The 56363-nt window shown below is 72.6% G+C and carries 52 protein-coding genes (1 of these 52 running past the window's edge); 27 read left to right on the top strand and 25 right to left on the bottom strand.

All coding sequences use genetic code 11. The annotated features are described in order from the left end of the window. Window positions 1-7, top strand: the 3' portion of a protein-coding gene (locus tag ACIF8S_RS06425) for a DUF1330 domain-containing protein (protein WP_399997652.1). The gene continues 353 nt to the left of window position 1, outside the view; only the last 7 of its 360 coding nucleotides appear in the window; the start codon falls outside the window, past its left edge; the stop codon is at window positions 5-7. A gap of 18 nt (window positions 8-25) precedes the next feature. Here ACIF8S_RS06425 and ACIF8S_RS06420 read toward each other — a convergent pair whose 3' ends face one another. After that, entirely contained in the window at window positions 26-682 is a 657-nt protein-coding gene (locus ACIF8S_RS06420) for a pirin family protein (protein ID WP_399997804.1), read from the bottom strand. Window positions 683-824: 142 nt separating this feature from the next. Between ACIF8S_RS06420 and fasR the strand changes: the two genes are divergently transcribed. The 5 genes from fasR to fabF all read left to right on the top strand — a co-directional run bounded on the left by fasR (window position 825) and on the right by fabF (window position 5794). Then, on the top strand, window positions 825-2030 hold the full coding sequence (gene fasR, locus ACIF8S_RS06415) for a fatty acid biosynthesis transcriptional regulator FasR (protein WP_024882830.1): 1206 nt from the start codon (window positions 825-827) through the stop codon (window positions 2028-2030). A gap of 89 nt (window positions 2031-2119) precedes the next feature. After that, entirely contained in the window at window positions 2120-3034 is a 915-nt protein-coding gene (locus tag ACIF8S_RS06410; RefSeq protein ID WP_399997651.1) for an ACP S-malonyltransferase, read from the top strand. Window positions 3035-3057: 23 nt separating this feature from the next. Then, on the top strand, window positions 3058-4089 hold the full coding sequence (locus ACIF8S_RS06405) for a ketoacyl-ACP synthase III (RefSeq protein ID WP_349793182.1): 1032 nt from the start codon (window positions 3058-3060) through the stop codon (window positions 4087-4089). Window positions 4090-4169: 80 nt separating this feature from the next. Beyond that, a complete protein-coding gene (locus tag ACIF8S_RS06400; protein WP_004931691.1) occupies window positions 4170-4418 on the top strand; it encodes an acyl carrier protein in 249 nt (82 codons plus the stop codon). Between the two features lie 104 nt (window positions 4419-4522). Further along, the gene (gene fabF / locus ACIF8S_RS06395; RefSeq protein WP_399997649.1) at window positions 4523-5794 is read left to right on the top strand and encodes a beta-ketoacyl-ACP synthase II; all 1272 of its coding nucleotides are present in this window, start codon (window positions 4523-4525) and stop codon (window positions 5792-5794) included. Window positions 5795-6021: 227 nt separating this feature from the next. Here the strand turns inward: fabF and ACIF8S_RS06390 are convergent, their stop codons facing one another. Beyond that, window positions 6022-6516, bottom strand: a complete 495-nt coding sequence (locus tag ACIF8S_RS06390) for a DUF3145 domain-containing protein (RefSeq protein ID WP_349793179.1) — start codon at window positions 6514-6516, stop codon at window positions 6022-6024. A 275-nt stretch (window positions 6517-6791) separates the two neighbouring features. Between ACIF8S_RS06390 and ACIF8S_RS06385 the strand changes: the two genes are divergently transcribed. The 3 genes from ACIF8S_RS06385 to ACIF8S_RS06375 all read left to right on the top strand — a co-directional run bounded on the left by ACIF8S_RS06385 (window position 6792) and on the right by ACIF8S_RS06375 (window position 10265). Continuing rightward, the gene (locus tag ACIF8S_RS06385; RefSeq protein ID WP_399997648.1) at window positions 6792-7682 is read left to right on the top strand and encodes an SGNH/GDSL hydrolase family protein; all 891 of its coding nucleotides are present in this window, start codon (window positions 6792-6794) and stop codon (window positions 7680-7682) included. A gap of 15 nt (window positions 7683-7697) precedes the next feature. Next, a complete protein-coding gene (locus tag ACIF8S_RS06380) occupies window positions 7698-8669 on the top strand; it encodes an aldose epimerase family protein (RefSeq protein WP_399997646.1) in 972 nt (323 codons plus the stop codon). Window positions 8670-8996: 327 nt separating this feature from the next. Then, entirely contained in the window at window positions 8997-10265 is a 1269-nt protein-coding gene (locus tag ACIF8S_RS06375; protein WP_399997644.1) for a pyroglutamyl peptidase, read from the top strand. Here ACIF8S_RS06375 and ACIF8S_RS06370 read toward each other — a convergent pair. From ACIF8S_RS06370 to ACIF8S_RS06360, 3 genes are all read right to left on the bottom strand, one after another. Then, complete coding sequence (locus ACIF8S_RS06370; RefSeq protein ID WP_033272751.1) at window positions 10237-10851, bottom strand: LysE family transporter; 615 nt, start codon at window positions 10849-10851, stop codon at window positions 10237-10239. The genes ACIF8S_RS06375 and ACIF8S_RS06370 overlap by 29 nt on opposite strands. After that, window positions 10848-11645 (bottom strand): EI24 domain-containing protein, encoded by a 798-nt coding sequence (locus tag ACIF8S_RS06365; RefSeq protein ID WP_349793171.1) that lies wholly within the window; start codon window positions 11643-11645, stop codon window positions 10848-10850. The genes ACIF8S_RS06370 and ACIF8S_RS06365 overlap by 4 nt, the downstream gene beginning before the upstream one ends. Before the next feature lie 161 nt (window positions 11646-11806). Then, on the bottom strand, window positions 11807-12829 hold the full coding sequence (locus ACIF8S_RS06360) for an NADP-dependent oxidoreductase (protein WP_399997643.1): 1023 nt from the start codon (window positions 12827-12829) through the stop codon (window positions 11807-11809). A 91-nt stretch (window positions 12830-12920) separates the two neighbouring features. Here ACIF8S_RS06360 and ACIF8S_RS06355 point away from each other — a divergent pair, with 91 nt between their 5' ends. After that, window positions 12921-13370 (top strand): MarR family winged helix-turn-helix transcriptional regulator, encoded by a 450-nt coding sequence (locus tag ACIF8S_RS06355; protein WP_399997642.1) that lies wholly within the window; start codon window positions 12921-12923, stop codon window positions 13368-13370. Between the two features lie 264 nt (window positions 13371-13634). Beyond that, window positions 13635-13937, top strand: coding sequence for a hypothetical protein (locus ACIF8S_RS06350; protein ID WP_399997641.1), 303 nt, complete (start codon window positions 13635-13637; stop codon window positions 13935-13937). A 94-nt stretch (window positions 13938-14031) separates the two neighbouring features. Here the strand turns inward: ACIF8S_RS06350 and ACIF8S_RS06345 are convergent, their stop codons facing one another. Both ACIF8S_RS06345 and ACIF8S_RS06340 read right to left on the bottom strand, forming a co-directional pair. Then, window positions 14032-14283, bottom strand: a complete 252-nt coding sequence (locus ACIF8S_RS06345; RefSeq protein WP_399997640.1) for a hypothetical protein — start codon at window positions 14281-14283, stop codon at window positions 14032-14034. A 172-nt stretch (window positions 14284-14455) separates the two neighbouring features. Next, a complete protein-coding gene (locus tag ACIF8S_RS06340; RefSeq protein WP_399997639.1) occupies window positions 14456-15361 on the bottom strand; it encodes a hypothetical protein in 906 nt (301 codons plus the stop codon). Window positions 15362-15602: 241 nt separating this feature from the next. Between ACIF8S_RS06340 and ACIF8S_RS06335 the strand changes: the two genes are divergently transcribed. The 8 genes from ACIF8S_RS06335 to ACIF8S_RS06300 all read left to right on the top strand — a co-directional run bounded on the left by ACIF8S_RS06335 (window position 15603) and on the right by ACIF8S_RS06300 (window position 26204). Continuing rightward, window positions 15603-16766, top strand: a complete 1164-nt coding sequence (locus tag ACIF8S_RS06335; RefSeq protein WP_399997637.1) for a mandelate racemase/muconate lactonizing enzyme family protein — start codon at window positions 15603-15605, stop codon at window positions 16764-16766. Beyond that, entirely contained in the window at window positions 16763-17791 is a 1029-nt protein-coding gene (locus tag ACIF8S_RS06330) for a zinc-binding dehydrogenase (RefSeq protein ID WP_399997635.1), read from the top strand. The genes ACIF8S_RS06335 and ACIF8S_RS06330 overlap by 4 nt, the downstream gene beginning before the upstream one ends. A 171-nt stretch (window positions 17792-17962) precedes the next feature. After that, on the top strand, window positions 17963-18931 hold the full coding sequence (locus ACIF8S_RS06325) for a hypothetical protein (protein WP_349793153.1): 969 nt from the start codon (window positions 17963-17965) through the stop codon (window positions 18929-18931). A 182-nt stretch (window positions 18932-19113) separates the two neighbouring features. Beyond that, window positions 19114-20226 (top strand): multiple monosaccharide ABC transporter substrate-binding protein, encoded by a 1113-nt coding sequence (gene chvE, locus ACIF8S_RS06320; protein ID WP_399997633.1) that lies wholly within the window; start codon window positions 19114-19116, stop codon window positions 20224-20226. A gap of 32 nt (window positions 20227-20258) precedes the next feature. After that, entirely contained in the window at window positions 20259-21809 is a 1551-nt protein-coding gene (gene mmsA, locus ACIF8S_RS06315) for a multiple monosaccharide ABC transporter ATP-binding protein (protein WP_399997632.1), read from the top strand. Further along, a complete protein-coding gene (mmsB, locus tag ACIF8S_RS06310) occupies window positions 21806-23050 on the top strand; it encodes a multiple monosaccharide ABC transporter permease (protein ID WP_024882848.1) in 1245 nt (414 codons plus the stop codon). Before mmsA ends, mmsB begins: the two co-directional genes overlap by 4 nt. A gap of 55 nt (window positions 23051-23105) precedes the next feature. After that, entirely contained in the window at window positions 23106-24266 is a 1161-nt protein-coding gene (locus ACIF8S_RS06305) for an aldose epimerase family protein (protein WP_399997630.1), read from the top strand. A 174-nt stretch (window positions 24267-24440) separates the two neighbouring features. Continuing rightward, the gene (locus ACIF8S_RS06300) at window positions 24441-26204 is read left to right on the top strand and encodes a pyridoxal phosphate-dependent aminotransferase (RefSeq protein WP_399997629.1); all 1764 of its coding nucleotides are present in this window, start codon (window positions 24441-24443) and stop codon (window positions 26202-26204) included. 31 nt (window positions 26205-26235) lie between these two features. Here ACIF8S_RS06300 and ACIF8S_RS06295 read toward each other — a convergent pair whose 3' ends face one another. The 14 genes from ACIF8S_RS06295 to ACIF8S_RS06230 all read right to left on the bottom strand — a co-directional run bounded on the left by ACIF8S_RS06295 (window position 26236) and on the right by ACIF8S_RS06230 (window position 39901). Continuing rightward, window positions 26236-27489 (bottom strand): lytic murein transglycosylase, encoded by a 1254-nt coding sequence (locus ACIF8S_RS06295; protein WP_399997627.1) that lies wholly within the window; start codon window positions 27487-27489, stop codon window positions 26236-26238. A 313-nt stretch (window positions 27490-27802) separates the two neighbouring features. Beyond that, complete coding sequence (locus ACIF8S_RS06290; RefSeq protein WP_399997625.1) at window positions 27803-28567, bottom strand: hypothetical protein; 765 nt, start codon at window positions 28565-28567, stop codon at window positions 27803-27805. A 46-nt stretch (window positions 28568-28613) separates the two neighbouring features. Then, window positions 28614-29162 (bottom strand): nuclear transport factor 2 family protein, encoded by a 549-nt coding sequence (locus ACIF8S_RS06285; RefSeq protein WP_399997623.1) that lies wholly within the window; start codon window positions 29160-29162, stop codon window positions 28614-28616. 26 nt (window positions 29163-29188) lie between these two features. After that, entirely contained in the window at window positions 29189-29872 is a 684-nt protein-coding gene (locus ACIF8S_RS06280; RefSeq protein WP_399997622.1) for a hypothetical protein, read from the bottom strand. Next, window positions 29869-30384, bottom strand: coding sequence for a hypothetical protein (locus tag ACIF8S_RS06275; RefSeq protein WP_399997620.1), 516 nt, complete (start codon window positions 30382-30384; stop codon window positions 29869-29871). Before ACIF8S_RS06275 ends, ACIF8S_RS06280 begins: the two co-directional genes overlap by 4 nt. Then, window positions 30381-31673 carry an MCE family protein gene (locus tag ACIF8S_RS06270; protein ID WP_399997619.1) on the bottom strand — a complete coding sequence of 431 codons (1293 nt, stop codon included), beginning with the start codon at window positions 31671-31673 and terminating at the stop codon, window positions 30381-30383. Before ACIF8S_RS06270 ends, ACIF8S_RS06275 begins: the two co-directional genes overlap by 4 nt. Then, window positions 31670-32926 carry an MCE family protein gene (locus tag ACIF8S_RS06265; protein ID WP_399997618.1) on the bottom strand — a complete coding sequence of 419 codons (1257 nt, stop codon included), beginning with the start codon at window positions 32924-32926 and terminating at the stop codon, window positions 31670-31672. The genes ACIF8S_RS06270 and ACIF8S_RS06265 overlap by 4 nt, the downstream gene beginning before the upstream one ends. Next, window positions 32923-33963, bottom strand: a complete 1041-nt coding sequence (locus ACIF8S_RS06260; protein ID WP_399997616.1) for an MCE family protein — start codon at window positions 33961-33963, stop codon at window positions 32923-32925. The genes ACIF8S_RS06265 and ACIF8S_RS06260 overlap by 4 nt, the downstream gene beginning before the upstream one ends. Next, window positions 33960-35003: an MCE family protein gene (locus ACIF8S_RS06255; RefSeq protein WP_399997614.1), complete on the bottom strand. Its 1044-nt coding sequence runs from the start codon at window positions 35001-35003 to the stop codon at window positions 33960-33962. Before ACIF8S_RS06255 ends, ACIF8S_RS06260 begins: the two co-directional genes overlap by 4 nt. Next, window positions 35000-36058 carry an MCE family protein gene (locus tag ACIF8S_RS06250; protein ID WP_399997613.1) on the bottom strand — a complete coding sequence of 353 codons (1059 nt, stop codon included), beginning with the start codon at window positions 36056-36058 and terminating at the stop codon, window positions 35000-35002. Before ACIF8S_RS06250 ends, ACIF8S_RS06255 begins: the two co-directional genes overlap by 4 nt. Beyond that, complete coding sequence (locus tag ACIF8S_RS06245; protein ID WP_399997612.1) at window positions 36055-37320, bottom strand: MCE family protein; 1266 nt, start codon at window positions 37318-37320, stop codon at window positions 36055-36057. The genes ACIF8S_RS06250 and ACIF8S_RS06245 overlap by 4 nt, the downstream gene beginning before the upstream one ends. Window position 37321: 1 nt before the next feature. Beyond that, window positions 37322-38128, bottom strand: a complete 807-nt coding sequence (locus ACIF8S_RS06240) for an ABC transporter permease (RefSeq protein ID WP_024882862.1) — start codon at window positions 38126-38128, stop codon at window positions 37322-37324. Window positions 38129-38135: 7 nt separating this feature from the next. Continuing rightward, on the bottom strand, window positions 38136-38900 hold the full coding sequence (locus ACIF8S_RS06235) for an ABC transporter permease (RefSeq protein WP_024882863.1): 765 nt from the start codon (window positions 38898-38900) through the stop codon (window positions 38136-38138). Further along, on the bottom strand, window positions 38897-39901 hold the full coding sequence (locus ACIF8S_RS06230; RefSeq protein ID WP_399997611.1) for an ABC transporter ATP-binding protein: 1005 nt from the start codon (window positions 39899-39901) through the stop codon (window positions 38897-38899). The genes ACIF8S_RS06235 and ACIF8S_RS06230 overlap by 4 nt, the downstream gene beginning before the upstream one ends. 670 nt (window positions 39902-40571) lie before the next feature. Here ACIF8S_RS06230 and ACIF8S_RS06225 point away from each other — a divergent pair. The 4 genes from ACIF8S_RS06225 (at window position 40572) to ACIF8S_RS06210 (ending at window position 45302) form a co-directional block, all read left to right on the top strand. Further along, a complete protein-coding gene (locus ACIF8S_RS06225) occupies window positions 40572-41204 on the top strand; it encodes a hypothetical protein (RefSeq protein WP_399997610.1) in 633 nt (210 codons plus the stop codon). Between the two features lie 163 nt (window positions 41205-41367). Next, the gene (locus ACIF8S_RS06220) at window positions 41368-42894 is read left to right on the top strand and encodes a DUF6801 domain-containing protein (RefSeq protein ID WP_399997609.1); all 1527 of its coding nucleotides are present in this window, start codon (window positions 41368-41370) and stop codon (window positions 42892-42894) included. A 42-nt stretch (window positions 42895-42936) separates the two neighbouring features. After that, window positions 42937-43878, top strand: coding sequence for a hypothetical protein (locus tag ACIF8S_RS06215; RefSeq protein ID WP_399997608.1), 942 nt, complete (start codon window positions 42937-42939; stop codon window positions 43876-43878). A gap of 212 nt (window positions 43879-44090) precedes the next feature. Continuing rightward, complete coding sequence (locus ACIF8S_RS06210) at window positions 44091-45302, top strand: helix-turn-helix domain-containing protein (RefSeq protein WP_399997607.1); 1212 nt, start codon at window positions 44091-44093, stop codon at window positions 45300-45302. An 85-nt stretch (window positions 45303-45387) separates the two neighbouring features. On the opposite strand, the gene ACIF8S_RS06205 is transcribed toward ACIF8S_RS06210, so the two are convergent. After that, on the bottom strand, window positions 45388-46035 hold the full coding sequence (locus ACIF8S_RS06205; protein WP_349793117.1) for a DUF4360 domain-containing protein: 648 nt from the start codon (window positions 46033-46035) through the stop codon (window positions 45388-45390). 355 nt (window positions 46036-46390) lie between these two features. Here ACIF8S_RS06205 and ACIF8S_RS06200 point away from each other — a divergent pair, with 355 nt between their 5' ends. Beyond that, window positions 46391-49234, top strand: a complete 2844-nt coding sequence (locus ACIF8S_RS06200) for a beta-galactosidase (protein ID WP_399997606.1) — start codon at window positions 46391-46393, stop codon at window positions 49232-49234. A 16-nt stretch (window positions 49235-49250) separates the two neighbouring features. On the opposite strand, the gene ACIF8S_RS06195 is transcribed toward ACIF8S_RS06200, so the two are convergent. Further along, the gene (locus tag ACIF8S_RS06195) at window positions 49251-50756 is read right to left on the bottom strand and encodes an alpha-N-arabinofuranosidase (RefSeq protein ID WP_399997604.1); all 1506 of its coding nucleotides are present in this window, start codon (window positions 50754-50756) and stop codon (window positions 49251-49253) included. A gap of 303 nt (window positions 50757-51059) precedes the next feature. On the opposite strand from ACIF8S_RS06195, the gene ACIF8S_RS06190 reads away from it, so the two are divergent. The 3 genes from ACIF8S_RS06190 (at window position 51060) to ACIF8S_RS06180 (ending at window position 54458) form a co-directional block, all read left to right on the top strand. Continuing rightward, window positions 51060-51668: a toxin-antitoxin system, toxin component family protein gene (locus ACIF8S_RS06190; RefSeq protein ID WP_399997603.1), complete on the top strand. Its 609-nt coding sequence runs from the start codon at window positions 51060-51062 to the stop codon at window positions 51666-51668. Beyond that, on the top strand, window positions 51665-52933 hold the full coding sequence (locus tag ACIF8S_RS06185) for an MAB_1171c family putative transporter (protein WP_399997602.1): 1269 nt from the start codon (window positions 51665-51667) through the stop codon (window positions 52931-52933). The genes ACIF8S_RS06190 and ACIF8S_RS06185 overlap by 4 nt, the downstream gene beginning before the upstream one ends. Window positions 52934-53066: 133 nt before the next feature. Further along, window positions 53067-54458, top strand: a complete 1392-nt coding sequence (locus ACIF8S_RS06180) for an NAD(P)/FAD-dependent oxidoreductase (RefSeq protein ID WP_399997601.1) — start codon at window positions 53067-53069, stop codon at window positions 54456-54458. 14 nt (window positions 54459-54472) lie between these two features. On the opposite strand, the gene ACIF8S_RS06175 is transcribed toward ACIF8S_RS06180, so the two are convergent. Both ACIF8S_RS06175 and ACIF8S_RS06170 read right to left on the bottom strand, forming a co-directional pair. Beyond that, complete coding sequence (locus ACIF8S_RS06175; protein WP_399997599.1) at window positions 54473-55324, bottom strand: SMP-30/gluconolactonase/LRE family protein; 852 nt, start codon at window positions 55322-55324, stop codon at window positions 54473-54475. Beyond that, window positions 55321-56094, bottom strand: coding sequence for an IclR family transcriptional regulator (locus tag ACIF8S_RS06170; protein WP_399997598.1), 774 nt, complete (start codon window positions 56092-56094; stop codon window positions 55321-55323). The genes ACIF8S_RS06175 and ACIF8S_RS06170 overlap by 4 nt, the downstream gene beginning before the upstream one ends. Window positions 56095-56363 lie beyond the last annotated feature (269 nt).

Here is a 56363-nt window from a genome sequence, read left to right as displayed (position 1 = left end):
CAGCTGACATAGCCGGAGCCGGTGGTCAGAACGCCGACATCTCCCACAGCAGCAGCTCCGCCGCCGTGACCGCCACCGCCTCGATGTTCTTCTCGTCCGTGAGGCGGGCCGCGTCGCCCGGTTCCAGCAGCTCGCCGTCCAGGCGGACCGTGCCGCGGACCACGTGGGCGTAGACGTACGGCGCGTCCGGGACCGCCGTGCGCTCGCCCGCGGTCAGGCGGCGGACGTGCAGCATCGCCCCCGCCTCCGGGAGGGCGTACGGCGTGGAGTCCGCTATGCCGCGGACGACCTCGTAGCGCGGCTCGCCGCCCGGCTTCAGCGGGGCCAGCCACATCTGGAGGAAGGTCAGCGAGGACCGGCCCGCGTTCCGCTCCACGTGCCGCACCCCCGACGCCGCGCTGAGGCGCTGCACGTCGCCGGGGCGGATCACCGTCTCCCGCCCCGTGGAGTCACGGTGGGTCAGCTCGCCCGCGACCACCCACGTGACGATCTCGGTGTGGCTGTGCGGGTGCTCGTCGAAGCCGGCACCCGGGCCCAGGTGCTCCTCGTTGCAGGCGATCACCGCGCCGAAGCGGAGGTTGTCCGGGTCGTAGTGCGGGCCGAAGGAGAGAGCGTGCCACGTCTCGATCCCGGCCGCCGGATCGCCGCCCCGAAAGCGCTCGCTCGCCCGCCTCACGTCCATCACGGCATCCACCGTAGGCCCTGTCCGGCGGGGCCGGGACGGCGCACGGCGGGGGCACCGGAGCCCGGACGCGGGGCACGGACCGGCGGCCGGGGCGCGACCCGGGGCACGCGCGGCCGTCCGGATGAGGCAGTCTTGTCCCGTGCCCGAACCCGAAACCAGTACCCCCGAACCCGACGCACGCCCCGCCCATCCGCACCCGGCGACCCTCAAGCGGCTGGAGCAGTCGTCCGGCAGTCTCGCCGCCCAGGCCATCGCGCGGATGGACGAGACGCTGTCCTGGTACCGGGCCATGCCCCCGGAGAACCGTTCCTGGATCGGTCTGGTCGCCCAGGCGGGCATCGCCGCCTTCACCGAGTGGTTCCGGCACCCCGACGCCCCGCAGGCCATCTCCACCGACGTCTTCGGCACCGCGCCGCGCGAGCTGACCCGGGCCATCACGCTGCGTCAGACCGTGGAGATGGTGCGGACCACGATCGAGGTGATGGAGACCGCCATCGACGAGGTGGCGGCGCCGGGCGACGAGAGCGTGCTGCGCGAGGCGCTCCTCGTGTACGCGCGGGAGATCGCCTTCGCCACGGCCCAGGTGTACGCCCAGGCCGCCGAGGCACGCGGCGCCTGGGACGCGCGCCTGGAGTCGCTGGTGGTGAACGCCGTACTCAGCGGGGAGGCCGACGAGGGCGCCGTGTCGCGGGCCGCCGCCCTCGGCTGGAACTCGCCGGAGCACGTGTGCGTGGTGCTGGGCACCGCCCCCGACGGGGACTCCGAGCTGACCGTGGAGGCGATCCGGCGGGCCGCCCGGCACGCCAAGCTCCAGGTGCTCACCGGGGTGCTCGGCGACCGGCTCGTCGTCATCGCGGGCGGCAGCGACAACCCGCTGGCCGTCGCGAAGTCGCTGATCGGGCCGTACGCGGCGGGTCCCGTCGTCGCCGGGCCCGTGGTGCCGGACCTGCTGGCCGCGACCCGGTCCGCGCAGGCCGCCGCCGCCGGTCTGAAGGCGTGTTCCGCCTGGCAGGACGCCCCGCGCCCGGTACTGGCGGACGATCTGCTGCCGGAGCGCGCGATGGCCGGGGACCCCTCGGCGCGCGAGCAGTTGGTGGAGGAGATCTACAGACCGCTCGAGGAGGCCGGCGCCGCTCTGCTGGAGACACTCAGCGTGTATCTGGAGCAGGCGAGCAGCCTCGAAGGCGCGGCACGCATGCTGTTCGTGCATCCCAACACCGTGCGTTACCGGCTTCGACGTGTGACGGACGTCACCGGTTGGTCACCCTCCGATGTACGCTCTGCGTTCACCCTGCGGATCGCGCTGATCCTGGGGCGTCTGGTCGATGGCGATCCCCAGTCCTAGTCTTTTGTGGGGGGTCGACAAAACCCCCCTCGGTTCTTCGTCCTTGTCCCCACGGGCGGCCGCGCCCGTCCCCAAGAGAGAGTGTGAGAGTGCTCGTACTCGTCGCTCCCGGCCAGGGCTCCCAGACGCCCGGCTTCCTGACCGAATGGCTCGAACTCCCCGGTGCCGCCGACCGTGTCGCCGCATGGTCCGACGCCATCGGACTCGACCTCGCCCACTACGGCACGAAGGCCGACGCGGACGCGATCCGCGACACGGCCGTCGCGCAGCCGCTGCTGGTCGCGGCCGGGCTGCTGTCCGCCTCGGCACTGGGTGACATCGCTCCCGGCGCGGTCGCCGGTCACAGCGTCGGTGAGATCACCGCCGCCGCCCTCGCCGGCGTCCTCGACGACACCGCCGCCCTCTCCCTGGTCCGCAAGCGGGGTCTGGCCATGGCCGACGCCGCCGCGATCACCGAGACGGGCATGGCGGCGCTGCTCGGCGGCGACCCCGAGGTGACGGTGAAGCACCTGGAGAAGCTGGGTCTGACCCCGGCGAACATCAACGGCGCCGGCCAGATCGTCGCCGCCGGCACCAAGGAGCAGATCGCCGCGCTGGAGGCGGACAAGCCCGAGGGCGTGCGCCGGGTGGTCGCGCTCCAGGTCGCCGGCGCCTTCCACACCCACCACATGGGCCCCGCGGTCGACACGCTGGCGCAGGCCGCGAAGGCCCTCACACCCGCCGACCCGACCGTCGCCTACGTGTCCAACAAGGACGGCAGGGCGGTCGCGACCGGCACCGAGGTGCTGGAGCGCCTGGTCGGCCAGGTCGCCAACCCGGTCCGCTGGGACCTGTGCATGGAGACCTTCAAGGACCTCGGCGTCACGGCCCTCCTGGAGCTCTGCCCCGGCGGCACCCTCACCGGCCTGGCCAAGCGTGCCCTCCCCGGCGTCAAGACGCTGGCCCTGAAGACCCCCGCCGACCTCGAAGCGGCCCGCGAGCTCGTCGCCGAGCACGCCGCCTGACGCCCTCAAAGGAGCCGACCCGCATGGCGAAGATCAAGCCCAGCAAGGGCGCCCCGTACGCGCGCATCCTCGGCGTGGGCGGCTACCGTCCCACCCGGGTCGTGCCGAACGAGGTGATCCTCGAGACGATCGACTCGTCCGACGAGTGGATCCGCTCGCGCTCCGGGATCGAGACCCGGCACTGGGCCTCCCCGGAGGAGACCGTCGCCGCGATGTCGATCGAGGCGTCCGGCAAGGCGATCGCGGACGCCGGGATCGACGCCTCGCAGATCGGCGCCGTGGTCGTGTCGACCGTGTCGCACTTCGCCCAGACCCCGGCCATCGCCACCGAGATCGCCGACAAGCTCGGCACCGACAAGGCGGCCGCCTTCGACATCTCCGCCGGCTGCGCGGGCTTCGGCTACGGCCTGACCCTCGCCAAGGGCATGGTCGTCGAGGGTTCCGCGGAGTACGTCCTGGTCATCGGCGTCGAGCGGCTCAGCGACCTGACCGACCTGGAGGACCGCGCGACGGCCTTCCTGTTCGGTGACGGCGCGGGCGCCGTGGTCGTCGGTCCCTCGCAGGAGCCGGCCATCGGCCCGACCGTGTGGGGCTCCGAGGGCGACAAGTCCGAGACGATCAAGCAGACCGTCAGCTGGGACCGTTTCAGGATCGGCGACGTCTCCGAGCTGCCCCTGGACAGCAAGGGCAACATCAAGTTCCCCGCCATCACCCAGGAAGGCCAGGCGGTGTTCCGCTGGGCCGTGTTCGAGATGGCGAAGGTCGCCCAGCAGGCGCTGGACGCGGCCGGCATCACCCCGGACGAACTGGACGTCTTCATCCCGCACCAGGCCAACGTGCGGATCATCGACTCGATGGTGAAGACCCTCAAGCTGCCGGAGCACGTCACGGTCGCCCGTGACATCCGCACCACCGGCAACACCTCGGCCGCCTCGATCCCGCTCGCGATGGAGCGGCTCCTGGCGACCGGCGAGGCGAAGAGCGGCGACACCGCGCTCGTCATCGGCTTCGGGGCGGGTCTCGTGTTCGCTGCGACTGTCGTTACCCTCCCCTAGGCACTCCGTGCCGGATCATGCGTCCGGTACGCGAGGAAACACCGCCACACCCTCTGGAATCACAAAGAAGGAGCGCCACCATGGCCGCCACTCAGGAAGAGATCGTCGCCGGTCTCGCGGAGATCGTGAACGAGATCGCCGGCATCCCGGTTGAGGACGTCCAGCTGGACAAGTCCTTCACCGACGACCTGGACGTCGACTCGCTGTCCATGGTCGAGGTCGTCGTCGCCGCCGAAGAGCGCTTCGACGTCAAGATCCCGGACGACGACGTCAAGAACCTCAAGACCGTCGGCGACGCGACCGACTACATCCTCAAGCACCAGGCCTGAGCCCGCGCGGGGCGTGAGCCCCGTCAGGGCCGGGAGCATCCCGGCCCCGCCACCCGGCGGTGGCGCCGTACGCATCCTCGTCAATCGTTGGAGAAAGAATTCCGATGAGCTCGACCAATCGCACCGTGGTCGTCACCGGTATCGGCGCAACCACACCGCTGGGTGGCGACGCGGCCTCTACCTGGGAGGGCCTCGTCGCCGGGCGTTCCGGCGTGAAGCCCCTGGAGCAGGAGTGGGCCGCCGAGCAGGCGGTCCGCATCGCGGCCCCCGTGGCCGTGGAACCCACCGAGGTCATCCCCCGGCCGCAGGCCCGCCGCCTGGACCGCTCGGCGCAGTTCGCGCTCGTCGCGGCCAAGGAGGCCTGGGCGGACGCCGGGTTCGAGGCCAAGGCCGGCGAGGACCCGAACGTCGACCCCGACCGGCTGGGCGCCGTGATCGCCTCCGGCATCGGCGGCGTGACGACCCTGCTGGACCAGTACGACGTGCTGAAGGAGAAGGGCGTACGCCGCGTCTCCCCGCACACCGTCCCCATGCTGATGCCGAACGGCCCGTCCGCGAACGTGGGTCTCGCGGTCGGCGCCCGCGCGGGCGTGCACACCCCGGTGTCCGCGTGCGCCTCGGGCGCGGAGGCCATCGGCTACGCCATCGAGATGATCCGCACCGGGCGCGCCGACGTGGTCGTCGCGGGCGGTACGGAGGCGGCGATCCACCCGCTGCCGATCGCCGCGTTCGGCAACATGATGGCGATGTCCAAGAACAACGACGACCCGCAGGGCGCCTCGCGCCCCTACGACGTCGCCCGGGACGGCTTCGTCATGGGCGAGGGCGCGGGTGTGATCGTCCTGGAGTCCGCCGAGCACGCGGCCGCGCGCGGCGCCCGGGTCTACGCGGAGGCGGTCGGGCAGGGCATCTCGGCCGACTCGCACGACATCGTGCAGCCGGAGCCGGAGGGGCGGGGCATCACGCACGCCCTGCAGAACCTGATGGACCGCACCGACCTGGACCCGGCGGAGATCGTGCACGTCAACGCGCACGCGACATCGACGCCGGCGGGTGACATCGCCGAATTGAAGGCGCTGCGGAAGGTCTTCGGGGACGACACGGACCACATGGCCGTCTCCGCGACGAAGTCGATGACCGGGCACCTGCTCGGTGGCGCGGGTGGCGTGGAGTCCGTCGCCACGGTGCTGGCGCTGTACCACCGGGTGGCGCCGCCGACGATCAACGTGGAGAACCTGGAGCCTGAGGCCGAGGCGGCTGCGGATGTGGTGCGCGGTGAGGCGCGGAAGTTGCCCGTGGACGGGCGGATCGCCGCGTTGAACGACTCGTTCGGGTTCGGTGGGCACAACGTGGTGCTGGCGTTCCGGACGGTTTGATCGCCCTCGGGGCGGATTTCGGAAGGGGCTCACCTCTGGGAGGTGGGCCCCTTCCGGTGTGGGCCGTTCGCGCAGTTCCCCGCGCCCCTGGATGCCTGCGGGCCTCGATGGATGGCTGCGGGCCGGTGGGGGCTTGGCGCGCAGTTCCCCGCGCCCCTTCGGGGGCGCGTACCTGGCTGCCGGTTCGTGGGGGTTGAGCGCGCAGTTCCCCGCGCCCCTTCGGGGCGCTATACGACCTGGTGGAGCCAGCGGACGGGGGCGCCTTCGCCTGCGTAGCGGAAGGGTTCCAGTTCGTCGTCCCAGGGCTTGCCGAGGAGCTTGGCGATCTCCGACTCCAGGTCGGTCTCCTCCGTACGGGAGCGGACCAGGGCGGCGCGCAGGCGGTCCTCCGGGATGAGGATGTCGCCGTGGATGCCGGTGACGGCATGGAAGATGCCGAGGTCGGGGGTGCAGCTGTAGCGCTCGCCCTCCGCGCTGGGGCACGGCTCGGAGGTGACCTCGAAGCGCAGCATCTGCCAGCCGCGCAGCGCGGAGGCGAGCTTGGAGGCGGTGCCGGCCTGACCCTGCCAGGAGAACTCCGAGCGCCAGGTGCCGGGGGCGGCCGGCTGGCGGATCCAGTCCAGGCTGACGCGCGTGCCGAGCACCCCGGCGACGGCCCACTCGACGTGCGGGCACAACGCGCGCGGCGCGGAGTGCACGTACAGAACTCCACGAGTCGTCACCGGAACCTCCGGGCTGAGCGGGTCGTCTTCGATCGGGCGGAACAGGCGCGGCCCGCCGGGCCGCGCTGATGGCGAGGCTACCGTGCGACGGCGCGAGGAGTGTGACGTACCGTCCGTCCCGGCGGGGGGAAAGTCGCGCCGTTCACCCGGCAGGACGCCGCTGCGGGTGGCGTGGGTTGCTTCCGGACGGGCCCCCCGGAGGGGCGGGAACTCCCGTGCGTTGTTATGGGTTGGGGGTCGGACGGATGTCAGCGGGACGCGCGGGGAGGCGACGGATGGAGCAGGCGACGCGGAGGCGGGGCAGGGCCGTGCTCGCCGCGGTGGCGGCCGTCGCGTTCGGCGTGGCGGGCTGCGACGCCGTCGGTGGTGACGCTCCCGGCGCCGCGGGGACGAAGGCGTCGTCCGCCCGGCCCACGCCGCTGTGGGACACCCGTCCGGACTCGGTGGCCGCCGTCGGTGACTCGATCACCCGGGGGTTCGACGCGTGCGCGGTGCTGACGGACTGTCCGGAGGTGTCGTGGGCGACCGGCGGCAGCGAGGAGGTCGACAGTCTGGCCGTACGGCTGCTGGGGCGGGCCGGCGCGGCCGGACGGAGCTGGAACTACGCGGCGACCGGCGCCCGGATGGAGGACCTGCCCGCGCAGATGGAGCGGGCGGTGCGGCGCGGCCCGGAGCTGGTGGCGGTGATGGCGGGGGCGAACGACGCCTGCCGGGAGAGCGTGGCGGCGATGACGCCGGTGGCGGAGTTCCGCGCGGGCTTCGAGGCGGCGATGCGTACGCTGCGCCGGTCGCTGCCGAAGGCACAGGTGTACGTGGCGAGCGTGCCCGACCTGAAGCGGCTGTGGTCGCAGGGGCGGACCAGCGCGCTGGGCAAGCAGGTGTGGAAGCTGGGCATCTGCCCGTCGATGCTGGGCGACGCGGACGCGCTGGACGCGGCGGCGACCGAGCGGCGGGCGACGGTGCAGAAGCGCGTGGAGGACTACAACGAGGTGCTGCGCGAGGTCTGCGCGCAGGACAGCCGCTGCCGTTCCGACGACGGCGAGGTGTACGCGTACCGGTTCGGCACCGCGCAGCTGAGCCGCTGGGACTGGTTCCACCCGAGCGTCGACGGACAGGCCAAGCTGGCCGAGATCGCCTACCGGACGGTCACGGCGCCGGGGCCGTGACCTATTGTTTCGCACATGAACGAACTCTTCGGCACACTTTCCGACGGCACGCCGGTGCACCGTTGGACCCTGGAGCGGGCGGGCGTACGGGTACGGATCCTGTCGTACGGCGGGATCGTGCAGGACGTCGAGGTGCCGGACCGGGACGGGCGGACCGGGAACGTGGTGCTGGGGTTCACCGGCCTGGACGGCTACCTCGCGCATCCGGAGCCCTTCCTGGGCGCCCTCATCGGCCGGTACGCCAATCGGATCGCGGGCGCGCGCTTCACCCTGGACGGCGTCGAGCACACCCTCGCGCCGAACGACGGGCCGAACTCGCTGCACGGCGGTGAGCGGGGCTTCGACAAGCGTGTCTGGGACGTCACCGAGGTGGAGCACGGCCTGCGCCTGTCGCTGGTCTCCGAGGACGGCGAGGAGGGCTTCCCGGGCCGCCTGGAGGTCACGGTGACGTACACGCTGGACGAGCGGGGGGCGCTGCACATCGCGTACGAGGCGGTGACGGACGCCGCGACGCACGTGAACCTGACGAACCACACGTACTGGAACCTGGCCGGTTCCGGCTCCGCCTCCGGACACGAGCTGCGGCTGGCCGCCTCCCGCTGGACGCCGTCCGGCCCGGACCTGATCCCGGCCGGTGAGCCGGCGGACGTCTCCGGCACCCGCTACGACTTCCGCGAGGCGCGCAGGACCGGCAGCGGCTACGACGACAACTTCCTGCTGGACAAGGGGGTGACGCCGGCGGCCGAGGAGGTGGCCGAGCTGTACGACCCCGCGTCGGGCCGGGTGCTGACGGTGGCGACCACCGAGCCGGGCATGCAGGTGTACACGGCGGACCACATCGGGGAGCCGTTCGAGCCGGGTGCGGGGATCGCGCTGGAGACGCAGCACTTCCCGGACTCGCCGAACCGTCCGGAGTTCCCGGGCACGGTGCTGCGGCCGGGCGAGGTGTTCCGCTCCGAGACGGTGTACGGCTTCTCCACGCGGTAGCGGGCGGGCCCTCCGCGCGGGGCCCCCGCGCACGGGCCCCGGACACACATGAGCCCCGGTCCGGGGTCAGGGTCCCGGGCCGGGGCTGTTCATGGGGTACCCCGCCGGGACCCGACGTTAACCGCTCAGCCGCTTCCGGTCGCCGCCGATCCCGCCCCCACGGCGAATCCCGTACGAACCCTTCACATTCGGCCAGTGGTGTTCCCCGCCGCTCAGGTACGTGCCGGGCGGTGTCCGTCGCACCGTGGTGTGATCCACCCCGGTCACGCGATACTGCGGGCCTCCGGCATCCACCCGTACCCCACGACGACGGAAGGCCCCCATCCCGTGATCTCTCCCCGTGTGCGCATCGGTGTGCTCGGTCTGGCCCTGCTGACCGCCCTGTCCGCCCCCACGACCGCGACCGCCGCCGGCCCGCCGGCCCCGACCGCCGGCACCGCCGCACCGCCGACCGTCGAGGAGCTGCGTCTCGACAAGGCCGCGCCCCAGGAGATACTCCGCCGCTCCGGCTTCGAGACCGTCACGCCCGCCTTCGCCCGCGCCCTGGACCGGGCCCGCTCCTACGCCGAGGCCCGGCGCGTCGTGGAGCGGGAGGGCCGCGCCCTGTGGCGCAGGGCGGTGGACCGGGCGCAGGGGCGGGGCCCCGCGGGCGGCGACCTGAGCCGGGACGACGACCGGCCGCTGTACTGGGCGCGGCTCGGCATGACCCGTGAACTGCGTGGCTGGGAACCGCGGTTCGGGCTGGACGAGGCGCGGCGGGCGAAGCTGCTCGACACGCTGGAGCAGACCTCGCGCGGGCAGACCGCCATCCGGTATCCGCACCGCAAGGGCCTGAAGCGGGTGCTGGTGACCGGATTCGACCCGTTCACCCTGGACCGGGACATCCGTATCTCCAATCCCTCGGGCGCCGTCGCGCTGGCCCTGGACGGCACGGTGATCGAGACGGCGAGCGGCCCGGCGCGTGTCGAGACGGCCGTGTTCCCGGTGCGCTGGCGGGACTTCACCGACGGGACGGTGGAGCGGGCGCTGCGGCCGCACCTGCCGGAGGTCGACCTGTTCACCACGGTCAGCCAGGGCCGGGTGGGCCGCATCGACGTCGAGCGGACGAACGGCGCGTGGCGGGGCGGCTTCGGGGACAACGAGAACACGGGCACCCCGGAGATCGTGCCGGTGTCCGACCCCGCCTCCCAGCCGCAGTGGACGTCGACGACGCTGCCGTACGCGGCGATCGTCGCGGCGGACACCGGCCGGTTCCCGGTGTACGACAACACGGCGGTGACGGAGATCCCGGCGGGCGCGACGGAGCCGGTGGACCGGCCCGACGGGCCGACGCCCGGCTCGACGGCGCGGGCCGGGGGCGGCGGTGACTACCTGTCCAACGAGATCGCCTACCGGGCGACGCTGCTACGTGACCGGCTGGGGCTGCACGCCACGCTGCCGGGCGGGCATGTGCACACGCCTGTGCTGGAGTTCGGAGCGGGCAACACCACGGAGGTCACCGACCCGCGGTTCGTGCGGAACCGGCTGGACATCATCGCCCAGGTGCGCGCCGTCGTGGCCGTCGCGGTCAGTGCGTCGGAGCGAGCGCGAGGCTGACGCCGAGGCCGGCCAGCGCGGTCCCGATCACCTTGTTGAGGACCCGCTGGCCGCGCAGCATCAGGCCGCGCATCCGGTCGTGGGAGAAGAACAGCGCGACGACGCCGAACCACAGCAGGTGGGCCAGCGACATGAACAGGCCGTAGCCCGCCTGCTGGAGGAGCGGGGTGCCGGGGTCGACGACCTGCGCGAAGGTCGAGACGACGAAGAGGGTCGTCTTGGGGTTGAGGACGTTGGTCAGGAACCCGGTGCGCAGGGCGGCGAGCGGGGTCAGGCCGGTGCGGTGCTCCAGGTCGACGGTGACCTCGGCGCGGGTGCGGAAGGTGCGGACCCCGATGTACACGAGGTAGGCCGCGCCGGTCAGTTTGACGACCGTGAAGAGGAAGGCGGAGGAGGCGATCAGCAGCCCCACGCCGAGCATCGTGTAGGTGACGTGCACCAGGACACCGGCGGCCACCCCGGCGGCGCCGAGCAGCCCGGTGCGGCGGCCGTACAGATAGCTGTTGCGGACCACCATGGCGAAGTCGGCGCCCGGGGCGATCACCGCGAGGACGGTGATGACGGCGACGGCGAGGACCTCGGTCACGCGTCGGCGCCCTCCTCCTCGGGCTCGGCGGCGCTGTCGTCGCCCTCGGTCTCCTCGCCGAGGAGGTCGCGGGCCATGAGGGTGGCACCGGCGACCGCGCCGGGCATGAGGAACACCGCGACGAACGGCACGAGGAACGCGACCGCCAGGGGGGTGCCGAAGCCCCACACGAGGGTCTTGCGGGACCGCAGCAGCGTGAGGCGCTCGCGCACCTCCACACCGCGTCGCTGGAGGGCGACGGCGGTGAGTTCCTCGGTGAGGAAGAACCCGGTGACGAAGAAGCCGATCACCGGCACGACGGTCTGCCCGGCCACCGGGACGAACCCGAGCGCGAACAGCAGCACCGCCCACACGGCCGCGCGCGCGAGGATGCGGAGGCTGTCGCGGGCGGAGATCCACAGCTCGCGCCAGAGCGGCAGGTCCGACTCGGGCGCGGTGCCGTCGGGTGAGACGTCACGGTCGACCTTCTCGGAGAGGCTCTCGTAGAACGGCTGCCCGACGAGCAGGGTCACGGCGGTGAAGGTGAGCACGCTCAGCAGCAGGCCGAGCGCGAACAGCACGGCGGTGAGGAAGCCGCGGAACAGGCCCGCCCAGGGGTCGGCCCAGTCGTCGGCGAACGGCGTCGCCCAGCCGACCAGGTCCGCGCCCCACAGCGCGAGCGCGACCAGGGCCGCCGCGTACAGCACCAGGGTGATCAGTCCGGGCAGCAGCCCGAAGCCGTACTGCCTGCCGTGCCGGCCGACCCACTTCTGGCCCTTCAGCAAGTACCGGAACCCTGCCCCGAGATCGCGCATGGGAGGACTGTAGCGGGCGCCCGGACGGGTGACGGGCGAGGGCCGCACCCCACGTCCAGGGATGCGGCCCCACGCCGTACGCAACGACACCGCCGGTGCGGGCGTCACGGGCAGCCCGGCCGGCGTCCGTCGTCCGTCGTCCGACCGCCGTCTGTCCGTCGTCAGAGCTTGACGATCATCTTTCCGGTGTTGTCGCCGCGCAGGACGCCGAGGAAGGCGTCCAGGTTGTTCTCGATGCCCTCGACGACCGTCTCGCGGTACTTCAGCTCGCCCGAGCGGATCCAGGCGCCGACCTCCTGGACGAACTGCGGCTGCAGGTCGTAGTGGTCGCCCACCAGGAAGCCCTCGATGCGGCCGCGGGTCTGGATGAGCCGGGCGAGGTTCTTCGGGCCGGGCGCGGCCTCGGTGTTGTTGTAGACGGAGATCGCGCCGCAGACGGCGATGCGGCCGTCCCGGTTCAGGCTGCCGATGGCCGCCTCCAGGTGGTCCCCGCCCACGTTGTCGAAGTACACGTCGACGCCGTCGGGGGCGGCGGCGCGCAGCTGCTCGCTCACGGGGCCGTTCTTGTAGTTGAACGCGGCGTCGAAGCCGTACTCCTCGGTCAGGAGCTTGACCTTCTCGTCGGACCCGGCCGAGCCGATCACCCGGGAGGCGCCCTTGAGCTTGGCGATCTGGCCGGCCTGGCTGCCGACGGCGCCCGCGGCACCGGAGACGAAGACGGAGTCGCCCTCCTTGAAGGAGGCGGTGCGCAGCAGGCCCGCGTAGGCGGTGAGGCCGGTCATGCCCAGCACGCCCAGGTACGCCGACAGCGGGGCGGCCTCCGGGTCCACCGTGACGGCGGTCTTCGCGTCGACGACGGCGTACTCGCGCCAGCCGTGGAAGTGCAGGACGTGGTCGCCGACGGCGATGCCCTCGGCGTTCGACGCGACGACCTCGCCGACGGCCCCGCCCTGCATGGCCTTGCCGAGCTCGTACGGGGCGACGTAGGACTTGGCGGCGCTCATCCGGCCGCGCATGTACGGGTCGACGGAGAGGTACTCGTTGCGCACCAGCACCTGGCCCTCGCCCGGGGTGCGGACCTCCGCCTCGACGAACGCGAAGTCCTCCGGCTTGGGCCAGCCGACCGGCCGGCTCGCCAGCTGCCATTCGCGTGCGGTGGCGGGGGGCGTGGGGGTGTCGGACATGAAGAGGACCTTTCCTCGAATACTTCAGTACCTGAAACAACCATGCGGCTGAACATTTCAGGCTGTCAAGCAAGTGGGTACCCTGGAGAGCATGGCCACACCCCGCACCACCCCCAGCCGCCCCGACGATCTCACCCTGGAGGTCGTCGAGCTGATCGGCGCGGTCGTGGCGCGCTACCACGAGGAGTACGAGGAGGCCGCCGCCGGCCACGCGCTGACCGGTGCGCAGGCGCGGCTGCTGAGCCTGCTGAGCCTGGAGCCGCTGCCGATGCGGAGGCTGGCGCAGCGGCTGAAGTGCGAGCCGTCGAACGTCACCGGCATCGTGGACCGGCTGGAGGCGCGCGGTCTGGTGGAGCGGCGGCCGGACCCGGCGGACCGACGCGTGAAGCTGGCGGCGGCGACGGCCGAGGGGCGGCGGGTGGTGCGGAGCCTCCAGGAGTCCCTGCGGTTCGCCCGCGCACCGCTCGCGGGCCTGTCGGAGCCTGAGCGGGTGGCCCTACGGGACGCGCTGCGACGCATGCTGGGACCGGAGAGCGAGTAGGTCGCGTCCCTTTGGCCGACTTACGGACGCCACTCCTGGCGGTAGTGGCGGCGTCGGTGCCGAAGCGGTGGATCACCTCGGCGCAGGCGTCCTCCCTGCTGTGGTTGCCGAAGGGACGCACCGGGTGGACGGCCACCCGCCGCGCTTGGAACTGACCGGCGTGCCGCTCGGCGACGGTGCCGTCGCCGAGCCCTTCGACCACCCGTGGAAAGCGCCCTCGTGTCCGACGACAATGTCCTCCACCAACACGTGAGGGGGAAGAGCATGCCCAACGGCATCTCCGTCATTGACCAGGTGGACCCATACGAGTGGTCCAACGAGGACACCGCGGCGTACGAAGCCGCGATCGAGGCGGTCAACGGGGCGGTGGGCGCCTACAGCGCCGTCATCTCCGCCGAGGAGGCCAAGGCCGCCCCCGACCTGAGCGTCATCGAGGACGCCCGCGCCGTACAGACGCAACTGGCCCGCGAACGTGAAGGTCTGCGCTCCTCCGACCGCGAGCAGATCGCGGCAGCCCGGGCCCGCTGCGCACAGCTCGCCCGCGAGGTCCTGGCAGGGATCGGATGACAGCAGGGTCGCGCGTGCAGGAGACGTCCACGGTCGTCTTCCTCGTCGGCCGGCCCGGCGCCGGCAAGAGCCGGGTGGCACGGGCCGGAGATCACTACCAGAGCCAGCGGTCGAGGAACTCGGCCCAGATGAATCCGATGTAGCCGTCGAAGGCAGGTGGATCGATCTTCTTGGGTTCGTCGGCGAGCGTGCCGAGCTCGGCCAGAGCTTCGTCCTCGCGGTCATCCGGATCGCCGAGGATCTCGGACTCGCTGACGCGCCGGCCGTAGGATCCTGTCGAGCCAGCCTGACAGGCAGGCCTTACGCCGAACACCCCGCCTGCCGGCAGGAATCGCGCCCGCAGCATTCAAGGAGACACCCTCTGGCCGAGGCGGTGGGCGGGGGCCCGCCGTGCGCCGGAGTGCGGGTCAGCCGCTCGGTGTGCCGGTCGGCGCGCTGCGGGCCCGGGCGGTGCCGGGTGCCGGCCGGACGTGCGGTGTGGCGGGCCCGTCAGGTCGCCGGTGCGGGGCGCGCCCCGGTCAGGTGCACCACCAGAGGAACTTCTTGCAGGTGTGCGAGGGTTCGGGTTCCGGATCCGGCTGCTCGGTGGTCGGGTCGGGGTCGGGGGCCCCCGTCTCCGGCGGGTCCTCCTCGGTGGGAGGTGTGACCGGCTCGCCCGTGGGCGCGTCCGCGGGCGCCGACGACTCCGTCGCCTCCGCCGACTCCTCGTCCGCCCCTTCCGACTCCTCGTCCTCGGGTGAGGACGCCGATGCCGAGGCGGACCCCGACGCCCCGGGGCTGGGAGACGTCCCGGGCGTCCCCGCCTCCGCGGCGGAACCGCCGCTCTCCGACGCGCTCGGCTCGACCTCATCCGCGCCGCCGTCGACCGACTCCTCACCGGCGACCGCCGGGCGGGCCTCCGACCCGGGCGCGTCCAGCCCCAGTTCGGCCAGGCTCAGTCCGCCGGCCGCGAGGACGAACCCCGCGACGACCATCAGGGTGCGGTTGCGCCGTCTGCGGTGGGCCGCCGCCTTGCGGTCCCGGCGGCTCTGCCCGGTGTGCCGGTCCTCGTCCTCCGGTTCCCGCCCCCGGCGCCGGGCGGCGCGCCGCCCCTGCGGCGGGGCGTCGGCCTCGACGTCCTCACGGTCGTCGCGCGCGCCGTCCGTGCGGTCCTCGGCGCGGGCGTCGTCGCCCGCGTAGGCATCGTTGTCGGCGTAGGCGCCATGGCCCGCGTAGGCGCCGTGGTCGGCGTCCTCGCGGCGGTGCGTGTCGCCGTCGCCGTACCCGCCGTCCCGCACGGGCGCCGGCGCGCCGGGGGTGTCGCCCGCGGGCCCCGCCGGCGCGCCCTGCGCCTGATGGGCGCGCAGCGTCTCGACGGGCGTGCCGCAACCGGGGCAGGCCAAAGCGCCGTTGAGGTGCCGACGGCACGGCTGACAAAAGTCCATGACGCGGGAAGGTTAGGTTCCGGTCCGGTCCGGTTCCTAGGCCTTCCTGTGAAGGTTTGGTGCGGACCCTTACGCAATGGTTTCGTATCTGCCGAAACCGTTATGTGCGCGACCCATTGACACCCCCACCGCCCCGTCCTTAGTGTCTCGCCAGCATTTCGAACGTGTGACGAAATATCGAACGAGTCGATCCACCGCACACGCCGATGACAGTCCATCACCGCAGCGAGGGGCAACCGCCGTGCGCATCACCGGAATCAGCACACACGTGGTCGGGACGCCGTGGCGCAACCTGACGTACGTCCAGGTGCACACCGACGAGGGGATCACCGGGGTCGGCGAAACCAGGATGCTCGGCCACACCGACGCGCTTCTGGGCTACTTGAGGGAGGCCGAGGTCAACCACGTCCTCGGCTCGGACCCGTTCGCCGTCGAGGACCTGGTCCGCCGCATGAAGTACGGCGACTACGGCCGCGCGGGCGAGATCGTGATGTCCGGGATCGCGGTCGTCGAGATGGCCTGCTGGGACATCAAGGGCAAGGCGCTCGGCGTCCCCGTCTGGCAGCTGCTCGGCGGCAAGGTCACCGACAAGGTCAAGGCGTACGCCAACGGCTGGTACACCACCGAGCGCACCCCGGAGGCGTACCACAAGGCGGCGCGGACGGTGATGGAGCGCGGCTACCGGGCGCTGAAGATCGACCCGTTCGGCACGGGCCAGTTCGAACTCGACCACAAGGAGACCCTGTACGCCGTCTCCCTGATCGAGGCGGTGCGGGACGCGATCGGCCCCGAAGCCGAGCTGATGCTGGAGATGCACGGCCGCTTCTCCCCCGCCACCGCCGTCCGTCTCGCGCACGAACTGGCGCCCTTCAAGCCCGCGTGGCTGGAGGAGCCGGTGCCGCCGGAGAACCTCAAGGCGCTGGAGAAGGTCGCCGCGAAGGTCGACATGCCGGTCGCCACCGGCGAACGCATCCACGACCGCATCGAGTTCCGCGAGCTGTTCGAGAGCCAGGCGGCCGACATCCTGCAGCCGGACGTCGGCCACATCGGCGGCATCTGGGAGACCCGCAAGCTCGCGGCGACCGCCGAGACGCACTACATGCTGGTCGCCCCGCACAACGTCGGCGGCCCGGTGCTCACCGCCGCGTCCCTCCAGGTCGGCTTCACCTCCCCGAACTTCAAGATCCTGGAGCACTTCAACGACTTCGCCGACGCGGAGATCAAGAAGGTGGTCAAGGGCGCGCCCGTGGTCGACCCGGAGGACGGCTGCTTCCACCTGTCCGACGCACCCGGTCTCGGGGTGGAGCTGGACGTCGACGCGGCGGCCGAGTTCCCGCAGCAGCAGGCCCGGTTCGACCTGTGGGCCGAGGGCTGGGAGCAGCGCAAGCCCAAGGGGACGAAGTGAGCGCCCCGGACGCCTCCGCCGGGGGTGCCGCCGTCGTCGTCGAGGCGCCCGGCGCGCACCGCCTGGTCCCGCACGAGCCGCGCGAGCCCGGTCCCGGCGAGGCCCTGGTCCGGGTGCACGCGGCCGGCATCTGCGGCAGCGACCGCGAGGTCTACCAGGGCAACCGGCCCGAGGGGTACGTGCGGTACCCGCTGACGCCCGGCCACGAGTGGTCCGGGACGGTGTGGCGGGTGGGCGCGGGCGTGCCCGGGGAACTGGCCGGCCGCAAGGTGGTCGGCGAGGGGTTCCGCAACTGCCAGGTGTGCGACCGCTGTCACGCCGGTGAGACGACCCTGTGCACCGCGGGCTACGAGGAGACCGGCTTCACCCAGCCGGGCGCCATGGCCCCCACGCTGACCCTGCCCGCCCGGCTGCTGCACGTCCTGCCGGACGACGCCGACCTGTCCGCCGCCGCGCTGCTGGAGCCGGCCGCCTGCATCGCCGCCGCCGCGCTGAAGGCGCGTGCCGTGCCCGGTGAGCGGGTGGCGGTGGTCGGCACCGGCACGCTGGGCATGTGCGCCACGCAGTTCCTGCGCGCCGCCTCGCCCGCCGAGTTGCTGGTGGTCGGCACCAGGGACGACCGGGAGGCGCTGGCCCGGCAGTTCGGGGCCACCTCGTTCCGCACCAAGGACCAGCCGCTCCCGGACGGCTTCGACGTGGTGATCGAGACGGCCGGGTCGGCCGACGCGGCCCGTACCGCGGCCGGTCTGCTCCGGCGCGGCGGGCGGCTGGTGCTCACCGGAATCCCTGCGCCGGGCGCCGACGGGCTGGACCCGACGGACCTGGTGGTGCGGCAGCTGGAGGTGCACACCGTCTTCGGCGCGCCGCCGGACGCCTGGGCGCACACGGTGCGGATGTTCGCGGCCGGGCTGCTCGACCCGCTGCCCCTGGTCACCCACGAACTGCCGCTCGCCGAGTTCCCCGCCGCCATCGAGCTGGTGGGGTCCGGTGACCCGAAGGTGGGCAAGGTCCTGCTCCGTCCATGATCCGCGCCGGTACGAGGACGAGCCGACGGCCCTCGTACCGGCGCCCCGCCCGCGCCCCCGCCGGCGCCGGCTCCCTGTCCCGCCTCCCGTCTCCCGTACCGCACCGGCCCCGGCCGGCCCGTCTCCCGGGTCGCGAACCATGTCCGGTATATCGAACACGAAGGACACCCTGTGACCGACGTTTCCGTCACGGCGCCCCGCAGGCCCGGTGAGCAGGCGCTCGCCGCGCTCGGCCTGGGCGCGCCCGCCCTCGACCCCGCCGACGCCTCGCCGCACTCCTTCCCCGGCGGCGGCCGCTGGCGCACCGAGGTCCCCTCCTGCGAGGGACCCGAGGCGCTGGCGGTGGTCCTGAAGGAGTCCTCGCGCCTCGACGTGCCGGTGCACCGGATCAGCCAGGGCAGCGGCGTGTGGATGCTGACCGACGCCGAGATCACCGAGATGGTCGAGGCGACCGCCGAACGGGACATCGAGCTCTGCCTGTTCACCGGCCCGCGCGGCACCTGGGACATCGGCGGCTCGGTCCGCACCGACTCGAACGGCGCCGGACTGCGCGCCCGGGGCCACGACGCGGTGGCCGGCTGCGTGGAGGACGCGGTGCGCGCCACCGAGCTGGGCGTGAAGTGCCTGCTGGTGGCCGACGAGGGCGTGCTGTGGACGCTGCACCGGGCGCGGGCGGCGGGCATCCTCCCGGCGGACACCACGCTGAAGGTGTCGGCGCTCGTCGGGCCGGTCAACCCGGCGTCGTTCGCGGTGCACGAGCAGCTCGGCGCCGACTCGGTCAACGTGCCCAGCGACCTGACGCTCGCCCATCTCACCGAGATCCGGCGGGTGTCGGCGGCCCCGATGGACATGTACATCGAGGCGCCCGACGACCTGGGCGGTTATGTGCGGATGTACGAGGTGGCGGAGCTGATCCGGCGCGGCGCCCCCGTGTACCTGAAGTTCGGGCTGGCCAAGGCGCCCGGCATCTACCCGTACGGCCACCACCTGCGGGAGGTCGCCCTGACGACGGCGAAGGAGCGGGTGCGGCGCGGTCGGCTGGCGCTGGACCTGCTGGCCCGGCACGGCGCCGACGGCGACATGGCGCCGCTCGGTTCGCGGCTGCCGGGTGACCTGCGCAGGTTCGACACCCCGTCATAACGTTCCGGAAACGCGGCTTCACACAAGTGGACACAGCCGCGCACAATCCCACACACCCGTTCTCGGCCCAGGGGGCGAAGGCCCCTCCGCCACCCGCACCGGCACCGCCTCGCACACGGCACCACCGACTCCACCGAGTCGCCCGATCCGCTCAACTCGCCCGACGATCAAGGATGATCATCATGCGCAACCGCAGAGCCGCATTCGCCGCCACGGCCACCGCCGTCTCCCTCGCCCTCGCCCTGACCGCCTGCGGCCAGAACAGCGAGGGCGGCAGCGAGAACAAGAAGGGGAGCTCCGAGGGAGCGACCATCGGCATCGCGATGCCGACCAAGTCCTCCGAGCGGTGGATCGCCGACGGCAACAACGTCGTCAAGAACCTGGAGGACAAGGGCTACAAGACCAAGCTGGTGTTCGGCGAGGACGAGCCGGACCAGCAGGTCTCCCAGATCGAGAACATGATCACGCAGGGCGTGGACGCCCTGATCGTGGCGGCCATCGACAACAAGTCGCTGGGCAACGTGCTCCAGCAGGCCGCCGACGCCGACATCCCGGTCATCTCCTACGACCGCCTGATCCTCGGCACCGAGAACGTCGACTACTACGCCTCCTTCGACAACGAGAAGGTCGGCGAACTCCAGGGCACCTACATCGCCCAGCAGCTCGGCCTGGCGGACGGCAGCAAGAAGGGCCCGTTCAACATCGAGCTGTTCGCGGGCTCCAACGACGACAACAACACCCGCTACTTCTTCCAGGGCGCGATGAACGTCCTGCAGCCGTTCATCGACAAGAAGCAGCTCGTCGTCCGCTCCGGCCAGACGGAGCTGACCCAGATCACCACGCTGCGCTGGGACGGCGCCACCGCCCAGCGGCGCATGGACGACATCCTCACCAAGTCGTACAAGAGCGCCAAGGTCGACGCGGTGCTCTCGCCGTACGACGGCATCTCCATCGGCATCCTGTCGGCGCTGAAGTCGGACGGCTACGGCACCGCGAGCAAGCCGCTGCCGGTCATCACCGGCCAGGACGCCGAGGTCGCCTCGGTGAAGTCGATCATCGCCGGTGACCAGTCGATGACCGTCTACAAGGACCTCCGCCAGCTCGCGAAGGTGGCCTCCGACATGGTGGACGCCCTGCTCAACGACAAGAAGCCCGAGGTCAACGACACCAAGACGTACGACAACGGCTCGAAGGTGGTGCCGGCCTACCTGCTGGAGCCGGTCGCCGTGAACAAGGACAACTACAAGAAGGCCCTCGTCGACTCCGGCTACTACAAGGAAAGCGACCTCAAGTAACCGCCGCCCCCTAAGGATTGGAAGGCACGACCATGGCGGGACCCGTCCTGGAAATGCGCTCGATCGTCAAGACCTTTCCCGGCGTCAAAGCGCTGTCGGACGTCAACCTGACCGTCCGGCAGGGCGAGGTCCACGCCGTCTGCGGGGAGAACGGCGCCGGCAAGTCCACCCTGATGAAGGTGCTCTCGGGCCTGCATCCGCACGGCAGTTACGAGGGGGAGATCCTCTTCGACGGAGAGGTCTGCCGCTTCAAGGACATCCGGGCGAGCGAGCAGCGCGGCATCGTCATCATCCACCAGGAACTGGCGCTGGTGCCGTTCCTCTCCCTCGCGGAGAACATCTTCCTCGGCAACGAACACGCCCCGCGCGGGTTCATCGACTGGAACGAGACGCTCCGGCACGCCACCGAGGTGCTGCGCCGGGTGGGGCTCGACGACCACCCGGAGACCCGGGTCGCCGACATCGGCGTCGGCAAGCAGCAGCTCGTGGAGATCGCCAAGGCGCTGTCGAAGAAGGTGCGGCTGCTCATCCTCGACGAGCCGACGGCGGCGCTGAACGACGAGGACAGCGGCAAGCTCCTGGACCTGATCCTGGAGCTCAAGAAGCAGGGCATCACCTCGATCATCATCTCCCACAAGCTCAACGAGATCCGCCGGGTCGCCGACTCGGTGACCATCCTGCGCGACGGGCGGACCATCGAGACGCTCGACGTGAAGGCCCCGGAGACCACCGAGGACCGGATCATCAGCGGCATGGTGGGACGGGACCTGGAGAACCGCTTCCCGGAACGCACCCCGCACCAGCCGGAGGAGGGCGCGGCGCCCGCCCTGGAGATCCGCGGCTGGACCGTGCACCACCCCATCGACCAGTACCGCAAGGTGGTCGACGACGTGTCGCTGCACGTGCGGCGCGGGGAGATCGTCGGCATCGCCGGGCTGATGGGCGCGGGCCGCACGGAACTGGCCATGAGCGTCTTCGGCCGCAGCTACGGCCGGTACGCCGGCGGCACGGTATTCAAGGACGGCGAGGAGATCCGCACCCGGAGCGTCCCCGAGGCGGTCAAGCACGGGATCGCCTATGTCACCGAGGACCGCAAGCACTTCGGGCTCAACCTCATCGACACCATCAACCGGAACATCTCGCTGAGCGCGCTCGGCAAGGTGTCGCGGGCCGGTGTGGTCGACGAGCACGAGGAGCGGAAGGTCGCCGAGTCCTTCCGCACGTCCATGAACATCAAGGCGCCGACCGTGTTCGAGCCGGTGAACAAGCTGTCGGGCGGCAACCAGCAGAAGGTCGTCCTCAGCAAGTGGATCTTCACGGGCCCCGACGTGCTGATCCTGGACGAGCCCACCCGCGGCATCGACGTGGGCGCCAAGTACGAGATCTACACGGTCATCGACCGGCTGGCCGCCGAGGGCAAGGCGGTCGTCTTCATCTCCTCCGAGCTGCCGGAGCTGCTCGGCATGTGCGACCGCATCTACACCATGGCCGCCGGGCGGCTGACCGGGGAGTTCTCACGGTCCGAGGCCACGCAGGAATCGCTGATGCGCCAGATGACGAAGGACAAAGAGGTAACGCGATGAGCACGGATGTGACCGCCAAGACGCCGGCCCCGGCGCCGTCCGGCAAGGGCGGCGGGGCCCCGGGCGGCGGACTGTGGGGGCTGGTCCTCGAGGGCATGCGCCGCAACATGCGGCAGTACGGCATGCTGATCGCCCTCGGCCTGATCGTGACGCTGTTCGCGGTGTGGACCGACGGCGACCTGCTGCTGCCCCGCAACGTCTCCAACCTGGTGCTGCAGAACAGCCACATCCTGATCCTCGCGATCGGCATGATGCTGGTCATCATCGCGGGCCACATCGACCTGTCGGTGGGATCGCTGACCGCGTTCGTCGGCGCGCTGGCCGCCGTGCTCATGGTCAAGAACGACATGCCCTGGCCGCTGGCCGTGGCGCTGTGCCTGGTCATCGGCGCGGTCTCCGGGGCCGTGCAGGGGTTCCTCATCGCGTACGGCGGCATACCGTCGTTCATCGTCACCCTCGCCGGCATGCTGATCTTCCGCGGTCTGACGGAGATCTACCTGGAAGGCCAGACCCTCGGCCCGTTCCCCGAGGGCGAGCAGAAGATCGGCATGGGCTTCCTGCCGGAGGTCGGCCCGGAGACCAACTACCACAACCTCACGCTCCTGCTCGGTCTCGTGCTGGTCGCGGCCGTGGTCCTCCAGGAGGTCCGGGACCGCAGGCGGCAGCAGTCGTTCTCGCTGGACGTGCTGCCGAGGAACCTGTTCCTGCTGAAGCTGGTCGCGGTCACCGCCGCGATCCTCACCGTCACCCTGCTGCTCGCCAGCTACAAGGGCACCCCGGTCGTGCTGCTGATCCTGGGCGTGCTCGTGGTCGGCTACAGCTACGTGATGCGCAACGCCGTGTTCGGCCGTCACATCTACGCCATCGGCGGCAACCTGCCGGCGGCCAAGCTGTCCGGCGTGAAGGACAAGAAGGTCACCTTCTACGTCTTCCTGAACATGGGCATGCTCGCGGCCCTGGCCGGTCTGGTGGTCGCCGCCCGGCTGAACGCGGCCTCGCCGAAGGCGGGCCTCAACTTCGAACTCGAGGCGATCGCCTCGGCGTTCATCGGCGGGGCCTCCATGAGCGGCGGTGTCGGCACCGTCCTCGGCGCCATCATCGGCGGTCTCGTCCTCGGCGTGCTGAACAACGGCATGAACCTCCTCAGCGTCGGCACCGACTGGCAGCAGGTCATCAAGGGCCTGGCCCTGCTGGCCGCGGTCGGCTTCGACGTGTGGAACAAGCGCAAGGTCGGTTCGTAAGTCAGCCCGGGCCCCGCCGCACGGCGGGGCCCCTTCCCTTCAGGGAGCCGCACTGATGGAACTGAACAGACGCACGGTCATCGCGGGAGCCGCCGCGGCCGGCGTGGCCGCCACCACCGCCCTGGGCGGCGGCACGGCGTACGCCTCGTCCGGGGGACGGACCAAGCCGGTCCGGGAACCGTTCGGCAGGCTCGCGGACGGCACCCGGGTGGACCGCTGGACGCTGGAGAACGGCGGAACCCGGCTGAAGGTCCTCTCCTACGGCGGCATCGTCCAGTCGCTGGAGATCCCCGACCGGCGCGGCCGGCGCGCCAACGTCTCCCTCGGCTTCGCCGCCCTGGAGGACTACGTCGCCTCCAGCCCGTACTTCGGCGCGCTGATCGGCCGCTACGGCAACCGCATCGGCAAGGGCACCTTCACCCTCGACGGCAAGCGGTACCAGCTCTCCGTCAACGACGGCGAGAACAGCCTGCACGGCGGCGCGCAGGGCTTCGACAAGCGGGTCTGGGACGTCGAGCCGTTCACCCGCGGATCCGACGTCGGCCTCCACCTGTACTACACCTCCGTCGACGGCGAGATGGGCTACCCGGGCACCCTGCGCACCAAGGTGACGTACACCCTCACCCGGGACGGCGACTGGCGTATCGACTACGAGGCGGTCACCGACCGGCCCACGGTCGTCAACCTCACCAGCCACGTGTACTGGAACCTGGCCGGTGAGGGCAGCGGCAGCGTCCTGGACCACGAGCTGTCCGTGGCCGCCGCCCGCTACACGCCGATCGACGCGGGGCTGATCCCCACGGGCGAGCTCGCGAAGGTCGCGGGCACCCCGTTCGACTTCCGGCGGGCGAAGCCGGTCGGACGGGACATCCGCACCGCCCACCAGCAGCTGCTGTACGGACAGGGCTTCGACCACAACTGGGTGCTCGACAAGGGCATCACCGCCCGCCCGGAGCACGTGGCGACCCTGCGCGACCCGTCCTCCGGCCGCACCCTGCGCATCGCGACGAACGAGCCGGGCCTGCAGTTCTACTCCGGCAACTTCCTCGACGGCACCCTCACCGGCAGCGGCGGCCGGGTGTACCGGCAGGGCGACGGGCTGTGCCTGGAGACCCAGCACTTCCCGGACTCGCCCAACCGCCCCTCGTTCCCCTCGACCGTGCTGCGGCCGGGCCGGACGTACCGGACGACGACGGTGCACTCCTTCGGGACGTGACCCGCCGTTCGGTGTGAGCACGCTCACGTGGCGTCCTCACGTTTTCCTCACATGTGCTGAACGGCCCCTCGGTCCGTTCCGTATGTCTGGGTGGCCCGTGCTCCCCCGCGCGGGCCACCCAGGCATGACGGGCCCGTCACGTCCCCGGCGGGCCCGCCGCACACGGAGGTTCCCTTGCCCGACAACGTCACCTCGCTGTTCCGCAGCACCGCGGCGCACAGCCCGTCGATGGCGGCGCTGACGAGGGAGAGCGACGGGGCCGGCCCGGTGGACTTCTGCATTCCCTGCAACCCGTACTTCCCGACCCCCGCCATGTTCGAGGAGCTGGCGGCCCGGCTGCGCGACATCATCACGTACTACCCGAGCAGCGCCGACACCATCACCGCCGAGCTGTGCAGCCTGCTCCGACTCCCCCCGCAGTGCGTGGCGATGGGCAACGGCTCGACGGAACTCATCACCTGGATCGACCACCTGCTGGTCCGCGAGTCGCTCGCGGTGCCGGTGCCGACGTTCGGCCGCTGGACCGACCAGCCCATGGAGACCGGCAAGCGGGTCGACATGTTCCCGCTCCAGGAGTCCAGCGGTTTCGCCCTGGACCTCGCGCAGTACGCCGAGTTCATCCGCGCCCGCGGCACCAGGGTCGCCGTCATCTGCAACCCGAACAACCCCGACGGCGGCTTCCTGCACAAGCACGCGGTCGTGCAGTTCATGGACGCCATGGCGGACCTTGACCTGGTGGTGATCGACGAGTCGTTCCTGGAGTTCGCGGACGCGGAGAACGAGCCGAGCGTGGTGCAGGAGGCGATGCTCCGCCCCAACGTCATCGTGCTGCGCAGCCTCGGCAAGAACTTCGGCCTGCACGGCATCCGCTTCGGCTACCTGGTGGCCAACCCCGCGCTGGCCGGGCGGGTGGGCTCCATGCTGCCCAAGTGGAACCTCAACTCCTTCGCCGAGTACGTGGTGTTCATGCTGAAGGAGCACGGCGCCGAGTACGCGCAGAGTCTGCACCAGGTCCGCCGCGACCGGATGGACATGTCCGGCCAGCTCTCCTCGCTGCCCGGCCTGACGGTCTACCCCTCGCAGGGCAACTTCCTCTTCGTGCGCCTGCCCGTCGGTGCCGAGGGCACCGTGGTCCGCGACCGGCTGCTCACCGAGCACCGGATCCTGGTGCGCGAGTGCGGCAACAAGATCGGCTCGTCCAGCCGCTTCCTGCGTCTCGTGGTGCGTCCCCAGGTGGACGTGCGTCGCCTGGTGTCCGGCCTGGAACAGGTGCTCTACGGGACGTCCAGGAGGGGAGCCGCGGTGCCCGAGCAGGCCACAGGGACCGGCTACAGCTCGGGCACGGCGGCGGTGGACCGCCTGGTGAGCGAGACCAACGGGGCCGGGACGCACGGCCTCGCCCAGGCCGCCGGTGCCGGCATGCCGCTCCCCGCCGCCGCGTCCGCCCCGGCGGTGGGCGCGGGCGGCGGGATGCCGGTGCCGGCCGCGGCCGGACTGCCCCAGCCGGAGGCCCGGCCGGTCGTGCGGGAGACACCCCGGCCGCAGCCCGTACCGCAGCCGGCGCCGCAGCCCGTGGCCCAGCCCGTACCGCAGCCGGCGCCGCAGCCCGTGCCGCAGCAGCTTCCGCCGCCGGTGGCGTTCCCGGAGCCGGCCGGGCAGCCCGCGCCCGTCGCCCCTCCCCTGGCGCCCGCCGCGGCCGCCTTTCCCACGCCCGCGCCCATGCCCGCCCCGATGCCGGCGCCCGTCCCGACGCAGGCGCCGGCTCCGGTGCAGGCGCCGCTGCCGTCCACCGGGCCCACGCCGCCCGGGGTGCCCGCCCGGGGCGGTCTGACGGCCGCCCAGGTCCGCGGGACCGACGGGCTGTCCATGGCCCCGGCCACGGGCTGGCCCGGGGCTCAGAGCTGGCCGGAGGCGGCGGGCATGGGGCAGGCGGGCTGAGTCACCGGCCCGCCCGGCGTCCCCCGGCTCGTCACTGCTCGGACGAGGTCGCTGTCGGGGTCGGGGTCGGGCAGGGCGCGTCGGGGTCCTGGGGGGTCGGGCTGGGGTCGGGTGTGGCCGACTCCGGGGAGCAGGGGTCCGGGGTGGTCGGGTCCGGCGACGGTTCGGGGGTCCCGGTGGGGGACTCGCCGGGCGGCTCCGTGGGCTCCTGGCTCGTCGGGGGCTCCGTCGGGGTGTCCGAGGGCGAGGTGCTGGGCCCCGGTGACGGTGACGTGGGCGCCGAGGGGTCCGGAGAGCCGGGAGAGGACCCGGACGGGCGCGGGGACGGTCCCGTACCGCCCGGAGGGCTGGGCTGCGGCCCGATGACGACTCCCCCGCCGCCGTTCCCGCCGTCGGCCGGCTTCGTCGCCGGGGTGTCGCCGCCCGCGCCGGGACTGCGGGGGACGACGCCCTTGCCGTCGGGCACGGCGTGGACCCCGTGGCTGTAGAACGCCAGCCAGTACCTGACCAGGCGCAGGTAGGAACGGGAGTGGTTGTAGCTCAGGACCGCCCGGTCCAGGTCCGCGGGACGGCCCAGGTCCCGGTCGCCGGCGCACAGGTAGTGGCCGGCCGCCAGCGCCGCGTCGAAGATGTTGTTCGGGTCGGCGCGCCCGTCGCCGTTGCCGTCCGTGCCCCAGCGGACCCAGGTGGAGGGCAGGAACTGCATCGGGCCCACGGCCCGGTCGTAGACCGTGTCGCCGTCGTGGGCGCCCCCGTCCGTGTCCGGAATCAGCGCGAAGCCGCGTCCGTCGAGGGGCGGCCCGGTGATCCGGCCGAGGGTCGTGCCGTTCCCGTCGACCGCGCCGCCGCGCGCCTGGCCGGACTCGACCTTGCCGATGGCGGCCAGCAGTTCCCACGGCAGCCGGCAGCCGGGGTCCGTCCTGGCGACCGAGGACTCGGCGGCGCGGTAGGCGCGCAGCACGGTGGCCGGGATGCCCGACTGGGCGCGGACCTCCCGCCCGAGCACGGGCGAGGCGGAGGTGGTGGCCTTCGCGGTGCGCAGCGGCGGCAGTTCGGTGTGGTACGAGCCGTCACCCGGCGGAGCGAGTCCGGCGTACGGGTCGCCCACGGCCGGCGGCGCCCCGCCGTCGCCCGCCGGTTCGGCCCGGGCCTTCGTGGCGTCCCGGACGAGGCCGGGCGCCTGGGAGGCGGTCAGGGCCGTCATGGCCGCGACCGCGAGCACGGTCGTGCGCAGTCCCCTGCGCGCCCGGCCGGAGTACCGGCGTCGGGATCGGCGTACGGACATGGGCGTCACTCCTGTCGGATCCGTCCGAGGTGCGTGCTGACCGCGGGCGTGGGGCGCCGGCGGGTACGGGGTCCCTGTGGATGCGGACCGTTCGGTGGCCCGGGGCCCCAGGGCCGCGGGTGGTTCCGGTGGCGCGGGTGGTTCCGGTGGCGCGGGTGGTTCCGGTGGCGCGGGTGGTTCCGGTGGCGCGGGTGGTTCCGGTGGCGCGGGTGTCTGGCGGGTGCGGGTGGCGGCGGTGCCGTGAGCGTTCCTGGTGCGGGGCCGCGGGCCGGGGCGAGGCACGGTGAGAACAGGGAGGGTTGCCGGTGGCGGTCTAGCCGCGGCCGAAGGTGTCGAGGGCGGAGACGAGCCAGCGTCCGTCGCGGTGCACGACGTCCACGGCGAGCATGGCCGCCGCGTACACGCCCTCGTCCGGCGCCACGTCCTGCCCCGCGCCCGCCGTGGCGCCGGTGGTGGCGACGCTGCTCTGGTCGGCGTAGACGAGGACCCGGGCCCGGTCGCCGTCGATCCGCTCGACCGCGGTCTCGGTGACCGTCGTGGTGATCACGGCCTTCTGCGCGTCGGCCCGCTTGCGGACGTCGGCGAGCAGGTCCCGGTGCTGGGTGACGGCCTTCCCGGTCAGGAGGTCCCTCGCGGCCTTGTCGAACGCGCCGGGGTCGGCGTGGTCGTAGGAGAACAGCCGGTCGACGGCCTCGGCCACCTGCCCCTTGATCTCGCTGGTGCGGGCGAGGTCGGTCAGTGCGGTGTTGCTCCGCGCGGGCTCGGCGCGCAGCGACTCCGCCTCCGCGTGGGCCCAGCCCGCGAAGGCGCCGAGGAGCAGCGTCAGCGCGCAGAGCGCCACCAGACCGAGGGGGCGGCGCGGCCGGGGCCGGACGGTCGCGCTCCCCCCGTCCGTGGCCGGTTCGGGCTCGCGCGGGGAGGGCGGCGCCTTCACGGCGGTGCGGACGGGCCCGCCGCGCGTGCCGGTGCGGTCCTCCGCGGCCTCGGGGCGGGAGGCGGCCGTCGTGGTCGCGGCGGGGCGGGTGACGCGGGCCTGACGGCGCCGCTGGCGGTTGATGTGGTGACGGGTCGTCGACATGGTGGTGTCCTCCTCGCTGCGGCCGGCTGGTGCGGTACGTGACCGGTCAGCCGGCCGGTGTGCCGCCCACGGGTGCCTGGCCGAGGGCGCTCAGCTTCCACCGGCCGTCGGTGCGGGTGAGTTCGCCGAGCATGCGGCTGTCCTTGTCGGTCCGGGTCCCGTCGGCAGACCGCACGGTGACGCGCAGGGCGACCAGCACCCGGGCACGGCCGGCGCGGTCGTCGAGTTCGGTGACGGCCCCGGACAGCACCCGGGCCGTGCTGACCGTCCTCGCCTCCTTCACCTGGTCGGCGAAGTCCGTCCTGCCGGAGCTGAGTTGCTCGTGCAGTTCCCCGGTCGTCGACGCCTCCCAGAGATCGAGTCCCTGGTTCACGTCACGGTGGTCGAGCGTGTTGAGGTTCTGCACGGCCTGCCCCCCCGCGGCGAGCGCCGCGTCCCGCTGCACGGCGTAGACGGCACGGTCGTCGTGGGCCGCCCGGTACCAGTCCTGGCCCGCCCAGGCGGCGAAACCGCCGGCGACGAGGGCGAGGGCGAGCGCGGCGGCGTGCGGTGTCCGGAGGCGGCGCGCGGCGAGGCGGCGGACCGGTCGTTCCATGGGGTGCTCCAGTCTCCCGCGCATGGTCAGCGGGCCTTGATGTCGACGATCCGCCACCGGTCGTCCTCGAGCCGTGCCGTGACCGTGAGCTGGGCCGCCGCGGTGGTGGCCGCGTCCTCACCCCGGCGGGAGGTCTGGTCGAGGAAGACCAGCAGGCGGGCCCGGTCGCCGTCGAGTTCCACCACGCCGGTGCGGACGGCGCGGGTGCTCAGGGTGACGCGTTGCGCGGTGACGTCCTCGCGGACGCGGTCGAAGAGGGTCGCGTACTGGCGGGCGGCCCGCCCGTCGAGGGCGGTGCGCGCGGAACGCTCGGCGGCGGCGGTCCCGTCGGGCGTGTAGGAGAAGACCCGGGCGAGGGCGTTCCCGACGTCCCCGGCGACCCGGGTGGTGGCCTCCGTGTCGGTGAGCGCCCGGTTGCGGGCGGACTCGGCCGACCTCAGCTGGTGGGCCGCGTGGAAGAAGCCGCAGCCGCCGAGGACCAGGGTCGCCGCGGCCCCCGCCGCGAGGGCCCGCCGCAGCCGCGTGCCCCGCGAACGGCCTTCGCGGACCTCGGAGTTCTCCCGGCGGTCGTCGCGGCCGTCACCGGGCTCGACCTCGGCGGAGGCGTCCTCCGGCACGTCGTCGCCGGCCAGGAGGCCCTCGCCGGCGGGGTCCTGTCCCGAGCCGGGCTCACGCGCGCCGGCCCCGCGGGGCAGCCACGTCCGTGTCATCGGTCGCTTCCCTCCCTCTCGCCTTCGACCGGGACGGCGCTCAGCGCCTTCACCTTCCACACGTCCTCGCCCGTGCGGGCCAGGACCGCCTCCAGGCGTTTGCGGTCGACGGCCGGCTTCTTCGTCCCGGCCGGCGTGGTCTCGACGCGGACGGTGGCGATGAGCTTGGCCGTGCCGGAACGGGTGTCGAGGGCGGTGACGGCGGCCTCGGTGACCGTGCCGCGCGCCGACGCCCCCGCGCGGGCCCCGGTGCCGCCGAGCTCCTCGCCCAGCGGGCCGGTGGACACGTCACGCCAGCCCCGGACGCTCCGCTGCGCACGCCGCTGCGTGGAGGCGTCGATCGTGGTGAGCACGGCGAGGGCCCGGCGCCCGTCGGCGAGCGCCTCGTCCCGTTCCCTGCCGTACGCGAGACCGTCGTCGGTGCGGGCCTGGGCGTACGTCCACGCGCCGGTGCCGCAGAGGCCGGCCGCCAGTGCGAGTGCCACTCCGGCGAGGATCCGGGCGCGCCTCATCGGGTCCCTCCGGTGGCCGGAAGGAGGACGCCCGTCAGGTCGCGCGGTGCCTCGCCGCTCTGCCCGGGCAGGGCGAGCGCGCCGGGCGGCGCCGCGTGGCCTCCGCGGGCCGTGTCGCCGCCGCGGGCCGCGCCGCTGCCGGAGGGCAGGGAGCCGGGGCGGGCCGGGGCGGGCACCGCGCCGCCCTTCGGGGCGTTGGCCGCGCCGCGTACGTTCTTGCCCGTCGACGGCGGTGAGGTGCAGGCCGCGCCGGTGTTCAGGGGCGGGGCGGTGCCGAGGTCGAGGCCGTTGCGGTAGCGCGTGGCGCCGTATCCGGCCGTGCAGGGCAGGGGGTCGAAGAAGGTGACGGCCATGCCGAGGTTCAGCTTCCCTCCGTCGACGGCGGTGGAGCCGGCGGAGACGACCGCCGGGTACGTGACGAGCAGTTCCTCGATGCCCCGCTGCCGGGTGACGGCGACCTCGGCGGTGGTGAGGAGGTTGGCGAGCACGACGCCGAGGCTCGGGTCGAGGTCCCGCAGCACGCCGCTGACCTGGGTGGCGGCCTCGGGGGTGACCGCGAGGAGGCGGCGCAGGTCCGCGTCGGACCCCTTGAGGGCACGCGCCAGTTCCTCCGCCCCGGTGGCGAAGCCGCGGATCGCCTCGCCCTCCTGGGCCTGGGTGCGCAGGACGGTCTCGCCGTCGTGGATGAGCAGGGTGGTGGACGGCAGGGCCCGGTCGGCGGCCCGGACGAAGTCGCTGCCGCTGTCGAGCAGCACCTGGAGGTCGTCGCCGTGCCCCTCGAAGGCCTTGCCCAGCTCGTCGACGACCGTGCGCAGATCGTCCTGCGGGACCGACCCGACCAGGTCGTCCACACTGGCGAGGACGTCGGTGACGGGGGCGGGCACCTGGGTGTCGGCCTGCTCGATGCGGGTGCCGTCCGTGAGGTAGGGGGAGCCGTCGCTCTCCGGCCGCAGGTCGACGTACTGCTCGCCGACGGCGGAGAGCCCGGCGACCACGGCCTTGGTGTCGGCGGGGATGCGGGGGGCGGACTTCTTGATCCGCAGTTCGGCGACGACGCCGTCGTCGGTCAGCCCGATCGGGCCGACACGGCCCACCGAGACGCCTCGGTAGGTGACGTCCGCGTGGGTGAACAGGCCGCCCGTGCGCGGCAGTCGCACGTCGACCGTGTAGTAGTCGGCGACGCCGACGTGCCGGCCGAGGTCGGCGTAGCGGATGCCGAGGTAGGAGAGGGCGAGGACGGCGATCAGGAGGAAGGCGAGGTTCTTCAGCCGTACGGCGAGGGTGATCACCTGCTCTCACCCGCCTCCGGGTCCGACGGCGCGGTGCCGGCGCCGGCCGTGGGCGGGGACACGGAAGGCAGGGGCAGCGGTGAGGCACCCCGCGACCGCGTCGACGAGGAGGGGGCGGAGGCCTCGGGGGGAGCGGAGGGCGCCGGGGAGGGCCGGGGGTCGTCGATCGGCGGGATCACCTGGGTCCCGGGTACGGCGACCATGCTCAGGTACGCGTTGAGGTAGTCGCCCTTCACCCCGTTCAGCACCTCGTCGGTGAAGGGGTAGGTCACCAGCACCTGGAGGGAGTCGGGCAGGTCCGCGCCGGCGTCGGCGAGCTCCTTCAGCGTCGGCGCGATGGCCTTGAGGTCGGCGATCATGTCGTCCTTGCTCGCGTCGATGGTGGACACGGCGACGCCGGAGAGCGTGTCGAGGGAGCGCAGCATGGTCAGCAGGGAGCCGCGCTGCCTCTCCAGCGTCTTGAGCCCGGGCGAGAGGCCGGTGAGGACCGTCCCGACGTCGTCCTTGCGGTGGGCGAGGGTGGAGGAGAGCCGGTTGACGGCGTCGAGGGCGTCGGTGATGTCCTCGCGGTGGTCGTCGAGGTCCGTCACCAGGGTGTTCACCCGCCGGAGCATCGAGCGGACCTCGGGTTCCCGGCCGCCGAGCGCCGCGTTGAGTTCCCGGGTGATGGTCTTCAGCTGGTTGACGCCGCCGCCGTTGAGCAGCAGGGACAGCGCGCCGAACACCTCCTCCACCTCGGTGTTGCGGCTGGTGCGGGCCAGCGGGATGACGCTGCCGTCGGAGAGCCGGCCGCCCGCGCTCCGCCCGCGGGGGGCGACGAGCTGGATGTACTTCTCGCCCAGCAGGCTGGACTGCTGGAGGCGCGCGGTCGCGTCGGCGGGCAGCGTGACGTCGCCGTTGATCTCCATGGTGACGCGGGCCGACCAGTCGTCACCGAGTTCGATGCCGGTGACCCGGCCGACCGCGACGTCGTTGACCCGTACCGCGGAGTGCGGGACGAGACTGAGGACGTCGCCGAGTTCCGCGGTGACGGTGTAGGGCCGGTCGCCGAGGTCGGCGCCGCCGGGCAGCGGCAGGTCCTCGATGCCGCCGAAGCCGCGGGGCAGGGCGGCGACCCCGCCGACGGCGAGGGTGAAGCCGAGGCCGAGGGCGATCAGCCCACCCACGGTGAGGCCGGCCACCCGGCCGGTGGTGAAGACGCCGCGTCCGAGTACCGAGGCGGCCCGTTCGCCGGTCCCTGTGCCGCGCCTCATCTCTCCCCCTTCCCCTGGGCCGCGGGCCCGCCGCTCGTGGCGGAGGCGCCGGTGACGGGCAGCGGCAGCAGGGGGCCTCCCATGCTGATCTCGTTGAGGTTCGCGCGCCCGTCGAGTGTGCGGGTGTCGGGGTTGTAGGCGTTCACGACGTTGCCCGCGGCCAGCGGCGCCACGTCCAGCGCCTCGGCCAGCGAGGCCCGTTGCTCGACGAGGGTGCGGGTGATGGGGACGAGCCGGTCGACGTTCTCCTTCAGCTCGCCCCGGTGGTCTTCGATGAAGGTCTTCACCTGGCCGAGGGCCTTGCCGAGTTCCTCGAGCGCGCCGGTGAGGTCGTCCTTGTTGTCGGCGAAGAAGCCGACGACCTCGTCGAGGCGTTCCTGCGCGGTGCGCACGTCGGTGTCCTTGTCCTTCAGCATGGTGGTGAACGTCTGGAGGCTGCGGAGCGTCGAGAAGAGGTCGCCGCTGCTGCCGTCCAGGGTCTTGGCCGCCTTGCCGAACTCCTCGACGCCCTCACCGATGGCCTCGCCGTTGCCTTCCAGGTTGGCGGCGCCGGTCCGCAGCAGTCCGGACAGGGCCCCCTCGGCGTTGGCGCCGTCCGGGCCGAGCGCGTCGGCGAGTTCGGTGATCGAGTCGTAGATCTGGTCGATCTCGACGGGGATCCGGTTGCGCGAGGCGGGCAGGACCGCTCCGTCGGCGAGGGCGGGGCCGCCCGTGTGGGCGGGGGTGAGCTGTATGTAGCGGTCGGCGACGACGCTGGGGGCGACGACGACGGCCCGCGCGTTCTCGGGGACCTCGACCCCTTCGTCGAGGCGCAGGTCCACGCGGACGGTGGTGCCCTGCGGCCGCACCGACTCCACCTCGCCGACCCGCACGCCGAGGATGCGCAGGTCGGATCCGGCGTAGACGCCGATGACGCGGTCGAAGTAGGCGGTGATGCGGACGCCGTCGGGGGTGAGGGCCGAGGCGGCGGTCAGTCCGCCGGCGGCCAGCACCACCAGGGCGAGCAGTCCGCCGAGGACCTTTCTGCGTCGGGTCATCGCTCACCGCTCCCCGCGGCCGCCGCCCGCTGCTCGGGAGGCAGGCATCCGCTCTCGGGTCGGGACGTCTCCGGCAGGTAGTCGCGGGGCACGACGCCGCACAGGTAGCTGTCGAACCAGCGGCCGTTGCCCAGGGTGTTGCCGACCATGCGGTAGTACGGGCCGACCAGGGCGAGCGTCTTGCCGAGTTGGTCGTTGTTCTTCTCCAGGACGCCGGTCACCCGGCCGAGGGCCTTGAGGGTGGGGCCGAGCTGTTTCTCGTTGTCCTCCACCAGGCCGCCGAGTTCGGTGCCGAGGTCGCGGCTGCCCTTGAGCAGGGCGCTGATCGCGGCCCGCCGTTTCCTGAGTTCGCCGAGCAGGGAGCCGCCGTCCTCGATGAGGGTCTCGAAGCTGGACTTCTTGTGCTCCAGCGTCTTGCTGAAGCGGGCGCTGCCCTTGAGGAGCCGGGAGAGTTCCGCGTCGCGCTTGGAGACGGAGCGGGACAGGTCGGACAGGCCGGTGGCGGCATTGCTCACGTGGGGCGGTGAGTCCTTGAAGGTGTCGGAGATGGTCTCGAAGCTCTCCGCGAGCCGGCGGGTGTCGATGGCGTCGACGGTGCCGCTGAGGTCCTGGAAGGCCTGGGTGACGTCGTAGGGGGAGGTCGTGCGGGTCGACGGGATGCGGCTGCCGGGGTCCTGCGGCCGGGAGCCGAGCGGGTCGACCGCCAGGTACTTGTCACCGAGGACGGTCTTGACGGCGATGGCGGCGGTGGTGCGGTCGCCGATCCAGGCGTCCTCGACCGTGAAGGAGACCTTCACCTTGGCGCCGTCCAGCGCGACGCCGGTGACCTTGCCGACCTTGACGCCGGCGATGCGCACCTCGTCGCCCTCGTCGAGGCCCGCCGCCTCGGTGAAGTCGGCGCTGTAGCCGGTGCCGCCGGTGAACGGGAGCCGGTCCGCGCCGTAGGCGAGGCCGCCGAGCAGGGTGAGGGCGAGCAGGCCGGCGATGCCGACGGCGACGGGGTTGCGGTCCTTGACCGGCTTCAGGCGCGGGCGCCTCATCCGCGGCACCTCGATTCGGTGATCGCGATGCCGGTCGGCGGTTCGGAGCCGTCCGAGGTGGTCACTCCGCTCACGCGGGCCTCGCAGAGGTAGAGGTTGAACCACGATCCGTAGGAGGACAGTCGGGCCAGGGCGGTCATCTTGGCGGGGGTCCGGTCGAGGAACTCCTCGATCTGCGGGGTGTGGTCGCCGAGGTTGCCCGAGAGGCGGCCCAGTTCGCGGATGTCCCGCTTCAGGGGGGCGCGCCCGTCGTCGAGGAGGTCGGCGGTCGCGGTGGTCAGGTCGCCCATGGCCGCGACGGCCCGGCCGAGGGGTTCGCGGTCCTCGTCGAAGCCGGAGACGAGGTCCCGCAGGGTGACGACGAGGTCGTCGAAGCTGTCCTCGCGGTCGTTGAGGGTGTCCAGCACGGTGGTGAGGTTCTCCACGACCGCGCCGATCACCTTGTCCTTGGCGGCGACGGTGGTGCTGAGCGAGCCGATGCGGCGGATCAGGCTGTCGACGGTGGCGCCCTCGCCCTGGAGGACCTGCACGATCGATCCGGCGAGCTCGTTGACGTCCTTCGGGGAGAGCCCTTCGAACAGCGGCTTGAAGCCGTTGAAGAGGAGGGTCAGGTCGAGTGCGGGCGTCGTGCGGTCCAGCGGAACGGTGGCGCCCTCCTCCAGGGTGCCGCCGAGGTCGCCGCTGCCGCGTCCGAGGGACACGTAGCGCTGGCCCACCATGTTGAGGTACTTCACCGCGGCGGTGGTGGAGCGGGGCAGCCGGCGGTCCTCGCGGACGGTGAACGTGACCTGGGCGAGGCGGCGTTGGACGACGCGTACGTCGGTCACCTCGCCGACCGTCACACCGGAGACGCGCACGCTGTCCCCGTCCCGCAGGCCGGTGACGTCGGTGAAGAGGGCCTTGTAGGTGAGGCCGCCGCCGCCCGCGCCGGAGCCGGCGACGCCGAGTCCGAGCAGGGTGGTGGCGAGGGCGGTGACCACGACGAAGGCGAGGGACTTGAGCAGCGGTCCGGTCAACGGCCGGCGCCGGGTGTGCGCGGTGTCGGCGCCGGTCATCCGAGGGTCACCTCCGTACCGCGGTAGACGGAGCCGACGAGGAGGCTGCTCCAGTCGGGAAGGTCGCCGGGGGCCGCGCCGGCGGCGGGGGCGAGCAGTTCGTTGACGAGGTCGTTCTCCGCCGGGGAGTTGGCGGGCCCGAGGTCCACGGCGGCCGCGGCGGAGGCGGCCCGCGCGGTGGGCCGGGGCAGCGGGCCGACGTAGGGCACGGAAGGGCATCGCGGCCCGCCGGCGGAGTCGTACACCGGGGTGTCGCGGCCGGGGCGGTAGGCGCCGCGCGCGGCGACGGAGGTGACGTCGACGTGGACGCCGGGCCGGTCGGTGCCCTTGCCGAGCGCCCGGTCCATGGCCGGGACGAACTCGGCGAGGGTGCGCAGGGTGCACGGGAAGGAGGAGGAGTACTCGGCGAGCAGCTCCAGGGTCGGCCGGCCGGCGGCGCTGAGGCGGATGAGGTTGTCCCGGTTCTTCCGCAGGAAGGCGGTCATGTCCTCGGCCGTCCGGGTCGTGGTGCCGAGGGTGGAGGCGAGTTGGGCCTCCTGCTCGGCGAGGGTGCCGCTGGTGGTGGTGAAGTCGGTGAGCGCCGTGACGATGTCGGGTGCGGCGTCCGCGTAGACATGGCTGACCTTCACGAGTTCCCTGAGGTCGCGGTTGAGGGCGGGCAGGTGCGGGTTGAACTCGGCCAGGTGCTCGTCCAGCAGGTTCAGCGTCTCGCCGAGCCTGCCCCCGCGGCCTTCCAGGGCCTGCGAGACGGCCGACAGGGTCGCGGAGAGCTTCTGCGGCTGGACGGCGGTGAGCATGGGCAGGACGTTGTCGAGCACCTGCTGGAGTTCGACGGCGTTCGCGGAGCGGTCCTGGGGGATGACGGCTCCGGCGGCCAGCGGTTCGGGCGAGGGGTTCTCGGGCGGTACGAGGGCCACGAACCGTTCGCCGAACAGGGTGGTGGGCAGCATCTGGGCGCGGACGTCGGCGGGGACGGCGTCCAGTGTGCCGGGCTTCATGGCGAGGGTGAGGCGGGCGCCGTCGCCGGTGGCGTCGATGGCGCGGACCTCGCCGACGACGACGCCGCGCAGCTTCACCTCGGCGCCGGGGTGCATCTGGTTGCCGACGCTGCCGGTCTCGACCACCACCGGGTCGGACGCGGTGAACCTCTTGTCGTAGACGGCGACGGCCAGCCAGATCAGCAGGGCCGGCACCAGCACGAACACCACGCCGGCCAGCCGGTGGCGCAGGGTCCGTCCGCGGGATCCCCGGGGTCCGTTCATCTCACCCCGCCACCTTCACGGTCGTGGTCGCGCCCCACAGGGCGAGCGACAGGAAGAAGTCCGTGACGCTGATCAGGACGATGGCGTTGCGCACGGAGCGTCCGACGGCGACGCCGACACCGGCGGGTCCGCCCGAGGCGCGGAACCCGTAGTAGCAGTGGGCGAGGATCACCATCACGCTGAAGATCAGCACCTTCAGCACGGAGAGCAGCACGTCCGTCGGGGAGAGGAAGAGGTTGAAGTAGTGGTCGTACGTCCCCCGGGACTGTCCGTTGAACAGGACGGTCACGTAGCGGGAGGCGAGGAAGGAGGAGAGCAGCCCGATCGCGTAGAGCGGGACGATGGCGACGACGCCGGCGATGATGCGGGTGGTGACCAGGTACGGCACGGAGCGGATGCCCATGCCCTCCAGGGCGTCGACCTCCTCGTTGATGCGCATGGCGCCGAGCTGGGCGGTGAAGCCCGCGCCGACGGTCGCGGAGAGGGCGAGGCCGGCGACCAGGGGGGCGATCTCACGGGTGTTGAAGTAGGCGGAGACGAATCCGGTGAACGCGGCCGTGCCGATCTGGTCGAGGGCCGCGTAGCCCTGGAGTCCGACGACGGTCCCGGTGAAGAGCGTCATCGCGATCATCACGCCGATGGTGCCGCCGATGACGCCGAGGCCGCCGGAGCCGAAGGCCACCTCGGCCAGCAGGCGCTGCACCTCCTTGAGGTAGCGGCGCAGCGTCCGCGGGATCCACAGCAGGGCCCGTACGTAGAACAGCAGGTGGTCGCCCGAGCGGTCGAGCAGGGCGAGCGGGGAGGCCATCGGGACCTCAGCCTCCCTTCGGCGGGACGATCTGGAGGTAGACGGCCGTCATCACCATGTTGACGAAGAAGAGCAGGAGGAACGTGATGACGACGGACTGGTTGACGGCGTCGCCGACGCCCTTGGGCCCGCCGCGCGGGTTGAGGCCCCGGTAGGCGGCGACGATGCCGGCGATGAACCCGAAGATCAGCGCCTTGAGTTCGCTGACGTACAGGTCGGGCAGCTGGGCGAGGGCGGAGAAGCTGGACAGGTAGGCGCCGGGGGTGCCGCCCTGCATGACGACGTTGAAGAAGTAGCCGCCGAGGATGCCGACGACGGAGACCAGGCCGTTGAGGAGGACGGCGACGCCCATGGCGGCCAGGACCCGGGGCACGACCAGCCGCTGCACCGGGGAGACGCCCATGACCTCCATCGCGTCGAGTTCCTCGCGGATGGTGCGGGAGCCGAGGTCGGCGCAGATGGCCGAGCCGCCGGCGCCGGCGATGAGGAGGGCGACGATGAGCGGGCTCGCCTGCTGGACGACGGCGAGGACGCTGGCGCCTCCGGTGAAGGACTGGGCGCCCAGCTGCTGGGTGAGGGAGCCGACCTGGAGGGCGATGACGGCGCCGAAGGGAATCGAGACGAGGGCGGCGGGCAGGATCGTCACGCTCGCGACGAACCAGAACTGTTCGGTGAACTCGCGGAACTGGAAGGGTCTTCGGAAGACGGCGCGGCTGACCTCGGCGGCGAGCGCGAAGAGCCGGCCGGTCTCGCGCAGCGCGCCGGTGATCATGCGCCGCTCCCGGCGACGGGTGCCGTGACGGTGGCCGCCGCCGCGTCCCGCGCGTAGGTCTCCCGGATGGCGGAGCGTGCGGCCGGCGGCAAGGTGTCGATCATGCCCATGACACGCTCACGCCGTCGTGCGACGGCGCGGCGCGGCGGAAGACCGGGGGACGGCTCCAGCTGCGGCACGATCACCCGGGGTGCGAGGGGCGTCGCGGAGTTCGCCTCGGCGGCGAGGGTGGCCGCGTCCTTCTCCTCGGACATCCCGATGGGCCCCTCGCGCCGGCCCCCGAGGAACTGGGAGACGACCGGTTCGTCGCTGGTGAGCAGCACCTCGCGCGGGCCGAAGGTGACGAGTTCGCGCCGGAACAGCATCCCCATGTTGTCGGGCACGGTGGCGGCGATGTCGAGGTTGTGGGTGACGATCAGCATGGTCGCGTCGATCTGCGCGTTCAGGTCGATCAGCAGCTGCGAGAGGTAGGCGGTGCGGACCGGGTCCAGCCCGGAGTCCGGTTCGTCGCACAGGATGATCTGCGGGTCGAGCACGAGCGCGCGGGCCAGTCCGGCCCGCTTGCGCATGCCTCCGCTGATCTCGCCCGGAAGCTTGCCCTCCGCGCCCAGCAGTCCGACGACCTCGATCCGCTCCATGACGATGCGGCGGATCTCGGACTCCTTCTTGCGGGTGTGCTCACGCAGCGGGAAGGCGATGTTGTCGAAAAGGGACAGGGACCCGAAAAGGGCTCCGTCCTGGAACATGAGACCGAACAATTTCCGGGTCTCGTAGATATCCCTCTCGGGACTGTTCACCATGTCCACCCCGTCGATGAGGACACGGCCCTTCTCGGGTTTGAGCAACCCGATGAGCGACTTCAGGAAAACGGTCTTTCCGGTGCCGGACGGACCCAGCATCACGCTTACTTCTCCGGCCGGGAGAGTGAGTGACACGTCCCGCCAGATGTTCTGCTTACCGAAGGACTTGGTCAGCCCTTCGACCACTACTTCGATTCCCATATCACCTCCAGCGGACGTCCGTGACACACAGGGCGGGCGCACGTCGCCTTCCGCGACTTGTCACCACGCAGACAACACACCGGCCCGGCACCCGCTCCGAGGGACGGGGCGGGGTCTCGCGCCGCCGGGGGGCGGAGCGACGCGATCCCCCGCCGACGAACGCACCGGCCGGCGGGAGGGTGGGCCGGTGGAACGTCCGTCGGGACTCCGTCCGCCAGGGGTCCGCGACCCGGAGCCGAGCACCGCACCGGCACGTTACGGCCGAGTAACCTCAGCGGGCAACACCGCATTACGAGTTTTCCGGGATACGGCCCCACCCCCCACGGAACCTGTCAGCGGGAGGACAAGAAACCCCCGGGAACTTGTCCGCCGGTGAGCAACAGGTCCGCCGCCCTTGCCCGCCGGGCAGTGCAAGGCCGACAGTGGCCGAACCCGCATTCCTTGACAGCACGTGATGAACGCGGCCCAGGGAATCCTCACCCAGGGAACAGCTTGTTCCCTTTTCCGAAAGAATCATGGAACGCCGCATTGTTCGGCTAAGTTTACCGCCAGTAACGTCGTGGTTCATGGACAGGCAGCAGCGTCCAGCCGCAGTGCGTACGTCCGCTTTTCCGGGCGCATACGGACACGGCCCGTCTCAGCCGGTCGACCCTCAAGGAGATTCCCGGACATGCAGAATTACCTGAAGAGATCAGCCGTCGCGGCGTGTGCGGCCGCGGCCGCTCTGGCCCTCACCGCCGGTACCGCCTCCGCGGCGCCCTCCACGGTGTGGACCGTCAGCCCGTCACCCGCCGCCTTCACCGCCGTGAACGTCGGCAACATCGTGCTGACCGCCACCATCCCGATGACCTGCACGGCGTCGAACGCGAGCGGGACGATGGCGAGCACCACCGGCAACCCCGCGACCGTCGCCGCCATCAACACCATGGCCTTCGGCACGTCCGGCGCTCCCTGCACCAGCGTCCTGGGCAACGTCACCACCGTCGCCGTCACCCCGTGGGACGTCGTCGCGACGGACTACACCGCCTCGACCGGTGTCACCAAGGGCTACATCGGCAACGTCAAGGCCAACGTGAGCGCCGGCGTCTGCAAGTTCACGGTGTCGGGCAAGGCCTCGGCCACCTACACCAACAGCACCGGCGTCCTGGCGGTCAGCAGCGTCGCCGGTGAACTGACGGTCACCAACCCCGTCAACTGCGGGGCGATCGTCACGACCAGCACCAAGCCCACCTTCAAGGGCAACTACGCCGTCAAGGTGGCCGGTACCACCACCATCCCGACCATCGTCGGTTCCAACCCGTAAGCCGCCACCCGCTCGCCCTCGCCCGGCCGGCACCCCCGGCCGGGCGTTCGCGGGCTCCGCGCCGGATCCCACCGACACCGTCCTTCCCGCCGAGCGGAGTTGTATGAGAGTCCAACGAGCCGCCACCGCGCGGCCACGCCGAGCCCGCGCCAAGCTCACGTCGATGGCCGCGTTCGTCGTGCTCGCCGCCCTGATCCCGACCACGGCGTCCGCCGCGGACACCCAGGAGGTCGACGCCGAACTCCCCTACGTCTGCGCGTTCCCCTCGGGGACGGCTCCCGTGACGGTGCGGATCTCGGCGGAGTTCCCGCAGCGGACCCGGGCCGGCGAGGCGTTCTCCCCCACCGGCGTCACCACCGGCGTGGAACTCCCGGCGGAAGTGGTGGCGGACCTCGCCGCGCGCGACGCGTCCGAGGTACGCGCCGGTACCGCGCTCGCCGTGGACGTCGCCCAGGGCTCCGCCACGGCCACGGCGACGTGGCGGGGCAGCTCCGACCCCGTCGCCCTGCCGGAGTCCGGGCCGCTGACGCTGACCACGCGGGGCGACGTCCCCACGGTGACGGGCCGGAGCGACGACGACCTGACCTTCACCGCGGGCGGCATGACGATCGAGCTGACGCCCGGTCCGGGGGACGACGCCGGCGGCACGGGGACCGGCCCGCTGACCGTCGACTGCGCGCTCGCCGAGGACGCGCCGGACGGGGGGCTGCTGGCCACCGTGCCGGCGGGACCGGACGCGCCGGGGGCGAGCGCTCCGCCGTCCGCACCGGCACCCGGCGGGACGTCCCCGGCACCGGGGGACGGACCGCGGGACCGGCAGGGCGAGCGGTCCTCCACGGTGCCGGAGAACGCACCGGGCACCGCCGCCGGCCGTGACGACGTGCCGCCCTGCCGCTACGACGAGCGGAATCCGCCCACGCCCCTGTCGCTCAACGCCTACGTCACCGGCTACGCCAACGTGAAGAAACAGAAAGGCGCTTCGTACCTCCCGCCGTCCTGCGTACTGATCGACGGGGGCGAGTTCCAGATCCCGGTCGACGAACCCTTCGACCCGGAGCACCTGGTCATGACCCTGGAGACGACCGGCGAGTTCCGTTACCAGGGGCGCAGGGAGACGCCGCCCTACGACAGCACCTTCCTCTCCTTCGACTTCACCCCGGTGAAGACCACCATGGTGCTGAAGCAGACGGGCCCCATGACGATCGACGCGCGCATGAAGATGCGGTTCTCCGACTCGTTCATCACCACGGAGACCTACGTACGGGCCCCCCTGGTCGCCCACGTCACCGCCCTCGAGGTCAACGGCACCCCGCTGGACGTCGGTCCCGCCTGCCGGACCGAGACGTCCCTCACCTCCGTCGACCCGGACCCCGCGAAGCACCCCGGTGACCACGTGGTGCTGTACGGCAAGGCCGAACAGGTCATCGGCGAGGACGTCACCGGCTACACGGTCCTCACCGGCGGCCCGCTGTCCGGCGAGGTGACCATCCCGGCCTTCACCGGCTGCGGCACCGACGGCGAGGACCTCGACCGCCTGCTCACCGCCTCCGTCTCCGGCCCCGGCAACTACATCAAGCAGGTCCAGGGCCAGACGTGCACCCCTCTCGTCCCGGTGTTCGAAACCCCGGACACCCGGGGCCAGTGCACGGAGGACCTCCAGCCCTACCAGATCCCGGTCGCCGAGCGCTGAGCCGCCCGGCCCGCCCCCTCCCCGCAGAGAAAGGCCACCACCATGCACACGTTCACCCCCCGCACCAGACTCGCCACCGTGTCCGCGCTCACCGCGCTCGGCGCCTTCGCCTCCCTCTCCACGGCGACCGCGGCCGCTCCCGCGCTGAACGGCGAGTGGGCGCCCTTCACCCGCTGCCCCGTGGACGCGCCGGCGATGCTGGCCGCCGACGGCTTCGAGAAAACCCCGCAGTGCGTGGTGTCCACCTCCTCCGGCGGCTCCATCAAGCTGGGCGACACCACCGTCGTCACCGGGAAGACGAACCTGCAGATCGGCATCGTCCAGAACGCGGACGGCACCAGCAGTGTGGTGGCCCCGCCCGGCGGCGCGCTGATCGCCGAGCCCGCCACCGTGCCCGGCGGGCTGCTCGGCCTGATGTGTCCGAGCGCCATACCCGTGATCACGGGCCTGTGCGAGTCGCTGGAGAACTCCAGCCTCAACAAGATCACGGCGACCATGGAGTCGGTCGGCGCGCCCTACGACTTCAACCAGACGGCCGGCGTCCTGACCGACATGCCCATCGTCGCCCTGCCGGTCCGCATCCACCTGGAGAACCCGCTGCTCGGCAGCAAGTGCTACATCGGCACGGCCGCCAACCCGATCGTGCTGCTGCCCGAGAACCGGAACTACCCGGACTTCGGCATGACCTTCTTCCAGGGGGACGGCACCACCGACCCGGCCGGCGAGATGAGCCGCATCGACCTCACCGGCGCCACCCAGAACGACAGCACCTTCGCGGTCCCCGGCGCCACCGGCTGCGGACTGAACGTCGGTCTCATCAACGCCGCGGTCAACGCCAAGACCGGGCTGCCCTCCGCCGCCGGGAACAACAGCCTGACCCTCAACGACACGCGGACCTACCTCACCGGCCTCAACGCCCCCGGCACCGCCGCTCCGCGGGCCGGCGAGGTCCTGGCGGAAAACTGGCACTCCGCCGTCCGGTGACACCCCGCCGACCGGCCCTTTCCCACGTCTCGCAGGGGTGGACACCGGCCACAGTGAAGCGGTTACTGCACAAGAGGTGTACAAGTCAATTAAGTTGACTTACCGTCAGCTTTTCAGACCGGTGCACGTGGCGGCCCGACCGGGCTTCGTCCCGCGGGGCGTAACCCGGTCGGGCCGTCCTGCCGGACAGGTCGGCCAACAAGGGATCGGTCATGCCCTCAATCGCACGTCCTTCGGTGCTCGGCGAGCCGCTCGACCCGCTCCCCCGGCAGTTCGCCGCCTTCATGCGGCCGCTGCTGCCGGGACTGCTGAACGAGATACGGACCGAGGTCACCCGCGTCTACCCGGTGTACGGCAGGCTGCTCAACGGCCCCGACGGGCACGCCATCCGCCAGGGGGTCGAACAAGCGCTCACCGCCTTCGTGGACCGGGTGGCCGACCCCGGCACCAGCTCGGAGCTGCGGGACGACCTCCTGCGCAGGTTCGGCCGGGTCGAGGCCTACGAGGGGCGTGACCTGGAGGTGCTGCAGGGCGCCTACCGGCTCGGCGCGCGCATCGCGCTGCGCCGGGCCAAGACCCTGGGACGGCAGCACAGCCTCTCCCCCGCCCTGGTCCTCGCCTTCGCCGACGCCCTGTTCGCCTACGTCGAGGAGCTGGAGGCCGTCACCCGGGAGGGGTACACGGAGGTACGGGACCGAGCCGCCTCGGAGGTGTCCGCGTTACGAAGACAACTGTTACACCTGCTTCTGGCCGCCTCCCCTCTCCCGCAGACGACCGTTTCCGAACTGTGCGCGTCCGCGGCCTGGGAACTGCCCCGGACGTGCTTCCTCGTCGCCCTGCGTCCCCCGGTTCCCGAGCACATCCAGGCAGGACTCGACAGCGATGTCCTCGCCGACTTCGACATCCCCCAGCCGCATCTGCTGGTGCCCGGGGAACTCACCCCCGAACGTCTCGAGATGATCCGCACCGCCCTGTCCGGCACCCGTGCCGCGGTGGGCCTGACCGTGCCGGTGGCCCAGGCGGCGGACTCCGTCCGCTGGGCACGCCGCGTGCTCCAGCTCGTCGACGACGGCGTCGTGCCCGATGCCCCGCTGGTCCGCTGCGAGGACCATCTGACGACCCTGTGGCTGCTGTCCGACCCCGCCCTGGTCGACCGTCTCGCCGCCCGGGAGCTGGCGCCGCTCGACGGGCTGACCGCCAAGCGGCGCGACCGCCTGGTCGAGACTCTCCGGGTGCACGTGTCCACCCGCGCCCCGGCCGAACAGGTCGGCGAGATGCTGGGGGTGCACGCCCAGACCGTGCGCTACCGGCTGCGGACGCTGGACACCTACCTGGGCGACCGGCTCGCCGACCCCGACCACCGCTTCGCCCTCGAGGTGGCCCTGCGCTCGCGCCATCTGCGCGGCCGCGACGGCGCGCGGTGACCTGGTCGCCGTCGCGGCGGGACCGCGGGTCGCGCGCCACGTGCGACACGGCGGGGGCGGGCGTCCGCCCGCCCCCGCCGTCCGGTCACTTCGCGGGGCACTCCTTCCACGCGAGGTGGTACACCGTGTTGATGTCGCCGTCCGTGGAGTCCATGGTCATGTAGCTGACCTTCCGCGGGTCGGTCCCGGCGGTGACTCTCAGCTCGGTGTTGATGTTGAAGTTGCGCTGCACACCGCAGGGCGCGTAGACGAGCTGCGCCCAGTCGGTCTCGTCCGTGGCCTGCCAGTTGTCGTCGTAGGGACCCGTGTAGGGGTGGCTGCGGTACTCCGTGTTGGGCGACCCCTGGAAGTAGTACGAGGCCCGCTGGGTGGCCCGGGCGCCGGGCTGGAGCGCGGCGAAGCCCCGGTAGTCGGCGCTGGCGATGGCGTAGGTGAAGCCGGCCGGTACGTGGACCAGCAGGCTGAGCTGGCAGTTCTTGCGGCCGGCCGTGGGGTCGGAGTTCCCGCCCGCCTGGGCGAGGTAGTCGCTGTAGGTCACGGTGAACGCGGTGTTGTCGGCCGAGACGGCGACGGCCGCGGTACCGGCGGGACATCCCGACCCGTTCACCGTGGCGACCTTGATGACGATCTTGTCCGGCGGGGGGTCGTCGAATCCGGTCGCCGGGTCGTGCGCGGGTAACGCGGCGCCGAGCAGCGCGGCCGCCGCCACGCCGAGAAGCAGGCCACCAGCCATGGTTCTCCGTCCTTCGGTGGGGGGTCACGTCGTACGGGGTGCCGTACGACGTGCTGTGCGGGGTTCTGCGCGGGGGTTCTGTGCGATGGTTGAAACGTCATGCACATGCCAAGCATGCGCGCACACGTACTCCCGGCTTCGTGAAGGAGACATGAAGGAGCGGTGAAGACCGGGAGCGCTCGCATCGTAGGGACGCGCGGAGGCCGCGGGACAGGGCGAACTCAGGCCATTCACTCCGGTCCGTAAATCGCCGGTGCGCGGGCGGACGTACCGGACCCGCCGTGTGAACGGCGGGCGCTCCGGTTCGTGGACAATGGCCCCGCACCGCTTGTGGCACAGACCAGGAGGCGCTCCCTTGGAGCTCAGCAGGCGCACCTTCACCGCCCTGACCGGCACGGCCGCGCTCGGCCTCGCGCTGGCCGGCAGCGGCGGGGCGGCGACCGGCCCGCAGGGGCCGCGCGTCGCGCCGACCGGACCGCCGCCCCCGCCGCCGGCCGCGGACGGCGGACGCCACCGCGTCGCCTTCGACCGGCACTCCCTGCTGGTCGACGGCCGGCGCCTGGTGCTGTGGTCCGCCGAGACGCACCCGTTCCGGCTGCCGAGCCCGTCGCTGTGGCGGGACGTGCTGCAGAAGCTGCGTGCCCACGGCTTCAACGCGGTCGACGTGCCCGTGCCCTGGAATGTGCACTCCCCCGCGCCCGGCGTGCACGACTTCACCGGGGTGCGCGACCTGAACCGCTTCCTGTCCACGGCCGCCGAGGAGCGGCTGTACGTGGTGCTGCGGCCCGGCCCCTACCTCGGCGCGGACCTGGACGCCGGCGGCCTCCCCGGCTGGCTGACGGCCGCCGCGGGGACCGCGCGCACCGACGACCCCGAGTACCTGCGGCACGCGGAGGAGTGGCTGGGCGCGGTCGACGCGATCGCCGTGCGCCACCTGTTCACCGCGGGCGGCGGCACCGTGCTGCTGTACCGGCTCGAGGACGGGAGTCCGGTGCCCGCCGACGACCCGGCCGCGCGCGCCCACCGGGCCCGCCTGTACGCGAAGGTGCGCGCCGACCGCATCGACGTACCGGTGCTGGACGGCGAGGGCTGGTTCGGCGACCGCGGCACCGGGCCCCGCACGGCCGGCTTCTCCGCCGGGGCGGGCGGCGGCGCGGCCGACCCGTGGGGCGGGGCGCCCTCCGGCGGCGAGGGGTACACCAGGGTGCGCGAGGTCCACGACGCCGTGCACGAGCGGCGGCGCCGTCTCACCGCCCTCGCCGGCCGGATCACCGTGCACCACACCGGCATGGGATTCGGCGGCACGTCGTGGGGCTGGCTGCCCGGGCCGGGCGTGTACACCTCGTACGACTACGGGGCGGTGCTCGACGAGGGGCGCAGGCCTGCGCCGAACATGGCCGCCGTCCAGCAGCTCGGGCACCTGGTGCGGACCGTGCCGGACCTCGCCCGGCTGGAGGAGGACGGGGACGGTCCGCGGCGGGCGGCGGACGGCCGGCTGACGGTGCGCCACCTCACCAACCCCGACACCGGCGCGCGGGTGTACGTGGTGCACAACGACACCGACGAGGAGGTCCGCGCCCCGCTGCCCGGCACCGGCATCGAGGTGCCGGTCACCGTGGCCGCCGGGGACGCCAAGCTGCTCGCCGCCGACCTGCGCCTCGGCCACCGCACACTCGCCTGGACCACCGCCCAGCCGATGCTCGGCATCTCCACCGGGCGGCAGGACGTGGCCGTGTTCGTCGGCCGGCACGGGGAGAGCGCCCAGCTGGCGCTGGACTGCGAGCGGCAGCCGGGCGTCGACCGCGCGGACACCGAACCGGCCTGGGCCTACGAACGGGGCCGGCTGAACGTGGTCGTACCGCTCGGGGTGGGCGGCCTGAGCCGGGTGCTGGTCAAGGACGGTGACTCCGAGACCCCCCTCGTGCTGCTGTTCGCCGACGACGAGACCGCGCTGCGCCTGTGGCCGTACGAGACCCCGGCCGGGCCGCTGCTGGTCTACGGCCCCGCCCTGCTGCGCTCGGCCGAACTGCGCGACTCCACGCTCCACCTGACCGGCGACGTCGGCATCGAGACGGGCGTGGAGGTGTGGGGGCCGCGCGGGATCGCCGAGGTCACCTGGAACGGCGAGCCGGTCCCCACCTACGTCGGCCGGGCCCGCAGCCGGGTGATGGAGGGGCTGATGCCGGGCGTGCGCGCGGTGGTGCTGCCCGCCCTCGACGGCTGGCGGTTCCGCACCGAGAACCCGGAGTCCGACCCGGACTTCGACGACTCCGCGTGGACGGTGGCCGGCCGCACCACGTCCCACAGCACCACGCCCGTTCCCGAGGGCGGGCCCGTGCTGTTCGCGGACGACTACGGCTTCCACCACGGCGACGTCTGGTACCGGGGGCGGACGGAGGACACCACCGGCGTCCGGTCGGTGGCACTGTCGTACAGCACCGGCACGCAGGGCCTGCTGATGGCCTGGCTGGACGGCCGGCCGCTCGGCACCCACCGCATGCCGGTGCCGGACGGGGACACCGCCGGTCAGGGCACCTGGACGGCCACCGCGCGCCTCGACGTCCCCGAGGCGCTGCGCACCCCCGGTGAGCACGTGCTGTCCGTGCTCGTACGGCCCATGCAGCACGCCGGGACCGCTCCCGGCGAGGACGCCCACAAGGCCGCGCGCGGGCTGGTCGCCGTCGAGTTCACGGGCGGCACCCCCGCTGTCGAGTGGCGCGTCAGGGGCGCCGCCGAGCCGGAGCGGGTGTGCGGGCCGTACAACAACGGCGGGCTGTACGGCGAACGGCGCGGCTGGCACCTGCCGGACCACGACGACCGCCGCTGGCGGACGGTGGAGCTCCCGCGCGCGGAGCGGCGGCAGGGCGTGGCCTGGTACCGCACCCGCTTCCGGCTCGGGCTCGGACCCGACCTGGACGCGTCCGTCGGGCTCACCCTGGAGGACGACCCGGAGCGCGCCTACCGGGTGCAGATCTTCCTCAACGGCTGGAACCTCGGCCAGTACGTCAACGACGTGGGCCCGCAGCACACCTTCGTGCTGCCGAACGGCATCCTGCGAGCCCGCGGCTCGAACACCCTGGCGCTGGCGGTGCTGTCCGACGGGACCACGCCGGCCGGGCCGCACACGGTCCGGCTGACGCTGCTGGACGCGGTACGCGGCGGTGTCCCGGTCGAGCCGGTGGACCCACCGGGGAGGTGAGCCCACCGGGCGGCGGTCACGCCAGCCGGATCACGTTCCACGACAGCGGCTCCAGCACGGCGGTCAGCCGCCCGCCGTCCAGGCTGGTGCCCTCGGCCGCGTGCGGCACCACCCGCCCGGGCTCGGCGAGGGTGTTGCGCGCGTCCGGGTCGGCGTCCGCGAGCACGCTGTGCTCGACGACGGACGTCGGGCCGAGCCCGTTCAGCGCGACGTCCAGCGGCAGCGGCTCGGTGCGGGAGCGGTTGACGGCGAACACGGTGACCGAGCCGTCCTCGCCGCGCACCGCCGTCGCGTGCAGCAGATCCGCCTCCCCGTACTTCTTCGTGTCGTACGTCGGTGAGTCCACGCGCACGTCGAGGACCTCGCCGCGGCCGTACGTCGAGGCCTGGGCGAACGGGAAGAACGTCGTCTGCCGCCAGGCCGGCCCGCCCGGCTCGGTCATGATCGGCGCGATGACGTTGACCAGCTGGGCGAGACAGGCGACGGTGACCCGGTCGGCGTGCCGGAGCAGCGCGATCAGCAGCGAGCCGAACACGACGGCGTCCGTGACGCTGTAGCTGTCCTCCAGCAGGCGCGGCGCCTCGGGCCAGTCCAGGGCGCCGACCTGCTCCTCGGTGCGGGACATGTACCAGACGTTCCACTCGTCGAACGAGAGGTTGATCTTCTTCCGGGACTTCAGGCGGGCCCCGACGTGGTCGCAGGTGGCGACCACGTCCTCGATGAAGGTCTCCATGTCGACGGCGGAGGCGAGGAAGGAGTCCACGTCCCCGTCGAGCGGCTCGTAGTAGGCGTGCAGGGAGATGTAGTCGACCAGGTCGTACGTCTCCCGCAGGACGGTCGCCTCCCACTCGGCGAAGGTCGCCATGGACCGGCCGGAGGAGCCGCAGGCGACGAGCTGCACGCCGGGGTCGATCTGGCGCATGGCGCGGGCGGTCTCGGCGGCGATCCGGCCGTACTCCTCGGCGGTCTTGTGGCCCGTCTGCCAGGGGCCGTCCATCTCGTTGCCCAGGCACCACAGCCGGATGCCGAAGGGGTCCTTGTCGCCGTGCTCCGCGCGCAGGTCGGACAGGGCGGTGCCGCCGGGGTGGTTGGCGTACTCCTGGAGCTGGAGGGCCTCGGCGACGCCCCGGGTGCCGAGGTTGACCGCCATCATCGGCTCGGCCTGCGGGCCGATCTTGCGCAGGAACGCGATGTACTCGGACAGGCCGAAGCGGTTGGTCTCGGTGGAGCGCCACGCCAGGTCCAGCCGGCGCGGGCGGTCCTCCACGGGGCCGACGGAGTCCTCCCAGCGGTAGCCGGAGACGAAGTTGCCGCCGGGGTAGCGGACGGCGGTGACGCCGAGCTCGCGGACCAGGTCCAGGACGTCACCGCGGATGCCGTCGGCGTCGGCGGTGGGGTGACCCGGCTCGAAGACGCCGGTGTAGACGCACCGGCCGAGGTGTTCGACGAAGGAGCCGAACAGGCGGGGGTCGACCGGGCCGACGGTGAAGGCGGGGTCCAGGGTGAAGCGGGCGGTGCGCATCGTGTCCTTTCGACGGGTCGGGTCCTGCTGCGGGAGCGTCACCGGCCGGCGAGGCCGGCGAGACCGACGCCCACCATGATCCGGCACTGGATGTTCGGTATACCGAATAACGCCCGTAACTTCGAACGGGACCGTAGGTGTCGGGTCGTGCCGCGTCAATGCCCCGGACAGAACTCGCCCGGCGCGCAGCCCGCACGGCCGTTCCTGCCGTCCGGCGGTCACCGGATCGCGTGACGCGGGCACTTCCGGCCGCGTACTCTCGAACGGCCTGACGTGCGGCGGTCGCACGGGCGAGGGGACCAGATGGATGACGCGGGCGCACGGACGCGGGCCGTACGGCTCGCCTCCACGCTGCGGCGGTCCCGCACCCGCGCCGCCCTGCGCCGCCTGGCCCGCGATCTCTCCGCGGCGCTGCGCGCACGGCCCCGGCCGTTCACGGACGTTCGGGCGGCCTGCCGGGGACTGTGCGAGGAGATGAGCGCGCGGCGCGGCGGACGGCCCGTGGTCCTGCGCTTCGAACGCTTCCCGGACGAGATCGAAGTGACCGGCCTGTGGGTGGAGTTCCAGGACTTCGACCTGGTCATCGTGGAGGAACGGGCGGAAGCCATGCAGCAACTGGTCATCCTCGGCCACGAGTTGTGGCACATGCACGCCGGCCACCGGCACCATGCCCCGGCCGGGGCGCGGCGGGTCCTGGCGGGTGACGCAGCGGACTGGGACACCGCGCTGGTGATGGCCGCGCGCCACGGCTCACGCGAGGCCGACGAAGCCGAGGCCGACGAGTTCGGGCACCGGATGGCCGCCGCCGTACGCCCCTTCCTGGACGACCCGGACGACCGGGACACCGGCGACGGCGGCGGCCTCGTCCAGCGGGCCCTGGGCTACCGCGGCGGGAAAGGCACGCGCCGGTGACCGCCCCGCTCGCCCTCACCCCCGCCGACGTCCTCGACGACCTCTACATCTCCTTCTGGATCCCCACGGGCGTCCTCACCGCGGCCCTGGTCATCAAGCTGCCCACCATCGTCCGTCTGTGGCGGGACCCGCTGCTGCGCGCGGTGGGCGGGCTGCTCCTGCTCGCCTGCACGGTCTTCGTCTTCGTGGCGCCCACCACCATCGCCCGGGTCAACCGCCTCACGGGGGTGCCGAACATCTCGGCGCCGTGGTGCTACTCCCTGCTCACCGCGTTCTGCGCCTCCTGCCTGCTGCTGATCATCGCCTGGCGCAACGGGCTGTCGGACCGCTCCGCCGCCACCCGGCGGGCGATGCGCTGGGTGGTCTCCCTCTACTCCGGGGTGATCGTCGCCCTGTGGGTGCTGTTCTTCCTCGCGGACGCGTCCGAGGAGCGGCTGCGGGACCTGGACACGTACTACGCCAACACGCCGTTCATGCGCGAGCAGATCCTGCTCTACCTGCTCGCGCACACCGTCGCCGTCCTGATCACGTGCCGGCTGCTGTGGAACTGGGTGCAGACCGCGGGACTGGACGCCTGGCTGCGGTGGGGCCTGAAGTGCCTGGGCGTCGGCTACGCGCTGAATCTCGTCTTCGACGCCGCCAAACTCACCGCCGTGGGCGCCCGCTGGACCGGGAACGACCTGGACTGGCTCAGCACCGACCTGGCGCCGCCCGTCGCCTGCCTGTCGGCCATCCTGATCGCGGTGGGCTTCATCCTCCCGCACGCCGGCCAGTACCTGCACGAGCGCTGGCGCGTCCGGCTCGCCCACCACCGGTTGCGGCCCCTGTACGAGCTGATGCGCTCGGCCAACGGCAGGAGCGTGCCGCTCCTGCTGCGCGCCACCCCGGAGCTGCGGCTGATCCGCCGGGAGACCTTCATCCGCGACGAACTGCTGTCCCTGGCGCGGCACATCGACGAGGAACGGCGCGCCCGCACGCGCGAGGCGGCACGCGGCCTCGGGTTCCCGCCGGAGCGGGCCGGGGCGCTGGCGAACGCCGTGGCGATCCTGGAGGCCGTCGAGTGCCGGCGCCGTTCGCCGGACGGCGAGGGCACGCAGGACTCCGACACCACCGACCTGCTGCGGGAGATCGGTGCCGTCTCCCGGGAACTGCGCCGCCCCCACACCGTCGAGGCGGTCCGCGCGCGTGCCGCCGCCCTCGCGCCGGACGCCTCGGAGGGCGTCCCGCGCGGCGCGTCCGCCGGGCGCGGGGAACCGGCCCGGTGACCGTAGCGCCCGCCCGGCGCCGAGGGCGGGCGCGCACCGGAGGAACAGATCCCCATGAGATCCCCGTGAGAACCGACGACACGTCAGGAGAACGAAGAGCGTGCCCGCCGTCCCAGAGAGAAGACGCCCGTCCATGAGCGGACGTCCCGCCACCGCCGTCGTGCTCGGCGGATCCTTCGCCGGGCTGCTCGCCGCCCGGGCCCTGGCCCCGTTCGCCCGGGTCACCGTGGTGGAGCGCGACGCGCTGCCCTCCGGTCCCGAGTCCCGGCGCGGCGTCCCGCAGGCCCGGCACGCGCACCAGCTGTGGTCGGGCGGGGCGCGCGCCCTGGAGGAACTGGTCCCGGGCACCACCGGGCGGCTGCTGGCGGCGGGCGCCCACCGCCAGCCGGTCACCGCGAACACCGTGGTGCTGTCACCGCACGGCTGGTACCGGCGCTGGGACGAGTCCCACTTCATGCTGCTGTGCACCCGGGACCTGCTGGAGGCGACCGTACGGGCGGAGGTGCTCGGCGACGAACGGGTCGAGCTGCTCGACCGGACCGAGATCCTCGCGCTCGACGGCACCCGCGCCGCCGTCACCGGTGTCCGGGTCCGCGCGCACGACGGCGCCGAACGCACGCTGCGGGCCGATCTGGTGATCGACGCCACCGGCCGCGCCTCCCGCACCGCCCGGTGGCTGGCCGACGCCGGTCTGCCCGCTGTCGAGCGCCGGGACGTCGACACCGGGCTGGTGTACGCCAGCCGCCTCTACCGCGCCCCGGAGGGGGCCCGGGACGGCTTCCCGGTCGTCAACGTGCAGCAGGACCCGCGCACCGGGGAGCCGGGCCGCGGCGGGGTGCTGCTGCCCGTGGAGGACGGACACTGGCTGGTCACCCTCTTCGGCACCCGGGGCGGCGAACCCACCTCCCGGGCCGACGACTTCGAGCGGTACGCCCGCGAGGAGCTGCGCCACCCGCTGATAGCCGACCTGCTCGGCGCGGCGGTCCCACGGACGGAGGTGTCCGTCACCCGGGCCACCGGCAACCGCCGCTTCTTCTACGAGCGGATGAAGGAGTGGCCGGAGAACCTGGTGGTGGTCGGGGACGCGCTCACCGCGCTCAACCCCGTCTACGGCCACGGCATGGCGGTGGCCGCGCGCGGCGCGGCGGCGCTGCGCGCGACGGTGCGCCGGCACGGCTGGGGGACGCCGGGACTGGCCCGCCGCGCACAGCGTGCGGTGGCCCGGCCGGTGGGCGCGGCCTGGGACCTCGCCCTGGGCCAGGACGTGTTCTACCCGGGCCCGACCCACGGCGTCCCGTCCGCGCGGGACCGGTGGCTGGCCGCGTACGTCGGCCGGCTGATGTACACGGCCACCGGGAACGGGCGCATCGCGCGGCGGGTCACCGACGTGACCTCGCTGGAGCGGGGCGCGGGGGTGCTGCTGACCCCGTCCGTGCTGGTGGCGGCGCTGGCGGGGCCGCTGAAGCCCGCCCTGACGGCCCCGCCGCTGACGGCGGAGGAACGCAAGGCGGCCGGCCTGACCTGAGGCCCCCGGCCGCCTCAGCCGACGAAGGCGGGCTGGGCCACGCCCTTGCCCGCACCCGGCACCACCAGCAGGGACCCGGCGAGCGGGTGCGGGGCGGTCAGGCCCACACGGGCCGTGGTGAGGTAGAGGTCGGTCAGCGCGGGGCCGCCGAAGGCGCAGGCCGTGACGCGCGGGACGGGCAGCTCGATCACCCGGTCCAGCTCGCCGGACGGGGTGTAGCGGCGCACCGCCGCCCCGTCCCACAGGGCCACCCACACACAGCCGTCGGCGTCGACGGTGAGGCCGTCGGGGAAACCGGCGCCCTCCTCGATCACGGCGAGCGGGCGGCGGCCGGAGACCGTGCCGTCCTCGCCGGCGTCGAACACGTCGACGCGCCGGGTGGGCGTGTCGATGTAGTACATCAGCCGGCCGTCGGGGCTCCAGCCGGTGCCGTTGCTCACGGTCGCGTCGTCGAGCAGGACGGTGACCGTGCCGTCGCCGGTCACCCGGGACAGGGTGCCGCCGCCGGTCGCCTCGTCGTAGCGCATGGTGCCCGCGAAGAGGCTGCCGTCGGGGGCGACGGCGGCGTCGTTGCCCCGGCGGCCGGGGACCGGTTCGCGGTGCAGCCAGCGGAAGGTGTCGTCGGGGTCGAGCAGGCCGACGCCGTCCCGCAGGTTCAGCACCAGGCCGCCGCCCGCGCGGGGCTTGACCGCGCCCACGTGCTGCTCGGTGCGGCGCACGGTGCGCCGGCCGGTGGCGGGGTCGTAGGTGTGCAGCCGGGAGCTCAGGATGTCGATCCACAGCAGCCGGCCGGTGGCCGGGTCCCAGGTGGGGCCCTCGCCCAGTTCCGCCTCCGCGCGGACCGCGACGTCGAACGCGAGTGTCATGCCATGCTCCTGTGGCCAAGGCGCTCGGAGAGTTCGGCGGCGCCCTTGACGGCGAGCTGCTCCAGCTCGCCCAGGCGGTCGTCGCTCCAGCGGATCATCGGTACGGAAATGGACAGCGCGGCGACCACCTGTCCGGTGCGGTCGCGCACCGGCGCGGCGACGCAGGAGACGTCCGGGTTGGACTCCCGGCTCTCCACCGCCACGCCCCGGCCGCGGATCTCCGCGAGTCTCTCGCGCAGGACGGCCGGGTCGGTGATGCTGTTCGGGGTCATCGCGGCCAGCTCGGCGCCGTCGGGGAAGCGCGCGGCCAGTTCCGGCTCGGGGAGGGAGGCCAGCAGCATCTTGCCGACGGACGTGCAGTGCGCGGGGAGCCGGCGGCCGGCCGCCGACACCATCCGCACCGCATGCGTGGAGTCGACCTTGGCGATGTAGATGACGTCGGTGTGCTCCAGGATCGCCACGTGCACGGTCTCGTCGCAGGTCTCGGCGACGGACCGGGCGACCTGCTGGCCCTCGGCGGCCAGGTCCAGGTGCTCGGCGTAGCGGGCGCCCAGCTGGTACGGCCGGACGCCCAGCCGGTAGCGGCCCGGCTGACCGGCCACCGGGACGATGTACTTGCGTGCCGCGAGCGTGGTGACCAGCTCGTGGACGGTGGTGCGGGGCAGTTGCAGCTTCCGCACGATGTCGGGGGCGGAGAGCGTGCCGTCCCCGTCGAGGAAGAGCTCGAGGATGTCGAGAGCCCGGGTCACGGCTGGTACGAGTCGTCCCACGACCGGCCCCCTCCTAGCGTTCGATATACCAACACACGATCGGCATGACGAACACAGGCTAGCCACACCCCCCTTCAAGGGCAACGCCCCCAAGCGGCGCGGAGAACGGCGCGACCAGCCCCCACACACCCGCACCGGGGCAACCACCCGCACCACAGCCACCCCAAAGGGCCGCGGGGAACTGCGCGACCAGCCCCAGCGGCCCCACACCAGAACCACCACCCGCACCACAGGTGCCCCAAAGGGGCGCGGGGAACTGCGCACCCAAC

This window comes from Streptomyces sp. NPDC085937 (assembly GCF_044540535.1).
In the GTDB taxonomy this organism is placed as follows: domain Bacteria; phylum Actinomycetota; class Actinomycetes; order Streptomycetales; family Streptomycetaceae; genus Streptomyces.
The sequence above is the reverse complement of the archived record's forward strand: the minus strand, read 5'-3'. Positions and strand labels throughout refer to the sequence as shown.

Bases quoted from the DNA above. Each gene is read 5' to 3' on its own strand.
- ACIF8S_RS06385 (WP_399997648.1), top strand. From the start codon at position 6,792: ATGGAGCAGGCGACGCGGAGGCGGGGCAGGGCCGTGCTCGCCGCGGTG.
- ACIF8S_RS06180 (WP_399997601.1), top strand. From the start codon at position 53,067: ATGAGCGGACGTCCCGCCACCGCCGTCGTGCTCGGCGGATCCTTCGCC.
- ACIF8S_RS06175 (WP_399997599.1), bottom strand. From the start codon at position 55,324: ATGACACTCGCGTTCGACGTCGCGGTCCGCGCGGAGGCGGAACTGGGC.
- ACIF8S_RS06260 (WP_399997616.1), bottom strand. From the start codon at position 33,963: ATGACCCGACGCAGAAAGGTCCTCGGCGGACTGCTCGCCCTGGTGGTG.
- ACIF8S_RS06235 (WP_024882863.1), bottom strand. From the start codon at position 38,900: ATGATCACCGGCGCGCTGCGCGAGACCGGCCGGCTCTTCGCGCTCGCC.
- ACIF8S_RS06255 (WP_399997614.1), bottom strand. From the start codon at position 35,003: ATGAGGCGCCCGCGCCTGAAGCCGGTCAAGGACCGCAACCCCGTCGCC.
- ACIF8S_RS06190 (WP_399997603.1), top strand. From the start codon at position 51,060: ATGGATGACGCGGGCGCACGGACGCGGGCCGTACGGCTCGCCTCCACG.
- mmsA (WP_399997632.1), top strand. From the start codon at position 20,259: ATGGCGGGACCCGTCCTGGAAATGCGCTCGATCGTCAAGACCTTTCCC.
- ACIF8S_RS06250 (WP_399997613.1), bottom strand. From the start codon at position 36,058: ATGACCGGCGCCGACACCGCGCACACCCGGCGCCGGCCGTTGACCGGA.
- ACIF8S_RS06240 (WP_024882862.1), bottom strand. From the start codon at position 38,128: ATGGCCTCCCCGCTCGCCCTGCTCGACCGCTCGGGCGACCACCTGCTG.
- ACIF8S_RS06305 (WP_399997630.1), top strand. From the start codon at position 23,106: ATGGAACTGAACAGACGCACGGTCATCGCGGGAGCCGCCGCGGCCGGC.
- ACIF8S_RS06245 (WP_399997612.1), bottom strand. From the start codon at position 37,320: ATGAACGGACCCCGGGGATCCCGCGGACGGACCCTGCGCCACCGGCTG.
- ACIF8S_RS06210 (WP_399997607.1), top strand. From the start codon at position 44,091: ATGCCCTCAATCGCACGTCCTTCGGTGCTCGGCGAGCCGCTCGACCCG.
- ACIF8S_RS06220 (WP_399997609.1), top strand. From the start codon at position 41,368: ATGGCCGCGTTCGTCGTGCTCGCCGCCCTGATCCCGACCACGGCGTCC.
- ACIF8S_RS06355 (WP_399997642.1), top strand. From the start codon at position 12,921: ATGGCCACACCCCGCACCACCCCCAGCCGCCCCGACGATCTCACCCTG.
- ACIF8S_RS06295 (WP_399997627.1), bottom strand. From the start codon at position 27,489: ATGTCCGTACGCCGATCCCGACGCCGGTACTCCGGCCGGGCGCGCAGG.
- ACIF8S_RS06285 (WP_399997623.1), bottom strand. From the start codon at position 29,162: ATGGAACGACCGGTCCGCCGCCTCGCCGCGCGCCGCCTCCGGACACCG.
- ACIF8S_RS06265 (WP_399997618.1), bottom strand. From the start codon at position 32,926: ATGAGGCGCGGCACAGGGACCGGCGAACGGGCCGCCTCGGTACTCGGA.
- ACIF8S_RS06280 (WP_399997622.1), bottom strand. From the start codon at position 29,872: ATGACACGGACGTGGCTGCCCCGCGGGGCCGGCGCGCGTGAGCCCGGC.
- ACIF8S_RS06230 (WP_399997611.1), bottom strand. From the start codon at position 39,901: ATGGGAATCGAAGTAGTGGTCGAAGGGCTGACCAAGTCCTTCGGTAAG.
- ACIF8S_RS06225 (WP_399997610.1), top strand. From the start codon at position 40,572: ATGCAGAATTACCTGAAGAGATCAGCCGTCGCGGCGTGTGCGGCCGCG.
- ACIF8S_RS06400 (WP_004931691.1), top strand. From the start codon at position 4,170: ATGGCCGCCACTCAGGAAGAGATCGTCGCCGGTCTCGCGGAGATCGTG.
- ACIF8S_RS06350 (WP_399997641.1), top strand. From the start codon at position 13,635: ATGCCCAACGGCATCTCCGTCATTGACCAGGTGGACCCATACGAGTGG.
- ACIF8S_RS06205 (WP_349793117.1), bottom strand. From the start codon at position 46,035: ATGGCTGGTGGCCTGCTTCTCGGCGTGGCGGCGGCCGCGCTGCTCGGC.
- ACIF8S_RS06380 (WP_399997646.1), top strand. From the start codon at position 7,698: ATGAACGAACTCTTCGGCACACTTTCCGACGGCACGCCGGTGCACCGT.
- ACIF8S_RS06405 (WP_349793182.1), top strand. From the start codon at position 3,058: ATGGCGAAGATCAAGCCCAGCAAGGGCGCCCCGTACGCGCGCATCCTC.
- ACIF8S_RS06420 (WP_399997804.1), bottom strand. From the start codon at position 682: ATGGACGTGAGGCGGGCGAGCGAGCGCTTTCGGGGCGGCGATCCGGCG.
- ACIF8S_RS06195 (WP_399997604.1), bottom strand. From the start codon at position 50,756: ATGCGCACCGCCCGCTTCACCCTGGACCCCGCCTTCACCGTCGGCCCG.
- ACIF8S_RS06275 (WP_399997620.1), bottom strand. From the start codon at position 30,384: ATGAGGCGCGCCCGGATCCTCGCCGGAGTGGCACTCGCACTGGCGGCC.
- chvE (WP_399997633.1), top strand. From the start codon at position 19,114: ATGCGCAACCGCAGAGCCGCATTCGCCGCCACGGCCACCGCCGTCTCC.
- ACIF8S_RS06365 (WP_349793171.1), bottom strand. From the start codon at position 11,645: ATGCGCGATCTCGGGGCAGGGTTCCGGTACTTGCTGAAGGGCCAGAAG.
- ACIF8S_RS06360 (WP_399997643.1), bottom strand. From the start codon at position 12,829: ATGTCCGACACCCCCACGCCCCCCGCCACCGCACGCGAATGGCAGCTG.
- ACIF8S_RS06290 (WP_399997625.1), bottom strand. From the start codon at position 28,567: ATGTCGACGACCCGTCACCACATCAACCGCCAGCGGCGCCGTCAGGCC.
- fabF (WP_399997649.1), top strand. From the start codon at position 4,523: ATGAGCTCGACCAATCGCACCGTGGTCGTCACCGGTATCGGCGCAACC.
- mmsB (WP_024882848.1), top strand. From the start codon at position 21,806: ATGAGCACGGATGTGACCGCCAAGACGCCGGCCCCGGCGCCGTCCGGC.
- ACIF8S_RS06215 (WP_399997608.1), top strand. From the start codon at position 42,937: ATGCACACGTTCACCCCCCGCACCAGACTCGCCACCGTGTCCGCGCTC.
- ACIF8S_RS06345 (WP_399997640.1), bottom strand. From the start codon at position 14,283: ATGCTGCGGGCGCGATTCCTGCCGGCAGGCGGGGTGTTCGGCGTAAGG.
- ACIF8S_RS06340 (WP_399997639.1), bottom strand. From the start codon at position 15,361: ATGGACTTTTGTCAGCCGTGCCGTCGGCACCTCAACGGCGCTTTGGCC.